General features: G+C 54.0%; 51 protein-coding genes (2 of these 51 cut by a window edge). 34 read left to right on the plus strand and 17 right to left on the minus strand.

Translation table 11 applies throughout. From position 1 onward, the window contains the following. The 18 genes from ilvN to lpxC all read left to right on the plus strand — a co-directional run. Window positions 1-306, plus strand: the 3' portion of a protein-coding gene (ilvN, locus tag BS640_RS01785; protein ID WP_017489921.1) for an acetolactate synthase small subunit. Its footprint begins 186 nt before the window's first position; only the last 306 of its 492 coding nucleotides appear in the window; its start codon lies beyond the left edge, outside the window; it ends in the stop codon at window positions 304-306. A gap of 166 nt (window positions 307-472) precedes the next feature. Then, entirely contained in the window at window positions 473-1,477 is a 1,005-nt protein-coding gene (cra, locus tag BS640_RS01790; protein WP_017489922.1) for a catabolite repressor/activator, read from the plus strand. Between the two features lie 702 nt (window positions 1,478-2,179). Continuing rightward, window positions 2,180-2,638: a division/cell wall cluster transcriptional repressor MraZ gene (gene mraZ / locus BS640_RS01795; protein WP_017489923.1), complete on the plus strand. Its 459-nt coding sequence runs from the start codon at window positions 2,180-2,182 to the stop codon at window positions 2,636-2,638. A 2-nt stretch (window positions 2,639-2,640) separates the two neighbouring features. Continuing rightward, complete coding sequence (rsmH, locus tag BS640_RS01800; protein WP_084911722.1) at window positions 2,641-3,582, plus strand: 16S rRNA (cytosine(1402)-N(4))-methyltransferase RsmH; 942 nt, start codon at window positions 2,641-2,643, stop codon at window positions 3,580-3,582. Continuing rightward, window positions 3,579-3,899: a cell division protein FtsL gene (gene ftsL / locus BS640_RS01805; protein ID WP_017489925.1), complete on the plus strand. Its 321-nt coding sequence runs from the start codon at window positions 3,579-3,581 to the stop codon at window positions 3,897-3,899. The genes rsmH and ftsL overlap by 4 nt, the downstream gene beginning before the upstream one ends. Window positions 3,900-3,968: 69 nt before the next feature. Continuing rightward, on the plus strand, window positions 3,969-5,732 hold the full coding sequence (locus BS640_RS01810; protein WP_017489926.1) for a peptidoglycan glycosyltransferase FtsI: 1,764 nt from the start codon (window positions 3,969-3,971) through the stop codon (window positions 5,730-5,732). After that, window positions 5,719-7,206 carry a UDP-N-acetylmuramoyl-L-alanyl-D-glutamate--2,6-diaminopimelate ligase gene (gene murE, locus BS640_RS01815; protein WP_017489927.1) on the plus strand — a complete coding sequence of 496 codons (1,488 nt, stop codon included), beginning with the start codon at window positions 5,719-5,721 and terminating at the stop codon, window positions 7,204-7,206. Before BS640_RS01810 ends, murE begins: the two co-directional genes overlap by 14 nt. Next, complete coding sequence (gene murF, locus BS640_RS01820) at window positions 7,203-8,564, plus strand: UDP-N-acetylmuramoyl-tripeptide--D-alanyl-D-alanine ligase (RefSeq protein ID WP_017489928.1); 1,362 nt, start codon at window positions 7,203-7,205, stop codon at window positions 8,562-8,564. Before murE ends, murF begins: the two co-directional genes overlap by 4 nt. Beyond that, on the plus strand, window positions 8,558-9,640 hold the full coding sequence (mraY, locus tag BS640_RS01825; RefSeq protein WP_017489929.1) for a phospho-N-acetylmuramoyl-pentapeptide-transferase: 1,083 nt from the start codon (window positions 8,558-8,560) through the stop codon (window positions 9,638-9,640). The genes murF and mraY overlap by 7 nt, the downstream gene beginning before the upstream one ends. A gap of 2 nt (window positions 9,641-9,642) precedes the next feature. Continuing rightward, window positions 9,643-10,959 carry a UDP-N-acetylmuramoyl-L-alanine--D-glutamate ligase gene (gene murD / locus BS640_RS01830; RefSeq protein ID WP_017489930.1) on the plus strand — a complete coding sequence of 439 codons (1,317 nt, stop codon included), beginning with the start codon at window positions 9,643-9,645 and terminating at the stop codon, window positions 10,957-10,959. After that, a complete protein-coding gene (gene ftsW, locus BS640_RS01835; RefSeq protein ID WP_017489931.1) occupies window positions 10,959-12,185 on the plus strand; it encodes a cell division protein FtsW in 1,227 nt (408 codons plus the stop codon). The genes murD and ftsW overlap by 1 nt, the downstream gene beginning before the upstream one ends. After that, window positions 12,182-13,249: an undecaprenyldiphospho-muramoylpentapeptide beta-N-acetylglucosaminyltransferase gene (gene murG / locus BS640_RS01840; protein WP_017489932.1), complete on the plus strand. Its 1,068-nt coding sequence runs from the start codon at window positions 12,182-12,184 to the stop codon at window positions 13,247-13,249. The genes ftsW and murG overlap by 4 nt, the downstream gene beginning before the upstream one ends. 61 nt (window positions 13,250-13,310) lie before the next feature. Next, complete coding sequence (gene murC, locus BS640_RS01845) at window positions 13,311-14,786, plus strand: UDP-N-acetylmuramate--L-alanine ligase (RefSeq protein ID WP_026110262.1); 1,476 nt, start codon at window positions 13,311-13,313, stop codon at window positions 14,784-14,786. Continuing rightward, a complete protein-coding gene (locus tag BS640_RS01850) occupies window positions 14,779-15,708 on the plus strand; it encodes a D-alanine--D-alanine ligase (RefSeq protein ID WP_017489934.1) in 930 nt (309 codons plus the stop codon). The genes murC and BS640_RS01850 overlap by 8 nt, the downstream gene beginning before the upstream one ends. 1 nt (window position 15,709) lies before the next feature. Then, a complete protein-coding gene (gene ftsQ, locus BS640_RS01855; RefSeq protein ID WP_017489935.1) occupies window positions 15,710-16,588 on the plus strand; it encodes a cell division protein FtsQ in 879 nt (292 codons plus the stop codon). Continuing rightward, window positions 16,585-17,841, plus strand: a complete 1,257-nt coding sequence (gene ftsA, locus BS640_RS01860) for a cell division protein FtsA (protein WP_009634688.1) — start codon at window positions 16,585-16,587, stop codon at window positions 17,839-17,841. Before ftsQ ends, ftsA begins: the two co-directional genes overlap by 4 nt. Window positions 17,842-17,912: 71 nt before the next feature. Next, the gene (gene ftsZ, locus BS640_RS01865; protein WP_017489936.1) at window positions 17,913-19,067 is read left to right on the plus strand and encodes a cell division protein FtsZ; all 1,155 of its coding nucleotides are present in this window, start codon (window positions 17,913-17,915) and stop codon (window positions 19,065-19,067) included. Between the two features lie 110 nt (window positions 19,068-19,177). Then, on the plus strand, window positions 19,178-20,095 hold the full coding sequence (gene lpxC, locus BS640_RS01870; protein WP_017489937.1) for a UDP-3-O-acyl-N-acetylglucosamine deacetylase: 918 nt from the start codon (window positions 19,178-19,180) through the stop codon (window positions 20,093-20,095). A 12-nt stretch (window positions 20,096-20,107) separates the two neighbouring features. Here the strand turns inward: lpxC and BS640_RS01875 are convergent, their stop codons facing one another. After that, the gene (locus tag BS640_RS01875) at window positions 20,108-20,644 is read right to left on the minus strand and encodes a DUF721 domain-containing protein (protein ID WP_017489938.1); all 537 of its coding nucleotides are present in this window, start codon (window positions 20,642-20,644) and stop codon (window positions 20,108-20,110) included. 28 nt (window positions 20,645-20,672) lie between these two features. On the opposite strand from BS640_RS01875, the gene secM reads away from it, so the two are divergent. The 3 genes from secM (at window position 20,673) to mutT (ending at window position 24,543) form a co-directional block, all read left to right on the plus strand. Next, window positions 20,673-21,206, plus strand: coding sequence for a secA translation cis-regulator SecM (gene secM / locus BS640_RS01880; RefSeq protein ID WP_038327486.1), 534 nt, complete (start codon window positions 20,673-20,675; stop codon window positions 21,204-21,206). Window positions 21,207-21,344: 138 nt separating this feature from the next. Continuing rightward, window positions 21,345-24,062, plus strand: coding sequence for a preprotein translocase subunit SecA (gene secA / locus BS640_RS01885; protein ID WP_017489940.1), 2,718 nt, complete (start codon window positions 21,345-21,347; stop codon window positions 24,060-24,062). A gap of 85 nt (window positions 24,063-24,147) precedes the next feature. Then, window positions 24,148-24,543, plus strand: coding sequence for an 8-oxo-dGTP diphosphatase MutT (mutT, locus tag BS640_RS01890; protein ID WP_026110263.1), 396 nt, complete (start codon window positions 24,148-24,150; stop codon window positions 24,541-24,543). Window positions 24,544-24,747: 204 nt separating this feature from the next. On the opposite strand, the gene yacG is transcribed toward mutT, so the two are convergent. Genes yacG through coaE form a run of 3 tightly spaced genes read right to left on the minus strand, consistent with a single transcriptional unit; the run spans window position 24,748 to window position 26,332 of the window. Continuing rightward, the gene (gene yacG, locus BS640_RS01895; protein ID WP_017489942.1) at window positions 24,748-24,948 is read right to left on the minus strand and encodes a DNA gyrase inhibitor YacG; all 201 of its coding nucleotides are present in this window, start codon (window positions 24,946-24,948) and stop codon (window positions 24,748-24,750) included. 9 nt (window positions 24,949-24,957) lie between these two features. Then, window positions 24,958-25,710, minus strand: a complete 753-nt coding sequence (gene zapD / locus BS640_RS01900) for a cell division protein ZapD (RefSeq protein WP_017489943.1) — start codon at window positions 25,708-25,710, stop codon at window positions 24,958-24,960. Beyond that, on the minus strand, window positions 25,703-26,332 hold the full coding sequence (gene coaE, locus BS640_RS01905) for a dephospho-CoA kinase (RefSeq protein ID WP_026110264.1): 630 nt from the start codon (window positions 26,330-26,332) through the stop codon (window positions 25,703-25,705). Before coaE ends, zapD begins: the two co-directional genes overlap by 8 nt. A gap of 248 nt (window positions 26,333-26,580) precedes the next feature. On the opposite strand from coaE, the gene BS640_RS01910 reads away from it, so the two are divergent. Beyond that, on the plus strand, window positions 26,581-27,621 hold the full coding sequence (locus tag BS640_RS01910; RefSeq protein WP_017489945.1) for a GMP reductase: 1,041 nt from the start codon (window positions 26,581-26,583) through the stop codon (window positions 27,619-27,621). A 103-nt stretch (window positions 27,622-27,724) separates the two neighbouring features. Here the strand turns inward: BS640_RS01910 and hofC are convergent, their stop codons facing one another. The 4 genes from hofC to nadC all read right to left on the minus strand — a co-directional run bounded on the left by hofC (window position 27,725) and on the right by nadC (window position 31,972). Then, window positions 27,725-28,927 (minus strand): protein transport protein HofC, encoded by a 1,203-nt coding sequence (hofC, locus tag BS640_RS01915; protein ID WP_084911724.1) that lies wholly within the window; start codon window positions 28,925-28,927, stop codon window positions 27,725-27,727. Beyond that, window positions 28,917-30,368 (minus strand): type II secretion system protein GspE, encoded by a 1,452-nt coding sequence (gspE, locus tag BS640_RS01920; protein WP_084911726.1) that lies wholly within the window; start codon window positions 30,366-30,368, stop codon window positions 28,917-28,919. Before gspE ends, hofC begins: the two co-directional genes overlap by 11 nt. Then, window positions 30,365-30,814: a prepilin peptidase-dependent pilin gene (gene ppdD / locus BS640_RS01925; RefSeq protein WP_026110266.1), complete on the minus strand. Its 450-nt coding sequence runs from the start codon at window positions 30,812-30,814 to the stop codon at window positions 30,365-30,367. Before ppdD ends, gspE begins: the two co-directional genes overlap by 4 nt. A 264-nt stretch (window positions 30,815-31,078) precedes the next feature. Continuing rightward, window positions 31,079-31,972 carry a carboxylating nicotinate-nucleotide diphosphorylase gene (nadC, locus tag BS640_RS01930; RefSeq protein ID WP_017489949.1) on the minus strand — a complete coding sequence of 298 codons (894 nt, stop codon included), beginning with the start codon at window positions 31,970-31,972 and terminating at the stop codon, window positions 31,079-31,081. A 93-nt stretch (window positions 31,973-32,065) separates the two neighbouring features. On the opposite strand from nadC, the gene ampD reads away from it, so the two are divergent. Together ampD and ampE are read left to right on the plus strand one after the other, a co-directional pair. Then, window positions 32,066-32,647, plus strand: coding sequence for a 1,6-anhydro-N-acetylmuramyl-L-alanine amidase AmpD (gene ampD / locus BS640_RS01935; RefSeq protein WP_017489950.1), 582 nt, complete (start codon window positions 32,066-32,068; stop codon window positions 32,645-32,647). Continuing rightward, entirely contained in the window at window positions 32,644-33,498 is an 855-nt protein-coding gene (gene ampE, locus BS640_RS01940) for a beta-lactamase regulator AmpE (RefSeq protein WP_017489951.1), read from the plus strand. Before ampD ends, ampE begins: the two co-directional genes overlap by 4 nt. Window position 33,499: 1 nt before the next feature. Here ampE and BS640_RS01945 read toward each other — a convergent pair whose 3' ends face one another. From BS640_RS01945 to BS640_RS01955, 3 genes are all read right to left on the minus strand, one after another. Beyond that, entirely contained in the window at window positions 33,500-34,462 is a 963-nt protein-coding gene (locus BS640_RS01945) for a glycoside hydrolase family 43 protein (RefSeq protein WP_084911728.1), read from the minus strand. Then, complete coding sequence (locus tag BS640_RS01950) at window positions 34,455-35,906, minus strand: glycoside-pentoside-hexuronide (GPH):cation symporter (protein WP_084911730.1); 1,452 nt, start codon at window positions 35,904-35,906, stop codon at window positions 34,455-34,457. Before BS640_RS01950 ends, BS640_RS01945 begins: the two co-directional genes overlap by 8 nt. Window positions 35,907-36,120: 214 nt before the next feature. Further along, on the minus strand, window positions 36,121-37,497 hold the full coding sequence (locus tag BS640_RS01955; protein ID WP_017489954.1) for an amino acid permease: 1,377 nt from the start codon (window positions 37,495-37,497) through the stop codon (window positions 36,121-36,123). Window positions 37,498-37,919: 422 nt separating this feature from the next. On the opposite strand from BS640_RS01955, the gene pdhR reads away from it, so the two are divergent. The 4 genes from pdhR to lpdA all read left to right on the plus strand — a co-directional run bounded on the left by pdhR (window position 37,920) and on the right by lpdA (window position 45,158). Further along, a complete protein-coding gene (pdhR, locus tag BS640_RS01960; RefSeq protein ID WP_017489955.1) occupies window positions 37,920-38,690 on the plus strand; it encodes a pyruvate dehydrogenase complex transcriptional repressor PdhR in 771 nt (256 codons plus the stop codon). A gap of 209 nt (window positions 38,691-38,899) precedes the next feature. Next, the gene (gene aceE / locus BS640_RS01965) at window positions 38,900-41,563 is read left to right on the plus strand and encodes a pyruvate dehydrogenase (acetyl-transferring), homodimeric type (RefSeq protein WP_017489956.1); all 2,664 of its coding nucleotides are present in this window, start codon (window positions 38,900-38,902) and stop codon (window positions 41,561-41,563) included. Between the two features lie 13 nt (window positions 41,564-41,576). Continuing rightward, entirely contained in the window at window positions 41,577-43,490 is a 1,914-nt protein-coding gene (aceF, locus tag BS640_RS01970; protein WP_084911732.1) for a pyruvate dehydrogenase complex dihydrolipoyllysine-residue acetyltransferase, read from the plus strand. 243 nt (window positions 43,491-43,733) lie between these two features. Continuing rightward, window positions 43,734-45,158 (plus strand): dihydrolipoyl dehydrogenase, encoded by a 1,425-nt coding sequence (gene lpdA, locus BS640_RS01975; RefSeq protein ID WP_017489958.1) that lies wholly within the window; start codon window positions 43,734-43,736, stop codon window positions 45,156-45,158. A gap of 90 nt (window positions 45,159-45,248) precedes the next feature. Here lpdA and BS640_RS01980 read toward each other — a convergent pair whose 3' ends face one another. Continuing rightward, on the minus strand, window positions 45,249-46,145 hold the full coding sequence (locus BS640_RS01980) for a glutamate/aspartate ABC transporter substrate-binding protein (RefSeq protein ID WP_084911734.1): 897 nt from the start codon (window positions 46,143-46,145) through the stop codon (window positions 45,249-45,251). Window positions 46,146-46,639: 494 nt separating this feature from the next. On the opposite strand from BS640_RS01980, the gene acnB reads away from it, so the two are divergent. Further along, window positions 46,640-49,237 (plus strand): bifunctional aconitate hydratase 2/2-methylisocitrate dehydratase, encoded by a 2,598-nt coding sequence (gene acnB / locus BS640_RS01985; protein ID WP_017489960.1) that lies wholly within the window; start codon window positions 46,640-46,642, stop codon window positions 49,235-49,237. Window positions 49,238-49,339: 102 nt separating this feature from the next. After that, complete coding sequence (gene yacL / locus BS640_RS01990; RefSeq protein ID WP_017489961.1) at window positions 49,340-49,705, plus strand: protein YacL; 366 nt, start codon at window positions 49,340-49,342, stop codon at window positions 49,703-49,705. Window positions 49,706-49,775: 70 nt separating this feature from the next. Here yacL and speD read toward each other — a convergent pair whose 3' ends face one another. From speD to BS640_RS02005, 3 genes are all read right to left on the minus strand, one after another. Further along, window positions 49,776-50,570: an adenosylmethionine decarboxylase gene (gene speD, locus BS640_RS01995; protein WP_017489962.1), complete on the minus strand. Its 795-nt coding sequence runs from the start codon at window positions 50,568-50,570 to the stop codon at window positions 49,776-49,778. A 28-nt stretch (window positions 50,571-50,598) separates the two neighbouring features. Next, window positions 50,599-51,474, minus strand: a complete 876-nt coding sequence (gene speE / locus BS640_RS02000) for a polyamine aminopropyltransferase (RefSeq protein ID WP_084911774.1) — start codon at window positions 51,472-51,474, stop codon at window positions 50,599-50,601. Between the two features lie 187 nt (window positions 51,475-51,661). After that, the gene (locus tag BS640_RS02005) at window positions 51,662-52,009 is read right to left on the minus strand and encodes a YacC family pilotin-like protein (protein WP_017489964.1); all 348 of its coding nucleotides are present in this window, start codon (window positions 52,007-52,009) and stop codon (window positions 51,662-51,664) included. 265 nt (window positions 52,010-52,274) lie between these two features. Here BS640_RS02005 and cueO point away from each other — a divergent pair, with 265 nt between their 5' ends. Both cueO and hpt read left to right on the plus strand, forming a co-directional pair. After that, on the plus strand, window positions 52,275-53,870 hold the full coding sequence (cueO, locus tag BS640_RS02010; RefSeq protein ID WP_084911736.1) for a multicopper oxidase CueO: 1,596 nt from the start codon (window positions 52,275-52,277) through the stop codon (window positions 53,868-53,870). 154 nt (window positions 53,871-54,024) lie between these two features. After that, on the plus strand, window positions 54,025-54,561 hold the full coding sequence (hpt, locus tag BS640_RS02015; RefSeq protein ID WP_017489966.1) for a hypoxanthine phosphoribosyltransferase: 537 nt from the start codon (window positions 54,025-54,027) through the stop codon (window positions 54,559-54,561). 122 nt (window positions 54,562-54,683) lie between these two features. On the opposite strand, the gene can is transcribed toward hpt, so the two are convergent. Beyond that, window positions 54,684-55,337: a carbonate dehydratase gene (gene can, locus BS640_RS02020; RefSeq protein WP_017489967.1), complete on the minus strand. Its 654-nt coding sequence runs from the start codon at window positions 55,335-55,337 to the stop codon at window positions 54,684-54,686. 134 nt (window positions 55,338-55,471) lie between these two features. Here can and BS640_RS02025 point away from each other — a divergent pair, with 134 nt between their 5' ends. Both BS640_RS02025 and BS640_RS02030 read left to right on the plus strand, forming a co-directional pair. Beyond that, window positions 55,472-56,395 carry an ABC transporter ATP-binding protein gene (locus BS640_RS02025; protein ID WP_026110269.1) on the plus strand — a complete coding sequence of 308 codons (924 nt, stop codon included), beginning with the start codon at window positions 55,472-55,474 and terminating at the stop codon, window positions 56,393-56,395. Then, window positions 56,395-57,165, plus strand: coding sequence for an ABC transporter permease (locus BS640_RS02030; protein WP_017489969.1), 771 nt, complete (start codon window positions 56,395-56,397; stop codon window positions 57,163-57,165). Before BS640_RS02025 ends, BS640_RS02030 begins: the two co-directional genes overlap by 1 nt. Before the next feature lie 50 nt (window positions 57,166-57,215). Here BS640_RS02030 and BS640_RS02035 read toward each other — a convergent pair whose 3' ends face one another. Continuing rightward, a protein-coding gene (locus BS640_RS02035; RefSeq protein ID WP_017489970.1) for an ABC transporter ATP-binding protein crosses the window boundary here: on the minus strand, window positions 57,216-57,671 show its 3' end. Its footprint extends 1,191 nt past the window's final position; only the last 456 of its 1,647 coding nucleotides appear in the window; its start codon lies beyond the right edge, outside the window; the stop codon is at window positions 57,216-57,218.

Raw genomic sequence — 57,671 nt, forward strand, 5'->3', positions numbered from 1 at the left:
CAGCTGCACAAGCTGGTCGACGTGCTGCGAGTGAACGAACTGGTGCAGGGCGCCCACGTCGAGCGCGAGATAATGTTGGTGAAACTGCAGGCGACCGGCTACGGACGCGAAGAGATCAAACGTTCTACCGAAATCTTCCGTGGGCAGATTGTCGATGTGACTGCTACGCTTTACACGGTTCAGCTTGCCGGTACCAGCGACAAACTTGACGCCTTCCTCAACACGGTGCGCGAAGTCGCAGAAATTGTTGAAGTGGCTCGTTCAGGCGTGGTCGGTGTGTCCCGTGGTGACAAGGTGATGCGCTAACAGGTCATCGCCCGGCGACAAATGTGTTTTGTGTCGTCGTTCAAAAAGCTCAACTTCGGTTGGGCTTTTTTTGTTATGGGGCGATGAGTTATCGTAAAACACCTTGCCGAGTAGGGTCTTCTCGGGTTAGATATTGAGAGTATTTACTTCAATTAAGGGGTTCGTGGTGAAACTGGATGAAATCGCGAGGTTAGCGGGTGTTTCGCGTACCACTGCCAGTTATGTAATTAATGGCAAAGCGAAGCAGTATCGTGTCAGCGATAAGACAGTCGAGAAGGTCATGGCTGTCGTGAAGGAACATAATTATCACCCCAACGCCGTTGCAGCAGGTTTGCGCGCTGGCAGGACCCGTTCGATCGGGCTGGTCATTCCTGATTTGGAAAATACCAGCTATACCAAAATCGCCAATTTTCTCGAGCGTCAGGCGCGTCAGCGCGGCTATCAGCTGTTGATTGCCTGCTCCGAGGATCAGCCTGATAACGAGATGCGCTGCATCGAGCATCTGCTTCAGCGTCAGGTTGACGCCATCATTATCTCGACCTCGCTGCCGCCGGAGCATCCGTTTTATCAGCGCTGGGCCAAAGACGACTTTCCGATTATTGCGCTCGACCGCGCACTTGATCCTGAAAACTTTATCAGCGTTGTCGGTGCGGATCAGGAAGATGCCTTCATGTTGGCGCAGGAGCTGCGCAACTTCCCGGCCGAGAGCGTGTTGTATCTGGGCGCACTCCCTGAACTCTCCGTCAGCTTCCTGCGTGAGCAGGGATTCCGTCAGGCTTGGGAAGGTGACGCGCGTCAACCAGAGTATCTTTACGCCAACGCCTATGACCGCGACTCTGCGGCGCAGGTTTTTGCCCAGTGGCTGAAGACCCACGAGATGCCGAAGGCGTTATACACCACCTCGTTCCAGCTGTTGCAGGGAGTGATGGACGTTACCCTGAGAGAGAAAGGGCGTCTGCCGTCCGATCTTGCGATCGCGACCTTTGGCGACAACGAGCTGCTCGACTTCCTGGAATGTCCAGTGCTTGCCGTCGCACAGCGTCATCGTGACGTTGCAGAACGCGTGCTCGAGCTGGTGCTTGCCTGCCTTGATGAGCCGAAGAAACCGAAAGCCGGCCTCACCCGCATTCGCCGCAATCTTTTCCGCCGCGGTCGCCTTAGTCGTAAGTGATAATGTGAAGCGGATTAAGCGTTCACGCTTTTCCGCTTCCATTGCCCTCTGCCTCTCTTTTTCCTTAGCTTTACAAAACAATACTTTTCTCATGGCGGAATTTCAGCCAAAAACATTGCGGGTATTCTTAAAAGGGCATTAACCATTAAGATTAAGAGCAATCTCACACAAATAATTATTTGAAAATGGTTTCGCTAATAAAAATGGAATAATCAATTTTAAAAATACGTGATTATTACGCCCTATTCTGCTGTAGAATTCCCGGCTTAATTTGGCCAGACGGTTTTGAACCTTGCTCCTTTAGCCGCAAAAGCCGCAGCAAGCGGGGTTGGTGAGCGTGCTGGACCTTTTTTAGGTGCTTAAAGCTTGGCGCTGGTTTTAAAGTAATTAGCAAAGTTCGTGGTTTTAAGAAATGAGAGATCGGTAGCAGAAGAATATAATTAGATAAATAATGGCCAAGTTGATTTAATTTTGACCGTTATTGTTATTTAAATGATTTTTCCTCAACTAATCATAGCGTTATTTTTTAATCCCTCAGAAAGACCCCTTCAAGGTTCGGATTTTGCCTAACTTATTGCCTGTAAATAATCGGAAACCTTGGCCTCTCTGGCTTGACAAGGTTTTAAAAGCATCCGTAAACTCCTTTAAGTGGGAATTTGTGGTGTAAAGTGGTGAAAAGGGTCATTGAGGGGTAGCTCAGGTATGTTTCGTGGGGCAACGATGGTTAACCTCGACAGCAAAGGGCGGCTTGCCGTACCCACCCGATATCGGGATTTGCTGAGCGAAGAGTCGCAAGGTCAGATGGTCTGCACCATCGATCTTCATCACCCATGCCTGCTTCTTTACACCTTGCCCGAATGGGAAGTTATCGAACAAAAATTGTCCCGTCTGTCGAGCATGAACCCGGTCGAGCGTCGTATTCAGCGTTTGTTATTGGGTCACGCGAGTGAATGTCAGATGGATAACGCCGGGCGTCTGCTCATCGTAAACACTTTGCGACAGCACGCTGGGCTGGCCAAAGAAGTGATGCTGGTTGGGCAGTTCAACAAGTTTGAACTGTGGGATGAACAGACCTGGTATCAACAAGTCAAGGAAGACATTGACGCTGAACAATCGTCTCAGGAACCGCTTTCCGAGAGATTACAGGACTTGTCACTATAAGCATGCTTGAAAATTACAAACATACATCCGTGTTATTGGATGAAGCCGTAAATGGGCTGAACATTCGCCCCGACGGCATTTACATTGATGGAACCTTTGGTCGCGGCGGTCATTCGCGACTGATTTTGTCACAGCTTGGCCCTGAAGGACGTTTATTGGCTATCGACCGCGATCCTCAGGCGATCGAAGCCTCGAAGGCGATTGGCGATCCACGTTTTTCTATCGTGCATGGCCCGTTTTCCGAGCTGGCAGAATACGTCAAGGATCGCGGCCTGGTAGGCAAGATTGACGGTATTTTGCTGGATCTTGGCGTATCTTCGCCGCAGTTGGACGATCCGGAGCGTGGCTTCTCGTTTATGCGTGACGGACCTCTGGACATGCGTATGGATCCGAGCCGTGGTTATTCAGCAGCTGAATGGTTGATGAAGGCAGAAGCCGAAGATATTGCCTGGGTATTGAAGACTTTCGGCGAAGAACGTTTCGCCAAGCGTATTGCCCGCGCCATCGTTGAACGCAACCGCGAACAGCCAATGACGCGCACCAAGGAGCTGGCCGACCTGATTGCCAATGCCTCACCGATTCGTGAGAAGCATAAGCATCCGGCGACGCGCAGCTTCCAGGCTGTGCGTATTTATATCAACAGCGAGCTGGAAGAGATAGAACGCGCACTCGACGGCGCACTCGAAGTTCTGGCAACCGATGGCCGCCTGTCCGTCATCAGTTTCCACTCGCTGGAAGACAGAATTGTTAAACGATTTATTCGCCAGCACAGCCGGGGACCGCAGGTGCCATCGGGGATCCCGATGACCGAAGCGCAGCTGCAGAGTCTCGGAGGACGCACCCTTAAATCCATCGGCAAAATGATGCCGTCGGAGGCCGAGGTGGCAGAAAATCCACGAGCACGCAGTTCAGTACTGCGTTTTGCCGCGAGGACCGCGCAATGATAGGTAATGAGCGTCATGGTTTGGTTGGGGTCATTTTCAGCGACATTTTGCGCAACGGAAAGATCCCGATGATTTTGCTTGTCTCGACTCTGATAAGCGCTATGGCGGTCGTTACGGTATCACATAAAACGCGTCTGCTGACGGCTCAGCGTGAACAGCTGGTTTTGGAAAAGGATGCGCTGGATATTGAATGGCGCAACCTAATCCTCGAAGAGAATGCCCTCGGCGATCACAGCCGGGTAGAACGTATCGCAACGGAAAAATTGCAGATGCAACATGTTGACCCTTCTCAGGAAACCATTGTTGTGCAGCAATAAAATTATTCTGCTTTAAGGCTTCTGCCACTCGGTTAAAGGCAATTTGCTCATGGAGATGACAAGCGACAGATGAAAGCGACACGTGCCGCGAAGTTTAAGCGTCAGGAAGATAAAGCCAGCTTTGTAAGCTGGCGTTTTGCGTTGCTGTGCGGCTGCATTCTTCTGGGGCTGATAGGGTTGATGTCCCGCGTCGCCTATCTTCAGGTCATCAACCCCGACAGGCTGGTGCGTGAGGGCGACATGCGTTCGCTCCGCGTTCAGGCTATTCCAACCTCTCGCGGTATGATAAGCGATCGCGCCGGTCGTCCTCTGGCGGTCAGCGTGCCGGTAAACGCCATCTGGGCTGACCCGAAAGAGGTCAATGAGCACGGCGGTATTACCGTTGATAACCGCTGGAAAGCGCTGGCCGATGCACTCAATATGCCGCTCGACCAACTGACCAGCCGCGTTAATGCCAATCCTAAAGGTCGCTTTGTCTATCTGGCGCGCCAGATTAACCCGGCTATCGGCGACTACATCCGCAAGCTGAAACTTCCGGGCATCTTCCTGCGTCAGGAATCGCGCCGCTACTATCCTGCGGGTCAGGTCACGGCGCACGTTATCGGCGTGACCAACATTGACGGGCAGGGCATCGAAGGCGTCGAGAAGAGCTTTGACCGCTGGCTGACCGGCCAACCCGGTGAGCGTACGGTGCGTAAAGACCGCTCTGGCCGCGTCATCGAAGATATCTCCACCTTAGACAGCCAGGCCGCGCATAATCTGGTGCTCAGTATTGACGAACGTCTGCAGGCACTGGTTTATCGTGAACTGAACAATGCCGTGGCGTTTAACAAGGCCGAGTCGGGCACTGCCGTGCTGGTTGACGTTAATACCGGCGAAGTCCTGGCGATGGCCAATAGCCCCTCCTATAACCCAAACAACCTTGCTGGTACCCCGCAAGAGACCATGCGTAACCGCGCGATCACCGATATCTTCGAGCCGGGCTCAACGGTGAAACCAATGGTGGTGATGACGGCGCTCAAACGCGGTGTCATCAAGGAAAATAGCGTATTAAACACCCTGCCGTACCGCATTAACGGTAAGGAAATCAAAGACGTCGCGAGATACCCGGAGCTTTCCATCACCGGTATCCTACAGAAGTCGAGTAACGTCGGTGTTTCAAAACTGGCGTTAGCGATGCCGTCCGCAGAGCTGGTAGATACTTACTCGCGCTTCGGATTGGGTAAACCCACCAATTTGGGACTGGTTGGGGAAAGCAGTGGCTTATATCCAAAAAAACAACGGTGGTCTGACATAGAGAGGGCCACCTTCTCTTTCGGCTACGGGCTAATGGTGACACCTCTCCAGCTAGCGCGAGTCTATGCAACGATTGGCAGCATGGGCATTGCCCGTCCGCTGTCGATAACCAAAGTTGATCCGCCGGTCTCCGGTGAACGTGTTTTCCCTGAACCCCTGGTGCGTACCGTTGTTCACATGATGGAAAGCGTCGCGCTTCCCGGTGGTGGTGGCGTTAAGGCCGCTATCAAGGGTTACCGCATCGCCATCAAAACCGGTACGGCAAAAAAAGTTGGCCCGGATGGCCAATACATGAACAAGTACATTGCCTATACCGCGGGCGTTGCGCCTGCGAGTCATCCTCGATTTGCCTTGGTGGTCGTCATTAACGATCCTCAGGCGGGTAAATACTACGGTGGTGCGGTATCCGCACCGGTATTTGGCGCCATCATGGGCGGCGTACTGCGCACGATGAACGTTGAGCCGGACGCCTTACCGACGGACGTAGGCAATGACATTGTCAATAATCAAAAAGAGGCTTCAGGTGACAGATCGTAATTTACGCGACCTACTTGCACCTTGGGTGAGTGATGCCCCGAACACGGTGTTAAAAGACATGACGCTCGACAGCCGCACTGCGGCTGCTGGCGATCTGTTTGTCGCGATTTCTGGCCATACGAGCGATGGCCGTCACTATATTCCTCAGGCTATTGCGCAGGGCGTTAGCGCGGTAGTCGCAGAAGCGCAGGGACAGGCCGAACACGGCGCTGTCAGAGTTCAGCACGGCGTGCCCGTGGTGTATCTGGATAACCTGAATCTGCTGTTGTCGGAGATAGCAGGTCGATTCTATGAACAGCCTGGCGCCGCGCTGCGTCTGGTTGGCGTGACCGGCACCAACGGCAAAACCACCACGACGCAGCTGTTGGCGCAGTGGGCGCAGCTGTTGGGCGAAACCAGTGCCGTGATGGGTACCGTCGGAAACGGCCTGCTCAACCGCGTAGTACCGGCTGAAAATACGACCGGCTCTGCGGTCCAGGTGCAGCAAATCCTGGGCGATTTAGTGCAGCAGGGCGCGACCTTTGCCGCGATGGAAGTCTCTTCGCACGGTCTGGTGCAGCACCGTGTCTCGGCTCTGCCCTTTGCCGCAGCGGCCTTCACCAACCTGAGCCGCGATCACCTGGATTACCACGGTGACATGCAGCATTACGAAGAGGCCAAGTGGCAGCTGTTTTCGACCCACGAAAGTGAGCAGAAAATTATCAACGCTGACGATAGCGTGGGGCAGCGCTGGTTGGCAAAACTGCCGGATGCCGTGGCCGTCAGCATGGAAAACAAATTACCGGCTGACTGGAAAGGGCGCTGGCTGTCTGCGTCCCGCGTGAGCTATCACGACAAAGGGGCGACGGTCGAGCTGGACTCAAGCTGGGGCAATGGCGTGCTCGAAAGCCGTCTGATGGGCGCTTTCAACGTCAGTAACCTGCTGGTTGCACTGGGTACGCTGCTGTCGCTCGGCTATGCCTTTGACGAATTATTGAAAACCGCGCCGCAGCTACAGCCGGTTTGCGGTCGTATGGAAGTGTTCCATGCGCCCGGCCGTCCGACCGTCGTCGTCGATTATGCCCACACCCCCGATGCGCTGGAGAAGGCGTTGGCGGCGGCTCGTCTGCACTGCACCGGCAAGCTGTGGTGCGTGTTCGGCTGCGGCGGTGACCGCGATAAAGGCAAACGCCCTCTGATGGGGGGCATTGCCGAGCAGTACGCCGACTGCGTTGTGGTGACCGACGACAACCCGCGCAGCGAAGACCCTCGTGCCATCATCAACGACATCCTTTCCGGCTTGCTCGATGCTGGCCGTGCGCTGGCGATCCCTGGCCGCGCCGAAGCGGTAACCAGCGCTATCATGCAGGCGACTGAGAATGACGTAGTGCTGCTGGCGGGCAAGGGCCACGAAGATTACCAATTGGTCGGCAACCAGCGTTTCGATTACTCGGATCGCGTTACCGCCGCGCGCCTGTTGGGGGTGATTGCATGATCCCGGTTTCTCTACAAAAACTGACCGACGTGCTGAGCGCTGAACTGTTCGGTAACGACACGCAGATTGATGCGGTGACCACCGATACGCGTCAAATCACGCCGGGCTGCCTGTTTATCGCCCTTAAAGGTGAAAATTTTGATGCGCACGACTTCGCCGCCGATGCAGTCAAGGCCGGGGCGGCAGCGCTCATCGTTAGCAAACGTCTGCCGGTGGAGGCGCCTCAGCTGGTCGTGGCCGATACCCGCATTGCGCTGGGAAAATTGGGTGCCTGGGTGCGTCAGCAGGTTCCGGCTCGTGTGGTTGCGTTGACCGGTTCTTCCGGCAAGACCTCGGTGAAAGAGATGACCGCGGCCATTCTGCGCCAGTGCGGCAACGTGTTGTACACCGCGGGCAACTTCAATAATGACATCGGCGCGCCGCTGACGCTGCTGCGCCTGACCCCTGAACATGACTTTGCCGTGGTTGAGCTTGGTGCCAACCATCAGGGCGAGATTGCCTACACCACAGACCTGACTCGTCCGCAAACCGCGTTGGTCAACAACCTGTCTGCGGCGCACCTGGAAGGGTTCGGGTCGCTGGCGGGCGTTGCCAAGGCAAAAGGCGAAATTTTCGACGGTCTGCCGGCTGACGGCATCGCCATCATTAACGCGGACAGTAACGACTGGCCGCACTGGCAGGCGCGTATCGGCAATAAAACCGTCTGGCGCTTTTCGCCTGACGCGGCCGAAGGCGTCGACTTCTATGCCAGCAACGTCACTGTAAATGCCTTCAATACTACCTTTACGCTGCACTCGCCGCAGGGGCAAATCGATATCAGTCTGCCGCTGCCGGGACGTCATAACGTGGCTAACGCGCTGGCCGCGGCCGCGCTGGCGCTTTCTGTCGGTGCGACGCTCAAGGTGGTACGTGAGGGGCTTTCTTCGCTACAGGCGGTGAAAGGGCGTCTGTTCCCGGTTCGTCTGGCGGAAGGCAAAACGCTGCTCGACGACAGCTACAACGCTAACGTGGGGTCGATGACCGCGGCGGCTCAGGTGCTGGCAGAGATGCCGGGATACCGGGTAATGGCGCTGGGCGACATGGCCGAGCTGGGCGATGAGAGCGAAGCCTGCCACCGCGAGGTTGGTGAAGCTATTCGTCTCGCCGGTATTGATAAAGTTTTAACTGTCGGTCACTTCAGTCGCGCAATCAGCGATGCCAGTGGCTGTGGCGAACATCTTCAGGATAAAGCGGCTGTAACGGCCCGTTTAGCCAGCTTGTTATCTGAACACGCGGTAATTACCGTTTTAATTAAAGGTTCACGTAGTGCCGCGATGGAGCAGGTAGTACGGGCGTTACAGGAGAATGCAACATGTTAGTTTGGCTGGCCGAGCACTTGGTCAAATATTATTCAGGCTTTAACGTCTTTTCATACCTGACGTTTCGCGCCATTGTCAGCCTGCTGACGGCCCTGTTCCTCTCGCTGTGGATGGGTCCGCGCCTGATTGCCTATTTGCAGAAGCTGCAGATTGGTCAGGTTGTTCGCCATGACGGTCCGGAATCACACTTCAGCAAACGCGGTACTCCAACCATGGGCGGCGTGCTGATTCTGTTTTCAATCACCGTATCGGTCCTGATGTGGGCTTATCCATCAAACCCTTACGTATGGTGCGTGCTGTTTGTGCTGGTGGGTTACGGCGTGGTCGGTTTCGTTGATGACTACCGCAAAGTGGTGCGCAAAGACACCAAAGGTCTGATCGCCCGCTGGAAATACTTCTGGCAGTCGGTGATTGCGCTGGTCGTGGCCTTCACCATGTACGCAGTGGGTAAAGATACGCCTGCGACCGAGCTGGTGGTGCCGTTCTTCAAGGACATCATGCCGCAGCTGGGCCTGCTTTACATTCTGCTGAGCTACTTCGTGATAGTCGGCACCAGCAACGCGGTAAACCTGACCGACGGTCTGGACGGCCTGGCGATTATGCCAACGGTGTTCGTGGCGGCCGGATTCGCGCTGGTAGCCTGGGCGACCGGTAACATGAACTTTGCCAACTATCTGCACATTCCTTATCTGCGCCACGCGGGTGAGCTGGTTATCGTATGTACCGCCATCGTGGGGGCTGGCCTCGGATTCCTGTGGTTCAACACTTACCCGGCGCAGGTCTTCATGGGTGACGTTGGTTCTCTGGCGCTGGGTGGCGCACTGGGCACCATCGCCGTACTGCTGCGTCAGGAGTTCCTGCTGTTGATTATGGGCGGCGTATTCGTGGTGGAAACACTGTCGGTTATTTTGCAGGTGGGCTCCTTTAAGCTGCGCGGACAACGTATTTTCCGCATGGCGCCGATTCACCACCACTATGAGCTGAAAGGCTGGCCGGAACCTCGCGTTATCGTGCGCTTCTGGATTATTTCGCTGATGCTGGTGCTGATTGGCCTGGCGACGCTGAAGGTGCGCTAACTATGACTGACTATCAGGGTAAAAAAGTGGTCATTATCGGGTTGGGGCTTACGGGCCTCTCCTGTGTTGATTTCTTTGTTTCACGCGGCGTGACGCCGCGTGTTATCGATACCCGTGTCAGTCCGCCGGGACTCGACAAGCTGTCGGACGCCATCGAGCGTCATTTAGGTTCACTGAATGAAGAGTGGCTGCTTGACGCCGATCTGATTGTTGCCAGTCCGGGCATGGCGTTAGCGACTCCGGCACTGAGTGCGGCCGCTGATGCCGGCGTTGAGATTGTTGGCGATATCGAACTGTTTTGTCGCGAAGTCAACGTTCCTATCGTGGCGATTACCGGTTCAAACGGTAAAAGCACCGTGACCAGCCTGGTCGGCGAGATGGGCAGGGCCGCAGGGTGGCAGGTCGGCGTGGGCGGCAATATTGGTCTGCCAGTGCTGAGTATGCTGGGCCATGACTACCAGCTGTTTGTGCTTGAACTGTCGAGCTTCCAGCTGGAGACAACTCACAGCCTGCATGCCGCAGCGGCCACGATTTTGAACGTAACCGAAGACCATATGGACCGCTATCCGTTTGGCCTGCAGCAGTACCGTGCGGCCAAGCTGAAGGTTTATGAGAACGCGAAACTGTGCGTGGTGAATGCGGATGATGCCCTCAGCATGCCGATTCGCGGTGCGGACGCGCGCTGCGTCAGCTTTGGCGTTGACGTCGGCGATTACCATCTGAATCAGCAGCAGGGTGATATCTGGCTGCGCGTGCGCGGTGAGAAAATTTTCAATACCCGCGAGATGCCGCTGACGGGGCGTCATAACTATACCAACGCGCTGGCTGCGCTGGCGCTCGCCGATGCAGTGGGTATTCCTCGAGCCTCAAGCCTCAAGGCGCTGACCACTTTTACCGGGCTGGCACATCGCTTTCAGATTGCTTTTGTGCACAACGGCGTGCGCTGGATAAACGATTCGAAAGCGACCAACGTTGGCAGTACCGAGGCCGCATTAAACGGCCTGAAGGTTGACGGCACGCTGCATCTGCTGCTGGGGGGAGACGGCAAGTCGGCCGATTTCACCCCGTTGCTGCCTTACTTGCAGGGTGACAAGGTGCGCGTTTACTGCTTTGGCCGCGACGGTGGCGAGCTGGCCGAGCTGCGCCCTGAGGTGTCTTCGCTGTTTGACACCCTGGAGCAGGCGATGCGCGACATCGCAGGTCGCGTGCAGCCGGGCGATATGGTGTTGCTGTCACCGGCCTGCGCCAGCCTCGACCAATTCAAGAATTTCGAGCAACGCGGCGATGTCTTTACCGCACTGGCTAAGGAGCTTGGCTGATGCGTATTCGTCTACGACTGCCTGGCCTCGGCCTGCTGAAAGGCATGGGCAGTAAAGCCAACGACTGGGTGATGGGCGCCAAAGAGGGCGATAATCTCACGCTAGTGCTTTATGACCGCACGCTGATGTGGATGGTGTTTGGTCTGGCGATTGTCGGTTTTGTGATGGTGACCTCGGCCTCAATGCCTATCGGTCAGCGCCTGGCGAACGATCCTTTCATGTTTGCCAAACGTGATGCCGTCTATCTGGTCATGGCCTTCATCCTCGGGCTGATTACACTGCGCATCCCGATGATGGTGTGGCAGAAATACAGCAATGTGCTGCTGTTTATCTCCATCATCATGCTGATTGTCGTATTGGGCGTCGGTAGCTCAATCAACGGGGCATCGCGTTGGATCTCACTCGGGCCGCTGCGTATTCAGCCCGCCGAGTTCTCCAAGCTGTCGCTGTTTTGCTATCTGGCCAGCTATCTGGTGCGTAAGGTCGACGAGGTACGAAGCAACTTTTGGGGCTTCTGCAAACCGATGGGCGTGATGGTTATTCTGGCCGTGCTGCTGCTGTTGCAGCCTGACCTCGGTACCGTAATCGTGCTGTTTGTTACCACGCTGGCGATGTTGTTCCTGGCGGGCGCAAAGCTGTGGCAGTTCCTGGCCATTATCGGCTCTGGACTGTTCGCGGTATCAATACTGGTCGTGACCGAACCTTACCGTATGCGCCGCGTAACCTCGTTCTGGAACCCCTGGGCCGATCCGTTCGGCAGTGGCTACCAGTTGACCCAATCGCTGATGGCATTTGGGCGAGGGGAGTTTTGGGGGCAAGGCCTTGGAAACTCAGTACAAAAGCTGGAATATCTGCCCGAGGCGCATACCGACTTCATCTTCTCGATTTTAGGTGAGGAATTGGGGTATTTCGGTGTGGTTTTAGTACTGTTAATGGTATTCTTCGTCGCTTTTCGCGCTATGTCCATTGGCCGACGCGCTCTGGAGCTGGATCAGCGATTTTCTGGGTTCCTTGCCTGCTCAATTGGCGTATGGATTAGCTTCCAGGCGCTGGTTAACGTAGGCGCAGCTGCGGGCATGTTGCCGACCAAGGGCCTGACCCTGCCGCTGATAAGCTACGGCGGCTCGAGCCTGCTGATTATGTCAACGGCGCTGACGCTGCTGTTGAGAATAGATTTTGAAACGCGTCTGGCAAAAGCCCAGGCGTTTGTAAGGAGTGCCCGATGAGTGGCAAGACCAAGCGTTTGATGGTGATGGCAGGCGGCACTGGAGGCCACGTGTTCCCTGGCCTGGCCGTAGCACATCATCTGATGGCGCAAGGCTGGGAAGTTCGTTGGTTAGGAACCGCTGACAGAATGGAAGCGGATCTCGTTCCCAGGCACGGAATTGAAATAGATTTCATTAAAATTGCCGGATTACGTGGGAAAGGTCTGAAAGCGCAACTGACCGCCCCCATTCGCATATATCATGCGTGGCGTCAGGCGAAAGCCATTATGCGCCGCTTCCAGCCCGATGTGGTGTTGGGCATGGGCGGATACGTTTCAGGTCCGGGCGGTTTGGCCGCGTGGTCCTGCGGTATTCCAGTGGTGCTGCATGAGCAGAACGGTATTGCCGGTTTGACCAACCGTTGGCTGTCACGTATCGCCAAAACGGTATTGCAGGCGTTCCCCGGCGCGTTTCCCAAGGCGGCCGTGGTCGGTAATCCGGTGCGAACTGACGTATTGGCGCTGCCTTTACCCGATGCGCGTTTTGCCGGACGTGAAGGTCCGATAAGAATTTTAGTGGTCGGCGGCAGTCAGGGCGCGCGCGTGCTGAATCAAGCGATGCCGGAAGTCGCCGCGCTGCTGGGCGACCGCGTCACTCTCTGGCATCAGGTCGGAAAGGGCGCGTTAGACGCCGTAAATGAGGCGTATCAGCAGGCCGGTCAGACGCAGCATAACGTGACCGAGTTTATTGATGATATGGCGCAAGCCTACGCCTGGGCTGATGTTGTAGTGTGCCGTTCCGGTGCTCTCACCGTCAGCGAAATTGCCGCCGCAGGCTTACCGGCAATTTTTGTGCCTTTCCAGCATAAAGACCGCCAGCAGTATTGGAACGCGCTGCCGCTTGAGAAAGCCGGTGCCGCCAGAATTATCGAGCAAAAGGATTTTAACGCCGGTGCCGTGGCCGACATTCTGGCCAGCTGGGATCGTCAGAGCCTGCTTGAGATGGCGCGCAATGCCCGCGCAGCCGCCATCCCTGATGCGACTGAACGCGTTGCCGCCGAAGTGGTTGCGGCAAGCAACAAATGAAAACGAGTGACTGATGGCCGTATCAGGCCGTGAGTCCGATTAACAAAGGTTTATGAGAAACGTGAATACACAACAATTGGCGAAACTGCGTACCTTCGTGCCCGAGATGCATCGCGTCCGGCACATACACTTTGTTGGCATCGGTGGTGCCGGCATGGGTGGTATCGCCGAAGTGTTGGCTAATGAAGGTTACCAAATCAGCGGTTCAGACCTGGCACCAAATCCGGTAACCCAGCAGCTGTCCGCATTGGGCGCGACGATTTACTTTAATCACCGCCCTGAGAACGTGCTCGACGCCAGCGTTGTCGTGGTCTCAACGGCCATCTCTGCGGACAACCCTGAGCTGATCGCCGCACGCGAAGCCCGTATTCCGGTCATTCGCCGCGCCGAGATGCTGGCCGAGCTGATGCGTTTCCGCCACGGCATTGCCGTCGCCGGTACGCACGGCAAGACCACGACCACTGCGATGGTGACCAGTATTTATGCCGAGGCCGGACTGGATCCGACCTTCGTCAACGGCGGTTTGGTTAAGGCGGCAGGCACCCACGCACGATTGGGTTCGAGCCGTTTCCTGATTGCCGAAGCAGACGAAAGTGACGCGTCTTTCCTGCATTTGCAGCCGATGGTGGCGATTGTGACCAACATCGAAGCGGATCACATGGACACCTATCAGGGTGACTTCGAGATCCTCAAGCAGACGTTCATCAACTTCCTGCACAATCTGCCGTTCTACGGCCGTGCAGTGATGTGCATTGACGATCCGGTTATCCGCGAGCTGTTGCCGCGCGTGGGCCGTCATGTCACGACATATGGTTTCAGCGAAGATGCCGACGTGTTTATCGAAGATTACCGTCAGGTGGGTTCGCAGGGGCACTTTACCGTGCGCCGCCAGGACAAGACGCCGATTGAGGTTATGCTCAACGCACCGGGCCGCCATAACGCGCTGAATGCCGCCGCCGCTATCGCCGTGGCGACCGATGAAGACATCAGTGACGACGCTATCCTGACCGCGCTGGCGGGCTTCCAGGGGACCGGACGCCGCTTTGACTTCCTCGGCGAGTTCCCGCTCGAGAACGTCAACGGCAAAGAAGGCACTGCGATGCTGGTGGATGACTACGGTCACCACCCCACCGAAGTCGACGCGACCATCAAGGCTGCGCGCGCAGGGTGGGAGGACAAACGTCTGGTCATGGTGTTCCAGCCGCATCGCTACACGCGCACCCGTGACCTGTATGACGATTTCGCCAACGTGCTGTCTCAGGTTGATTTACTGGTGATGCTCGACGTGTATCCAGCCGGTGAAGCGCCGATTCCGGGCGCAGACAGCCGTTCGCTGTGCCGCACCATTCGTGCGCGCGGCAAGCTGGACCCGATTCTGGTTTCAGATATTGATGCGGTGCCGGGCATTCTGGCACCCATCCTCGACGCCAATGACCTGATTCTGGTTCAGGGCGCGGGAAATATTGGCAAGGTGGCTCGTAAACTGGCTGACCAAAAATTGCAGGCGGCCAAGAAGGGAGATGAGCACTATGTCTAATAGCAAGACTAAAGTGGCGGTACTGTTCGGCGGCACTTCCGCCGAGCGCGAAGTGTCTTTGCAGTCTGGCGCTGCCGTACTGGCGGGCCTTCGTGAAGCTGGTATCGATGCGCACGCGGTCGACACCAAAACGGTTTCCGTGACCGCTCTGAAAGAGCAAGGCTTCGGCAAGGTGTTTATCGCTCTGCACGGCCGTGGTGGTGAAGACGGCACGCTGCAAGGCGTGCTTGAGCATCTGGGTCTGCCTTACACCGGCAGCGGCGTGATGGCTTCTGCGCTGACGATGGACAAATTCCGCACCAAACTGGTGTGGCAATCGCTGGGTCTGCCTGTTTCGCCTTTCGTGGCGTTGAATAAAAAACAGCTAGACCAGGCAGGGCAGGGCGCTTTGCGCGACAAAATCAACGCGCTCGGCCTGCCGGTCATCGTCAAGCCGAGCCGCGAAGGTTCGAGCGTGGGCATGAGTAAGGTTAACGCGCCTGAAGAACTCTTGCCGGCGCTGGAAGAGGCATTCCGTCACGACGACGACCTGCTGATAGAACAATGGTTGAGCGGTCCAGAATATACCGTCGCTATCGTTGGTGACCAGGTGATGCCGTCTATTCGCATCCAGCCTGCGGGTATCTTCTACGACTATCAGGCGAAATATATCTCTGACGAGACGCAATATTTTTGTCCGAGCGGCCTGAGTGCCGAACAGGAACAACAGCTGTCCGATCTGGCGCTACAGGCTTATCGCGCGCTGGATTGCAGCGGCTGGGGCCGCGTCGACGTGATGCAGGACAGCGAGGGGAACTTCAACCTGCTTGAAGTCAATACATCACCGGGTATGACGAGCCACAGTTTGGTGCCGATGGCGGCCAAACAGGCGGGACTGAGTTTCCCGCAGCTGGTAGCCCGCATTCTGGAGCTCGCCGACTGATATGTCTCAAGCTGCCCTAAATGCACGAGAGCGAACGACGAAGGCAGAAACCCAAGGCCGTCGTAGTAACGGCGGTCAGCTGGCGGGAATGTTGTTCCTGCTTATGGTGTTGGCGACCATCGGCTGGAGTGCCTGGGCGGTACTGAGCTGGATGGACGATGCCAAGCGTCTTCCGCTGTCTGAACTGGTGGTGACCGGTGAGCGTCACTACACCACAAACGACGATATTCGTCAGGCCATACTGTCACTGGGCGAGCCCGGGACCTTTATGACACAGGACGTTAACGTCATTCAGCAGCAGATAGAGCGTCTGCCGTGGATCAAACAGGCCAGTGTTCGCAAACAGTGGCCGAACGAACTGAAGATACATGTGGTGGAGTACGTGCCGGTCGCGCACTGGAATGATTTGCATATGGTCGATGCCGACGGCAAGTCTTTCAGTATTCCGGCAGAACGTGTCGCCAAGCAGAAAATGCCGTTGCTGTACGGTCCGGAAGGCAGCGAGCAGGACGTTTTGCAGGGTTATCAGACCATGAGCCAACAGCTGGCGGCAGCGTCTTCCGTCGGAAAGTTTACGCTCAAGTCAGTTTCTATGACGGCGCGTCACTCCTGGCAGATAACGCTGGACGATGACACCCGCATCGACTTGGGGCGTGACGATCGCACCGGGCGTTTGCAGCGCTTTATCGAGCTTTATCCGCGTTTGCAGCAGCAGGCCGATGCCGATAAGAAACGTATTAGCTACGTTGATTTACGTTATGAAAGCGGTGCAGCGGTGGGATGGGCCCCGGCGTTTATCGACCCAAATGGCAGTGATGGACAAAAAGTCGGTCAGCAAAACAACATTAAGCAGAATCAGGCACAGGCTAAACAACAATGATCAAGTCGACGGACAGAAAACTGGTAGTTGGGCTGGAGATCGGTACGGCAAAGGTTGCTGCACTGGTAGGGGAAGTTCTGCCCGATGGCATGGTCAACATTATCGGCGTGGGAAGTTGCCCTTCCCGAGGTATGGATAAGGGCGGCGTGAACGACCTCGAGTCGGTCGTTAAATGCGTACAGCGTGCAATCGATCAGGCTGAATTGATGGCGGATTGCCAAATTTCCTCTGTTTACCTTGCTTTATCGGGTAAACATATCAGTTGCCAGAATGAAATAGGGATGGTTCCTATTTCGGAAGAGGAAGTAACGCAGGAAGATGTAGAAAACGTGGTGCATACCGCTAAATCGGTACGCGTACGTGACGAGCATCGCGTGCTGCACGTTATTCCTCAGGAATATGCCATCGATTATCAGGAAGGCATTAAGAATCCGGTCGGACTTTCCGGCGTGCGTATGCAGGCCAAGGTTCACCTGATCACCTGCCATAACGATATGGCAAAGAACATCGTCAAGGCGGTTGAACGCTGCGGACTCAAGGTTGATCAGCTGATTTTCGCCGGTCTTGCCGCAAGCTATGCTGTATTGACTGAAGATGAACGTGAGCTGGGCGTTTGTGTGGTAGATATCGGTGGCGGTACTATGGATATCGCCGTTTATACTGGCGGCGCGCTGCGTCATACTAAGGTTATCCCGTATGCGGGTAACGTGGTCACCAGTGATATCGCCTATGCGTTCGGTACACCGCCAACCGACGCCGAAGCCATTAAAGTGCGTCATGGTTGCGCACTCGGTTCGATTGTGGGTAAAGATGAAAACGTCGAGGTACCCAGCGTTGGGGGACGTCCTCCGCGCAGCCTACAGCGTCAGACGCTTGCAGAGGTAATCGAACCGCGTTACACGGAATTGCTGAATCTGGTCAACGACGAGATTTTGCAGTTGCAGGAACAGTTACGCCAACAGGGCGTAAAACACCATCTGGCCGCCGGTATCGTTCTTACCGGAGGTGCAGCACAAATCGATGGTCTGGCAGCTTGTGCACAGCGGGTATTCCATACCCAGGTACGTATTGGTCAACCTTTGAACATTACCGGGCTGACAGATTATGCGCAGGAACCTTACTACTCAACCGCTGTAGGGCTACTGCACTATGGTAAAGAGTCTCACCTGAGCGGTGAGGCTGAAGTGGAAAAACGCGCCTCAGTGGGCAATTGGTTCAAAAGAATCAATAGTTGGCTGAGAAAAGAGTTTTAATGTTTCAATAACGGGATCATAGTGGAGTTATTGGTGATCCCGAAGCGACAGGCACAAAACGGAGAGAAACTATGTTTGAACCTATGGAACTGACCAACGACGCGGTGATTAAAGTCATCGGCGTCGGCGGTGGCGGTGGCAACGCTGTTGAGCACATGGTGCGTGAGCGCATCGAAGGTGTTGAATTCTTTGCCGTGAATACCGATGCTCAGGCATTGCGTAAAACGGCTGTAGGCCAGACCATCCAGATTGGTAGCGGTATTACCAAAGGTCTGGGTGCTGGTGCGAACCCGGAAGTGGGTCGCAATTCTGCTGAAGAAGATCGTGAAGCCCTGCGAGTTGCACTCGAAGGCGCAGACATGGTGTTCATCGCAGCAGGTATGGGTGGCGGTACCGGTACCGGTGCAGCGCCTGTTGTTGCTGAAGTCGCAAAAGATTTAGGTATTCTGACCGTGGCCGTCGTGACCAAGCCTTTCAATTTCGAAGGCAAGAAGCGTATGGCATTCGCGGAGCAGGGTATCGCCGAGCTGTCTAAACACGTTGACTCACTGATCACTATCCCGAACGATAAGCTGCTTAAAGTTCTGGGTCGCGGTATTTCTCTGCTCGACGCTTTCGGCGCGGCTAACGACGTGCTGAAGGGCGCTGTTCAGGGTATCGCTGAGCTTATCACCCGTCCTGGCCTGATGAACGTCGACTTCGCCGACGTGCGCACCGTGATGTCCGAAATGGGCTACGCGATGATGGGCTCTGGCGTGGCATGCGGTGAAGACCGTGCTGAAGAAGCGGCCGAAATGGCTATCTCCAGCCCACTGCTGGAAGATATCGACCTGTCGGGCGCGCGTGGCGTGCTGGTTAACATCACGGCGGGCTTCGACCTGCGTCTTGATGAGTTTGAAACCGTGGGTAACACCATTCGTGCTTTCGCCTCTGACAACGCAACCGTGGTTATCGGTACTTCCCTTGACCCGGAAATGAACGACGAACTGCGTGTTACCGTGGTGGCAACAGGTATTGGCATGGACAAACGTCCTGAAATCACTCTGGTGACCAATAAACCTGCCAGCCAACCCGTTATGGATCACCGTTATCAGCAGCACGGCATGTCGCCGCTGCCGCAGGAGACCAAGCCAGCAGCGAAGGTGGTTAATGATCCGAACACGCAATCAAACAAAGAGCCAGACTATTTGGACATCCCGGCATTCCTGCGTAAGCAGGCGGACTAAATTTCTGAATAGTCCGAATTTTGGGATCTCCGCTCTTTGTGCTAAACTGTCCCGCCGATCTTAAGGTAACCTTAGGTCGGTTGGATGGATAACATTGCGAGATAAAAACGATGATCAAACAACGTACATTAAAACGTATCGTTCAGGCGACGGGTGTCGGTTTACATACCGGTAAGAAAGTCACCTTGACCTTGCGACCTGCACCGGCTAATACCGGGGTCATCTATCGTCGCACTGACTTGAATCCACCGGTTGATTTTCCGGCAGATGCAAAATCCGTGCGTGATACCATGCTCTGTACTTGCCTGGTTAATGAGCATGACGTGCGTATTTCCACGGTGGAACACCTTAATGCGGCACTTGCAGGTCTTGGCATCGACAACATCATTGTCGAAGTTGACGCACCTGAAATTCCGATTATGGACGGCAGCGCCGCGCCTTTCGTCTATCTGTTGTTAGACGCAGGCATCGAACTCCTTAACAGTGCCAAGAAATTCTTGCGCATCAAAGAAACCGTGCGTGTTGAAGACGGCGACAAGTGGGCTGAAATGAAACCTTATAACGGTTTCAAATTGGACTGGACTATCGACTTCAACCACCCGGCTATTGAAGGTGACGCCAAGCGTTTCCAGTTAGAGTTTTCGGCCGAGTCTTTTGTTCGCCAGATTAGCAGAGCCCGAACCTTCGGATTTGTACGTGATATCGAGTATTTGCAGTCACGCGGATTGTGCCTGGGTGGCAGCTTTGATTGCGCGATTGTTGTTGATGATTACCGTGTGCTTAACGAAGATGGTCTGCGTTTTGAAGATGAATTCGTTCGTCACAAAATGCTCGACGGTATTGGTGACCTGTTCATGTGCGGCCACAACATTATTGGTGCAGTTAATACCTTTAAGTCGGGTCACGCGTTGAACAACAAGTTATTGCAAGCGGTATTGGCTAAGCAGGAAGCCTGGGAATACGTTACCTTCCAGGATGAAGCTGAAGTGCCATTGGCATTTAAAGCCCCATCTACAGTATTCGCTTAATCGGTACTGATATTACTTATTACGACTGGTTGTTTTGGCACCCTCTCCGGCCATTTCAGCCAGTCGTTCTAATGCCTTTCTAAGTTTCTCCGGGCTACGGCTCGCCAGTAATCGCAACTCATCCGCACTTTGTTTACTCAGTTGTCTTACCGGCGGTAAGGGACCCTGAGATACGCCCTGTTTTTGATAATCTGCATCATCTTTCTGCGATAAGTTTTCAGATTTAGCCATCAACGATGGATTAATCCTGATGTCGATTGAAGACAATGATGGTAGTATTTGCGCTCGAAGTGCAGAGAGAAGCGCCGGTTGTTCATAACGTAAGCGCATCATCCAGCTGGCATTTGCTATCTCTAGCACCAAAACACCCTGGCGATAATTACCTACCCGGCACCACGGTTGCATTTGGGTTGGTAACAGACCTTTGACAGCGCGATTGAGCTTGAGTAATGCGGCCGCACGTTGTTGAACCGCACGCAGAGGGCTTTGCCCCGCGGCTGTGGCGTCATCGAACAGGATATCTAATAATTGTGGGCGGCTGTTACGCATTGACGAGCTCCGGCGGATTGTAAAACTTGTGATTGGTATTCTAAATCGTTGGCGACAATTTGGCAGAAGGTATTTTTGGCCGCATCTCCTGTTGGGGATGGTCGCGGCTAGCCTTGGCGTGTCGACGAATCTTTCACAAACTGAGCTGGCAAGTGTAACCAATACCTCCTCAAGTCTAAACCGTTTAAATATCGGCACTCGCGGACTGACCAATCTGGCGTGGCTTCAGGCGCATCGCCGTGCCTCGGTCGGCGTCGACTACTGGCAGCAGCATGCGCTGCGAACCGTCATACGTCACCTTTCTTTTGCACTAGCGCCTCAGGTTGTGACCTACAGCGTTGCCAGTCCTGAACTCGCCTCTGCCGATGCCGAGCCGCTGCACGTTCAGCAGATGGCCCTGCTGGTAACTCTAAATTCGCTGCTCACCCACGAAGCCAAACCGCCTGTCATCATCCGTGACACCCAGCAACTGCTGCTCACGGCTTCTGCCAGGCATCAGCCCGGACTCTGGCTCGCCCAGGTTCTGGGTACGCGCGCCGGACCCTACTCCCTTCTTGTTTGATTGTCATTTCTGAAGCATCTTTGCCGTTTTTCGTTGCATCAGTAGGCATGGCACACGCCTGTTCACTGTGCGGGCAAGACCCAAAGTACTAACAAAAATAGTAGCCACAAGAGTGGTCTCAAAGAGAAATCAAGAATCATGTTAAGCAAATTATTGACCAAAGTTTTTGGTAGCCGTAATGACCGTACGCTGCGCCGTATGCGCAAGGTAGTTGACCAAATCAATCGTCTGGAACCTGAGATTCAGGCACTTTCAGACGAGCAGCTGCGCGCCAAGACCGACGAATTCCGTGCGCGTCTGGCGAAGGGCGAAGTGCTTGAAACGCTGATCCCTGAAGCCTTTGCCGTGGTGCGTGAATCAAGTAAGCGCGTATTCGGCATGCGTCACTTCGACGTACAGCTGCTGGGCGGCATGGTGCTGAACGAGCGCTGTATCGCCGAGATGCGTACCGGTGAAGGTAAAACCTTGACCGCAACGCTGCCTGCGTACCTAAATGCGCTGAGCGGCAAGGGCGTTCACGTTGTTACCGTCAACGACTATCTGGCACAGCGTGACGCCGAAAACAACCGTCCACTGTTCGAGTTCCTCGGCCTGACCGTGGGCATCAACCTGCCAAATATGCCTGCACCGGCCAAGCGTGCGGCCTACGCAGCGGACATCACCTACGGTACTAACAACGAATACGGTTTTGACTACCTGCGTGACAACATGGCGTTTAGCATTGAAGAACGCGTTCAGCGCAAGCTGCACTACGCGCTGGTGGATGAGGTTGACTCCATCCTTATCGATGAAGCACGTACCCCGCTTATCATTTCCGGTCCGGCTGAAGACAGCTCCGAGATGTATATCCGCGTTAACAAGCTGATTCCAAAACTGATCCGTCAGGAAAAAGAAGACTCTGACACCTTCCAGGGTGAAGGTCACTTCTCCGTGGATGAGAAAGCCCGCCAGGTTCACCTGACCGAACGTGGCCTGATCCTGATTGAAGAGCTGCTGGCTGAAGAAGGCATCATGGAAGAAGGCGAGTCACTGTACTCTCCGGGCAACATCATGCTGATGCACCACGTGACCGCCGCTCTGCGTGCCCACGTGCTGTTCACTCGCGACGTTGACTACATCGTTAAAGACGGCGAAGTGATCATCGTTGACGAACACACCGGCCGTACCATGCAGGGTCGTCGCTGGTCTGACGGTCTGCATCAGGCCGTTGAAGCCAAAGAAAACGTCGATATTCAAAACGAAAACCAGACGCTGGCGTCCATTACCTTCCAGAACTACTTCCGTCTGTACGAGAAGCTGGCCGGTATGACGGGTACAGCGGACACCGAAGCCTTCGAATTCAGCACCATCTACAAGCTGGATACCATCGTTGTGCCGACCAACCGTCCAATGCAGCGTAAAGATTTGCCTGACCTGGTCTACATGACAGAGATGGAAAAAATCGGTGCCATCATCGAAGACATCAAAGAGCGCAGCGCCAAAGGCCAGCCAATTCTGGTCGGTACCGCATCTATCGAGAAGTCTGAAGTGGTATCCCACGAACTGACCAAAGCCGGTATCGCGCACAGCGTACTGAATGCCAAGTTCCACGCCAAAGAGGCAGAGATTGTTGCTCAGGCCGGTCAGCCGAGCCGCGTAACCATCGCCACTAACATGGCGGGTCGTGGTACCGATATCGTGCTGGGCGGTAGCTGGCAGGTCGAGATTGAAAACCTGGGTGAAGATGCGACCCCAGAGCAGATTGCGGCTATCAAAGAAGCCTGGAACGTACGCCATGAGGCGGTTCTTGCCTCGGGGGGGCTGCACATTATTGGTACCGAGCGTCACGAATCGCGTCGTATCGATAACCAGCTGCGCGGCCGTGCCGGTCGTCAGGGTGATGCCGGTTCATCCCGCTTCTACCTGTCCATGGAAGACCAACTGATGCGTATCTTCGCCTCTGACCGCGTTGCCAGCATGATGCGTAAACTGGGTATGAAGCCGGGCGAAGCCATCGAACACCCATGGGTGACCAAGGCTATCGCCAACGCACAGCGTAAAGTCGAAAGCCGTAACTACGATATCCGTAAACAGCTGCTCGAGTACGATGACGTCGCAAACGATCAGCGTCGCGCTATCTACACCCAGCGTAACGAACTGCTGGACGTCACCGACGTGAGCGAAACCATCGCCAGCATCCGTGAAGACGTGTTCAAGAGCACCATCGACAGCTTTATCCCGCCACAGTCTCTGGAAGAAATGTGGGATGTTGAAGGTCTGGAACAGCGTCTGAAGAACGACTTCGAGCTGGAAATGCCTATCAAGGAGTGGTTGGACAAAGAGCCTGAACTGCATGAAGAAACGCTGCGTGAGCGTATTCTGCAGGTCGCTAAAGACTCTTACGCGAGCAAAGAAGAAGTGGTTGGCGTGGACATGATGCGCAACTTCGAGAAGGGTGTGATGCTGCAAACGCTCGACTCCCTGTGGAAAGAGCACCTGGCGGCAATGGACTACCTGCGTCAGGGGATCCACCTGCGCGGCTATGCGCAGAAAGATCCGAAGCAGGAATACAAGCGTGAGTCCTTTGCAATGTTTGCTTCTATGCTCGAATCACTGAAATATGAAGTGGTTAGCGTACTGAGCAAAGTTCAGGTCCGCATGCCGGAAGAAGTTGAAGCGATGGAAGAGCATCGTCGCGAAGAAGCAGAGCGTCTGGCACAGCAGCAACAGCTGAGCCACGTCGCCTCTCTCGAAGAAGAACTGTCTACCACCGGCGAATCTAGCGTTGCTTCTGAACGTAAAGTCGGGCGCAACGATCCTTGCCCATGCGGTTCAGGCAAGAAGTACAAGCAGTGCCACGGTCGCCTGCAGAACTAATCTACTCGTCTGACGAATAAAGACATGAAGGGCGGTTAATTATTGACTAATTACCGCCCTTACTTTTGAGGTAAACACAGTGACTGTGAAAAAAGTGAATATCGCGGTAGGGATCATCCGCAACGCCGACAAGGAAATATTTATCACCCAGCGCGACGCCTCCTCGCATATGGCGGGCTTCTGGGAGTTTCCGGGCGGCAAGATAGAGTCTGGGGAAACCGCCGAACAGGCGTTAGTCCGTGAGCTACAGGAAGAGGTCGGTATCGACGCCTCTGCCCCTGAGCTGGTCCGCACGTTGGAGCATAAATTCCCTGACCGTATCGTCAATCTGCACTTCTTCCTGGTTCAACATTGGACCGGCGAACCTTACGGCAAAGAAGGGCAACCCAAGCGTTGGGTCGCTCAGCGTGAACTGAAAGAAAGCGATTTCCCACCTGCCAACGCCGAGGTGGTAACCGCGTTGCAGAAAGGTGAGATTTAGGACAGAAAATAGTCGTAAGGGAGGCGTGGCGATGATGCCGGAGCAGCCTGTGCTTTCCTGTCCGCCTTTGGGTTCTTAACACCGACTCGGAGGCGTTGAACAATTGGCAAAAAAAATCCGGAGACAGGGCCTGTTCCGGATTTTCTCATCGTTCGGACCGCTTAACGGATCCTAAAGCGGGTGGCATCAGGCCTTTTAGCCTATTTATTTGATGTCGTCTTCGCTCCACTCGTCAAGATCGTTAATCTCGCCTTTGCTTGGAATGCGTTTTTCTTCATCGGCCCATTCGCCCAGGTCAATCAGCTGACAGCGCTTGCAGCAGAAAGGGCGATACGGGCTTTGCTCGCCCCAAATCACCGACTTGCCACAGGTTGGGCAGTGTACTTTAGTTATCTCGTTATCCATATTCAGCTCCTAGCAGCAGGCAAGTTCAAAGTTAAGTCTGGCCGGAACCTGGCCTTTTTCGCTATCCAACGGCAGGAAGCGAATGGCATAACGCGTCTTGTGCCCTGAAATCTGAGGATAAAGCTGATGTTCCAGAGAAAGGCGCAGTCGAAGCAGGTCGGCTCCTTCGGCGTTGTCCTGGAAGAAACCGTTGAGGCTGGTCAGGTTGCTGAACGGCCCAGACTGACGAATCAGGTCCAGAACGCGGGTCAGCGCACGATTCAGTGGTTCAAGGGTTTCCAGCCAATACTGTACATCTTTGTCGCGCTGAGCCTGAGGCAGGTGCAGCCAGATGTGCAGCGTGGGTAGGTCAAAGCTACAGCAGCCGCCAGGGATACTCAAACGCTGTTTGACCAGGTTTATCAGGCGGTCTTCTCTCAGCGCCTGACCGATACGTGGAGCGCTCATCAGCACTGCAGCGGTATTTTTCAGCTCTACGCGCAACGCATGAATACGGGCCATGTCTACGCCGGGCACGTCGGCCCATTGCAGCAGTTTTTGCTGTTGGCGTTCGAGTTCTTTTAACAGCTCGGTGCGGACTTCGCCGCGTTCCAGAACGTCTAATAAATCAGACGCGGTGCGGAAAAAAGTCAGGGCAGGAGCGATTGTGCCGAGCTGTGGATTGGCGTGTAACTGTTGTAAAAGAAACTCTATGCGCAACCAGGTGCGCATTTTTTCATTTAAAGGATGTTCAAAGAGAACGGTAGTAACCACATCACTCATTCTTGTCAATATCCTGTCGGGTCGCTGAAGCCGCTAAATCCAGATAGCGGCTATGTAATGAAGCAACACGCGGCTCGATCGTCTCGGGACCACCGTTGTTATCAATAATGTCATCCGCACAGGCCAGCCTCTGCTGGCGGGAAGCCTGTGCGGCGATAATACTTTTTGCCTGCTGGAGGCTTACGCCGTCTCGGCTGACAGTGCGTGCAAGCTGAATCTCTTCGCTTACGTCGACCACAAGTACCCGATTTGCCCGGGCTTGTAATCCATTTTCTACGAGTAGGGGAACGACCCAAAGCACGTAAGGCGACGAGGCAGCCTGAATTAGCCGCTGCGTTTCAGCCTGTATTATAGGATGGAGGAGTTGGTTAACCCATTGTTTATCATCTGCATTGCTGAAAATTATTTCGCGCAGACGTGGGCGATTAAGTGAACCATTTTCCTGAATAACTTGTTTACCAAATCGTTCAGCCAGAGCAAGCAGGGCTGGCGTCTCGGGTTCGACAACCCGACGGGCAATAACATCGGCGTCAACCAGCGTGATGCCCAGACGCGCAAACGCGTTGGCAACCGTGCTTTTGCCGCTTCCTATACCGCCGGTGAGGGCCACAATATAACTCATGCTTTTGCTCGGATGATTCTGTTTTGAAAATATCGATACCCTAAATGATAAAGGTATCGGCAGTAGATGCAAGCCAACTCCGAAGGGGTTTTTATCCTAAATTGAAACCCTAAACTGTGAGTCGCGATGCAAAACCAACCCTTGCCGCGAGGCTATTCCTGAGTATGATAAAACCACTGGAGAAGGTGCAAACTGTTACGTGCTTGTCGGCTTACGCCACAGGCTTAAAGCCCAACCAGGACAATCCCATGCGTATTGAAGAAGATTTAAAATTAGGTTTTAAAGACGTCCTCATTCGTCCAAAGCGCTCTACCCTCAAGAGCCGTTCAGAAGTTGAACTCGAACGCACATTCACCTTTAAGCATTCTGGCCATAGCTGGTCGGGAACCCCTGTTATTGCTGCCAATATGGACACTGTCGGTACCTTTAGTATGGCTGAAGCACTGGCGTCATTCGGTTTACTCACCGCGGTTCACAAGCATTACAGCGTAGAACAGTGGCAGGCGTTCATTACGCTTAGCAGCGAGTCCGTTCTGCGCCATGTGATGGTATCAACCGGGACTTCCGAAGCTGACTTTACCAAAACGCTGAAAATCCTGTCGCTGTCGCCACTGCTAAAATTCATCTGTCTGGACGTAGCAAACGGCTACTCCGAGCACTTTGTCGAGTTCCTGCAGCGCGTTCGCGAAGCCTGTCCCGACAAGGTTATCTGTGCCGGTAACGTGGTCACGGGGGAAATGGTGGAGGAGCTTATCCTCTCCGGCGCAGATATCGTCAAGGTGGGCATCGGTCCGGGGTCGGTCTGCACCACGCGGGTTAAAACCGGGGTAGGGTATCCGCAGCTTTCGGCCGTTATTGAGTGCGCCGATGCGGCGCACGGCCTCGGCGGGCAGATTGTCAGCGATGGGGGCTGCGCCGTGCCCGGTGACGTTGCGAAAGCTTTCGGCGGCGGGGCAGACTTCGTGATGTTGGGCGGAATGCTGGCCGCGCACGACGAATGCGAAGGGACTGTCGTGGAGGAAAACGGCGAGAAACTTATGCTGTTCTACGGGATGAGCTCAGAGTCTGCCATGAAGCGCCACGTGGGAGGCGTGGCGCAATATCGCGCCGCAGAGGGTAAAACGGTTACCCTGCCGCTGCGCGGGCCCGTCGAGAACACCGTGCGCGATATTCTTGGCGGCCTGCGTTCTGCCTGCACCTATGTCGGCGCTGAGCGTCTGAAGGAGTTGACCAAACGCACAACCTTCATTCGCGTTGCCGAGCAGGAAAACCGTCTGTTTGGACAGTAAAGTGAATGCAACGCCCCCGTTGGCAGGGGACTAAGACCCGCGCTGCGCCTTGAAAGGGCTCGGCGCTAAGTCACAGGGTCGGCGGTGCGGACGATGAAGATTTTCAGTTCATCGCCGCACCCAGATTAAATATCGGCAAATACATCGCAATAACTAACCCTCCTACCACGATACCCATAAACAGCATCATCAGCGGCTCGATTTTCTGCGCCATATTATCCGCCAACTCATTAGCCTGCTCGGCGTGCCAGTGCGCCAGCTTTTGTAGCAGGGTATCGAGCGACCCTGACTCTTCCCCAATTTTCACTAACTGGCGGCACAGGGCCGGAAAACGCGGCGAGGCGCTTAGCGCTTTGTGCAGCGGGATACCCTGCGCCAGTTGTCGGGTCAACTCTCCCACGGCGGACTTATAGTGTAAATTACTGATGGCTGATTCGGCCGCGCTTAGCCCTGCACTCAGCGTCATCCCTGCGTGTTGGGTCAACACCAACGTTTGGAAAAGCTGGCACAGGCAGCCGTCACTGATCAATTTTTTGACCAGCGGCAGCCGCAGCAGCCAGCCTTGCTCACGCCGCTGCCACGTCTCCTGCGGATGTAAATAATGAAAATAGAGCCCGCCGCCGCAGACAATCAACAGCGTCAGGGCGGGCCCAAAGCGCACAATCGCCTCCGAGGCGGTAATCAGCATCTGCGTAAAACCCGGTAGTTCTGCGTCAAAAGAGGCATAGATCTTGGCGAACTCCGGTAACACCATAGTCAGCATCAGCAGGGTGATACCGGTTGCTATCGCCATGACAATCAGCGGATAACGCAGCGCCTTTTTGACCCTCTTTTGCAGTAAAACCACCTGCTCCTGCTGCACCGCAAGCTGTTCGCAGCAGCTTTCGAGCTGACCAGTCAGCTCACCGATAGCAATAATCTGCGGATAAATAGCCGGAAAAACCTGTGGATACAGCAGCATAACCGCCGACATCGGCTGCCCCTCATTGACCCTTTTTACCGTCTCCTCCAGCACGCAGCGCCAGGCTGCCAAAGGATGGTCACCGGCGAGCAGATTTAGGCTCAGCGTCAGTGGCAGTCCTGTTTGCAGCAGGGTGGCAAGTTGCCGGATAAACGCGATGCGCTCCTTGTTCTTCCAGTAACCCGCACCTATCCGTTGCGACTTTTTAATGACGATCGGCTGTAGCCCGCTTTCCACGAGTGGGGTAAGTACCTCCTGTGAACCCGAGGACAGGCTATCACCGCAGTGCAGTTCGCCGGCGTCATCGACTGCCTGCCACGAGAAGAGATAGAGGCTATGGCTCACCCTGGTTCCCTTCGCCGATTACCCGATACAGCTCGCTCAGCGAGGTGATGCCTTGCTCCACCAGCACCATCCCTGAGGCGAAAAGAGTGCGCTGGTCCTGCGAGCTTGCGATATTGCGCAGCACCTGCGAATCTGCACCATTAACCAGCGCCTGCTGTAGTTGAGAACTGTTTTCCAGCATTTCATAAATGCCCACTCGACCATAGTAGCCAGAGAAGCACTGCTCACAGCCCTTGGCCTCCCAAACCTGCATCGGCTGTGGCACCGTGTCAGGATGACATTTTATCAACGCCTGCTGGTGGGCTTTGCAGTGTGGACAGAGTTTTCTAATCAGGCGCTGGGCAATCACCAGGCGCAGACTGGCGGCAATCTGATACCCCTCTACGCCCATTTGCGCCAGCCTGACTAAGGTTTCGGTCGTTGAGTTAGTATGCAGCGTCGATAGCACCAGATGCCCGGTTTGCGAGGCCTTAACGGCTATCTCTGCCGTCTCGGCATCACGGATTTCACCAATCATGATTGCATCAGGGTCCTGTCTGAGCAGTGAACGCAGGACCTTGGCAAAGCTTAACGATGTCTTGCTGTTAATCTGCGTCTGGTTAATCCCGCGTACGGGAATCTCAACCGGATCTTCCACGCTGCAAATATTGCGTCCTACGGTATTGAGATGACGCAGTCCGGTATAGAGCGTTACCGTTTTACCGCTCCCCGTCGGACCGGTAACCAGAATCAGCCCCTGGGGTTTAGCGAGGGCCGCGAGATACTGTTGCTGCTCTCGCGCAGAAAAGCCAAGCTGTTCCATCGACAGCTCCTGCTGCGTTCTGTCGAGGATGCGCAGCACAATCTTTTCGCCATACAGCACCGGCAGCGACGCGATGCGCATCGAGTAGCGCTGTTTGTCGAAGGTTACCGACATTTGCCCATCCTGCGGCAGGCGATGTTCGGCAACGTTAAGTTGGCCCATAATTTTGAGGCGTGCCGTCAGGCTTGCCGCCAGCGCAAATTCCGGTCCGGGAAGCTCCTGCAACACGCCGTCTATCCTGAGTCGAATACGCAGTTGATTCTCGAAAGGTTCGAAGTGTACGTCCGACGCCCGCCGCTGGAGAGAAACCCGCAGCACGTTATTCAAAAACTCCACCACCGGTATACCGCTGCTTTCATCAAAATTGTGGTCCTCATTTTGCTGACCCGATGCCTCTTTCTCCCCCGTGGGATTCTCCGCTTGGCTCCGCGCTCGTTCAATCTGCGTTTGCGGCCAAAATTCCAGATTCACCTTCAGGGCGCAGGTAAAGCGCAGCGCCGTCAGCAGCGCAGTGGTATCGGTTGTTTGCTGATGACACGCGACACGCAGATTATCTTGCTCAATGCTGATGAACACCGCGCCATAGTGCTGGCACTGCTGTGCCAGCGTCGTCTTCATGAGCTCAACGTTGGCTTTCATCCACGCGTGCTTTTATCGTTGAAATGAAAGACCTGATTGCAGGCATCGACCATGCCTTGATTACCCGCGTTGGTGCACTGACGGGACCAGTCAATGCTGCCGTCGAGGGTGTTGATAACCGGTGTCATGACCACCGTCAGGCCGCTTAACGCCTGCTGGCCGGTGAGCGTTATCTCGCCGGACTTAACCTGGACTGCGCTGACGTAGCGTGAGGTCTTGGTTAACGGAATACTGGATACGCCGTTGTTGCAGGGTGCCAGTTCGCCTAAGTCGATGCTGCAAAGCTCGCTGGCCGTCTTGTAAGGCACCATGGTTTGCAGCATGTCGGTGAGCGCCGCTTTTTGGGTATAGGACTGATAGGCGGGGATACCGATACCGCTGAGAATGCCAATAATACCGATCACCACCATCAGTTCTATTAGCGAAAAACCCTGCTGCAGTTGCAATGAGGCTTTAAGGCCGTGGTCGTTATGTGCCGTTGGGACCGGGGTAAAAATGACAGATTGCATGAAACTCTCCATTCCCTGAAGGGATGTCAGCGTTGAAAGAGCGCTCAAGCTAACTGGCACCCATGCCGGAAACCAGCGACACAAGGCCGTGCTTCGCGACGTCACGCAAAAAGAAAATGCAGAGAAGGAGGTGTTACAAAAAATGGGGAGACAGCTCGCAGATTGCCCCACGAAGAGGGCGAGGCAATCCGCCGTTGAGGCTTAGCGAAAACGCATCGACAGGTCGAGTGCACGAACGTGTTTGGTCAGTGCGCCAACGGAGATAAAGTCGACGCCGGTCTCGGCAAATTCGCGCAGCGTCACGTGAGTGACATTCCCGGAGATCTCAAGCAGGGCACGGCCTGCCGTGAGCGCCACACCTTCGCGCATCATCTCGACCGTAAAGTTGTCGAGCATGATGATGTCGGCACCGGCGTCCAGCGCCAGCGTCAGTTCGGACAGGCTTTCAACCTCGACCTCAACCGGAACATCGGCATGAATGACCCAGGCGCGTTCCACCGCAGCCTTAATCGAGCCACAGGCAATAATGTGGTTCTCTTTAATCAGAAATGCGTCGGCCAGCCCCAGTCTGTGGTTACTGCCACCGCCGCAAAGCACGGCATATTTTAGCGCGGTACGCAGACCGGGCAGGGTTTTACGCGTATCCAGCAGGCGGGTTTTGGTGCCTTCAAGCAGCTTGACGTAGCGGTTCACTGCGCTGGCAACGCCCGAAAGGGTCTGAACGAAATTCAATGCGGTTCTTTCGCCGGTCAACAGCAGCCGGGCCGGGCCGGAAAGCTCAAAAAGGGGTTGATTTTCGACCAGCGGTTCACCATCTTTAACTAACCAGGTAATCTTGACCTCGCCTTTGCCAAGCTGGGCAAACACTTCATCGACCCAGCCCTGACCGCAGAAAATACCTGCTTCGCGCGTGATAACCATGGCCTGAGCCTGCTTGTCTGCCGGCAGCAGCTGTGCGGTTAAATCTCGATTGGCATCCACCTCTCCGCCCAAGTCCTCGCGCAGCGCCTGCGCAACAACAAGGGGAATATCATTGTGAATACGGTCAAGTAACTCAGCGCGACGACTTTCAACGCTGTAGCTGCGAGTAGGCATACAAAACTCCGAAATGGCGGATAGTGAATTATAAAAACATGCTACCCTTTTGCTCAGGTAAGTACCACGAGAACCCATCCTATGAGGTCATTAATGCAGTTAAAACAAGGCTGGATCGCTGAAGCCCGACGGGTGATTTCTCCACATTTCGATCTTCGCCCCGAGGACGAGATCCCCTCGTTGCTGGTTATTCATAATATCAGCCTGCCGCCCGGAAAATTTGGCGGACCCTATATTGACCAACTTTTTACCGGCACGCTTAATCCTGCCGAAGATCCGTTTTTCGAACAGATTTATCAGCTTCGCGTTGCCGCCCACTGTTTAATCCGCCGCGACGGTGAAATTGTGCAATACGTGCCTTTTGACAAACGGGCTTGGCATGCTGGCGTCTCTGTGTGGCAGGGGCGGGAGCGCTGCAATGACTTCTCTATCGGCATCGAACTGGAAGGAACGGATTTCGAGCCGTTTACCGACGCGCAATACCAGAGTTTACTTCGAGTTACCGATTTGATACTAAAGCACTATCCTGTCGATTTACAGCACATCACCGGGCACAGTGATATTGCGCCAGGACGCAAAACCGATCCCGGTCCGTATTTTGACTGGCAGAGATATCTCGATGCAGTGCGGGAGCAGGCAGCGAGTGATACATCAAAAGAGAGCCACCCCTCATGACGTTAATTACTTTGTTGCTGGTTTTAGCCTGGGAACGTTTGTTCAAGTTAGGCGAGCATTGGCAACTCGACCACCGCTTCGAGGTGATTTATCGCCGCGGTCGCGCCGCCTCGTTAACTAAAACGCTGGCAATTTTTATCCTCTGGATGGCCGTCATCTGGGGAATTCTGCGTCTGGTTCATGGCCTGTTCTTTGGCGTGCCGTCGCTGGTGTTGTGGGTGGTTATCTGCCTGCTGTGCATTGGGGCAGGGCTTAAGCGTAAGCATTATCGCGCCTACCTCAAGTCTGCGCGACAGGGGGACGTTAACGCCTGTTCCGAAATGGCCGAAGAGCTTGCGCTTATCCACGGTTTGCCGGTGGACTGCTCGGAAGATCTGCGGCTGCGTGAGTTGCAGAATGCGCTTATCTGGATCAACTTCCGCTATTATCTCGCACCGATGTTCTGGTTCGTAGTGTGCGGACCTTACGGCCCAGTAGCTCTGGCGGGTTATGCGGTGCTACGTGGGTATCAAAGCTGGCTGGCGCGTAACACGACGCCGCTTAAGCGCAGTCAGTCGGGCGTTGACAGTATTCTGCACGTGCTGGACTGGATTCCGGTACGTTTGGCGGGCGTGGCCTATGCCCTGATTGGCCACGGTGAGAAAGCGTTGCCGGCGTGGTTTGCATCACTCGGCGATATTCATAGCTCGCAGTACCAGGTACTGACGCGCCTCGCACAGTTTTCACTGGCGCGAGACCCGCATCTTGATCCGGTGCAGACCCCGCGCGCTGCGGTTTCGATGGCGCGTAAAGTCACCATCATCATTCTGATTGTTGTGGCGCTGCTGACTATCTACGGCACCCTGGTTTAATTTAAATTTCGCGGTTGTCTGCGGGAGGTTCTCCTAATACCGGCATGCCGTCGTCGTCCCAATCTATGGTCTTCAACCGCGTATGGCGGTTGGGATCATACAGCGGATCGCCCTCAATCTCCGCGTAGTTCCTCGCGTGATAAACCAGTACGTCCTCGCCTTTTTCATTCTGAGTAAAGCTGTTGTGCCCAGGCCCAAACTGTCGATTATCGGCATGGGTACGAAATACCGGTTTCTCCGATTTATGCCACTGTGACGGGTCAGTGATATCGCTTTCGAGGTCGGCCCAGAGCAGGCCAATACAATAATTCTCGTCGGTTGCGCTCGCAGAATAGGTGATGAAAATCTTGTCATAACCCTCGATGACCGAAGGACCCTCATTGACTTTAAAGCCGATGATTTCCCAGGGAAGTTCGGGTTTGCTGAGCATCACCGGAGCAGACTTGAGGGTCCACGGGTTGCTCATCTCGGCCAGGTAAAGATTTGAATTGCCGTCAATTGCGGGGTCTTTTTGTGCCCACAGATAGTAACTTTTTCCTGCGTGAGTAAAGTGGGTGGCGTCCAGCGAAAAGCTGTCGATTGGCGTCGCGACGCGGCCTTTTTCCTGCCATTTGCCGCTCAGTGGATCGGCATCTGAGCACTCGAGTACAAACATACGATGCTGAAACAGCCCGTTGACGATTTTTTCAGACGGCGCTGCGGCAAAATAGATGTACCAATTGCCGTTGATGTAGTGCAGCTCGGGTGCCCAGATAAGGGCACTCATCGGCCCGCCGCCGTGTTTACGCCAGACAACGCGCGGACGCGCTTCCGCCAGCCCTTCGAGGGTGGCCGAGCGGCGTATTTCGAGCCGGTCATATTCCGGCACGGAGGCAATAAAATAGTAATGCCCGTCGGTATGTCGCCAGATATGTGGGTCAGCGCGCTGGGTGATAAAGGGGTTCGGATAAACAGTCTTACTCATGCTTGGGCTCCTTGCTGGCAAAGGCCGGTCGCTCGGTTTCACCCTGTTTTTCCCCGGGGTAACCCTTAAGCTCGCTGCCTTTGTTGAGTTCAGAAAAGTTGCGGCGACGAATCTCCAAATCGGCCTGAATCGTTTTCATTAGCTCACGGTCGACCTTCAGTAGTCTGACTACGCCTGCGGTCATCAGATAACCCACGCCCGGAATAACGGTGAACAACAGCACGATACCGTTTAGCGCGTGCGGAGTCTGTGACGCGGCACCCGCCTGATAGCCATAAATTGACAGCAAGAATCCCACCATCGCACCCGCAACCGCCAGCCCACATTTCAGGAAGAACAGGTTACCTGAGAAACTAATGCCGGTGCTGCGTTTACCGGTCTTCCATTCGCCGTAGTCGTCCACGTCGGCCATCAGCGACCAGTGGAGCGGGGAAGGCAGCTGGTGGAGGATATTTAGCAAGAAGTAGGCCACCAGAATCAGCACCGTCATGTGCGGGTCGAGGAAATAAAAACCGCAGGAGAACAGCGTCAGAATAATGTTGGTCCAGAAGAAAACCTTAAGCTTGCAGAATTTGTCGGTCAGCGGCTTGGCGAGTGCGCTGCCAATCATCATGCCAATCACGCCAAGGCTGATAAACAGGCTGGCAAAGGAGGTTGATTTCTCCATCACCCAGGTGACGTAATACATCGTGGCCGCCATGCGAATGAAGCCGGGACAAACGTTGCAGAAGGTCAGCAACAGAATGCGCACCCATTGGTCGTTCTTCCAGACGTCTTTTAAGTCGCTCTTTAATGCGTGTTTTGTCGGTACGGCGGGCTGGATCCTCTCTTTTACCGAGCTAAAGCAGAACAGGAACATCACCAACGCGATGAAAGCCATGACTGCGATGGACATTTGATAGCCCCGCGCCTTGTCCGCCCCGCCAAACCACTGTGCCATCGGTAATAAAGAAGAGGAAAGAATCAGGGTCGCGATGCCCACCATAAAGAAGCGATAAGACTGACAGGAGACGCGCTCTTGAGGATCTGCCGTGATCACTCCGCCGAGAGAACAGTAAGGAATATTGATGGCGGTATAGGTCAGCGACATCAGGAAATAAGTGACGAAGGCATAGATTACCTTGTTGGAGTAACTCCAGTCCGGCGTGGAAAACATCAGTATGCTGAAGAGCGCGAAGGGCAGGGAAATCCACAGCAGGTAAGGGCGGAAGCGTCCCCATCGGCTTTGGGTTCTGTCGGCAATCGCACCCATTATAGGGTCACTGACGGCGTCAACCACGCGGATGGAAAGCAGCATGACGCCCACCAGCGCAGGCGCAAGCCCGAATACATCGGTATAAAAGTAGCTCAGGAAAAGGGTGATCGTACCCCAAATCATGTTGCACCCCGCATCCCCCATGCCGTATGCAACTTTCTCTTTAAACGACAGCGCGCCTTGCCTCATGGACTCTCTCCAAAACGGGATCAAACGACAATAAGTGTCTGAAGTATTGACCCAGGTTATGAATTCCCGTCAGGAGATAAGGGTTATAGAGATGGACAAATTGGTTAGAAAAATGAAAGTGTGAGCCAGACTGCACTTCGCTGCTGCGCCAATTTAGCGGCATAAAAAACCCGGCGCGGTGGCCGGGTTGAATGTCACAGACTCAGAGAGTGGCTTACTTACTGACAATGCCTGCGGTATTGCTGTTCTTGCCTCTGAGCCTATAGCTGATGCCCAGAATGATCAGCCATACCGGGATCAGAATGACCGAAATCTGGATGCCGGGCGTCAGGTACATAATCACCAGAATACCGGCCAGGAACAGCAGGCAAACGTAGTTACCCAACGGGTAAAGCAACGCTTTGAATTTCGGCGTGACCCCTTCACGCGTTTTGGCCTCACGGAACTTCAGGTGCGCCAGACTGATCATCGCCCAGTTAATCACCAGTGCAGAAACCACCAGGGACATGAGGATTTCAAAGGCCTCACCCGGCATCACGTAGTTAATCACCACGCAAAGCGCCGTTGCCAGTGCCGAAACGCCGATAGCGACATAAGGCACGCCGCGACGGTCAACCTTGAGCAGCGACTTAGGACCGTTACCCTGTTTAGCAAGACCAAAAAGCATGCGGCTGTTGCTGTACACGCAGCTGTTGTAGACCGACAGCGCGGCGATAAGCACGACGGCGTTCAGCAGCGTAGCGACCAGCTTACTGTCCAGGGCATTAAAGATAAGCACGAACGGGCTGCCGCCTTCGACAACTTTGCCCCATGGGTAAAGTGACAGCAGCACGGCCAGCGAGCCGATATAGAAAATCAGGATACGGTAGATAACCTGATTGGTGGCCTTAGGAATGCTCTTTTCCGGGTTGTCGGCTTCGGCTGCGGTAATGCCCACTAGCTCAAGTCCACCGAAGGAGAACATGATAACCGCCATTGCCATCACCAGTCCCTTGATGCCATTCGGGAAGAATCCACCCTGCGCCCAAAGGTTGGTGACTGACGCCTCTGGCCCGCCGTGGCCGCTGGCCAACAGCCACGCGCCGAAGACAATCATCCCCACGATCGCGACCACTTTAACCAGCGAGAGCCAGAACTCCATTTCGCCGTAAATTTTTACGTTGGTCAGGTTGATGGCGTTGATGAGCACGAAGAACACCAGAGCAGAGACCCAGGTCGGGATCTCAGGCCACCAGTACTGCACGTAGATACCAACGGCGGTCAGCTCTGCCATCGCCACCAGAACGTATAAAACCCAATAATTCCAGCCTGACGCGAAGCCGGCGAAATTGCCCCAATATTTGTAGGCGAAGTGACTGAATGAACCTGCAACAGGTTCTTCAACTACCATTTCTCCCAATTGGCGCATGATCAGAAATGCTATCAACCCGCCGATAGCGTAACCGAGCAGAACGGAAGGTCCTGCCATTTTTATCGTTTGGGCGATCCCCAGAAAAAGCCCGGTGCCAATTGCGCCACCTAAAGCGATCAGCTGAATGTGGCGGTTTTTCAATCCACGCTTCAGTTCTTCGCCATGCTGCCTATCACTCATTTCCCGATCCTCTGTCGTAAGGGAAAAGTTAAAATTCGGCTTAAAACAGATGCTGTAAGCCGAAGATTACATGTTTTGTATCTAATTATTTACGGCTGCAATGCGGCAAAAAATCAGCATGAACTACCGTTCGGCCAAGAATAGTGTTATGCGAAAAAGTTTGCACCTGCTTTATTGAATTAGCGCCTAAGAAACGCGCAAACCGATCAAAAAATTGCCTCTTAAGAGCAAAATGTGATCCAGGGCACGTTTAAAAAAGAAATGCTAAATATTTGTTAAAATGTGCGGGATAAGCCGTTTTAAGACCGGCCCGATATGGACACCAGAGGAATACTTTGTTACTTTACGGCCACGTTTTTTAAATTGGTATTACCAATTTACTCCGAGCTCGTCACAGACCGAAAAGGCAGATAAACGTCCCTATGGCCTACAGTAAAATACGACAGCCGAAGTTATCTGACGCGATTGAGAAGCAGTTGGAATCTCTGATCCTTGAGGGCACACTGCGTCCTGGTGAAAAACTTTTGCCCGAACGCGAGTTGGCGAAGCAGTTTGAGGTTTCGAGACCTTCTCTCAGAGAAGCTATCCAGCGTCTTGAAGGCAAAGGGCTCCTGTTGCGTCGTCAGGGCGGTGGCACATTCGTCCAGAGCAACCTCTGGCAAAGCTTTAGCGACCCTCTTGCAGAATTACTCTCAGACCATCCTGAATCGCAGTTCGATCTCCTTGAAACCCGTCACGCACTCGAAGGTATTGCCGCATATTATGCCGCACTGCGAGGGACGGAAGAAGATTTAGAGCGCATTCGTGACTGTCACGTAGTGATTCAGACGGCACAGGACAGCGGCGATCTCGACGCAGAAGCCGATGCCGTTATGCAGTACCAAGTGGCTGTAACAGAAGCCACGCACAATGTGGTGCTGCTGCATTTGCTGCGATGCATGGGACCGATGCTCGAGAAAAACGTCCGACAGAATTTTGAATTGCTTTACTCGCGCCGCGAAATGCTGGCGATGGTGAGCAACCACCGCGCCGGTATATTTGCGGCGATTGTTGCGCGGGAGCCTGAGAAAGCCCGTGAAGCATCGCACCGTCACTTGGCGTTTATTGAGGAAGTTTTGCTGGATCTGAGCAGGGAGCACAGTCGTCGTGATCGTTCACTACGTCGACTCCAGCAACGTAAAGAAGAAAATTAAACTCTGGGTAATCCTGGCTGTCTGCATACCCATGCCCGAGGTTTGGGCTCCGAGAATAATTTTGGAAGCTTTTATGCTCTCCCGTGGGAGCGGAAACTAAACTGACGGGCCTGTCTTCGTGCGTTTTTTGCACCAGGGCGTTGCAAGAGAGCGCAGGAAGACAGGCTCCAGATAAACCAACGTATTAGAGACAGATAAGGAAAAGCACCATGTCAGAACGTGTAAATAATGACGTGGATCCGATCGAAACTCGCGACTGGCTACAAGCGATCGAATCGGTCATCCGTGAAGAAGGTGTTGAGCGTGCACAGTTCCTGCTAGACCAGGTTCTGAATGAAGCACGTAAAGGCGGCGTGAGCGTTGCAGCTGGTGCTGCAAGCCGTAACTACATCAACACCATCGCTGTTGAAGACGAACCTGAGTATCCGGGTAACCTGGAGCTGGAACGCAACATCCGTACTGCAATCCGCTGGAACGCGATTATGACCGTTCTGCGTGCATCCAAGAAAGACCTGGAACTGGGTGGCCACATGTCATCATTCCAGTCTTCTGCCGCTATCTATGAAGTGTGTTTCAACCACTTCTTCCGTGCGCGCAACGAGCAGGACGGCGGTGACCTGGTGTACTTCCAGGGCCACATCTCTCCAGGCGTGTACGCCCGTGCCTTCCTCGAAGGTCGTCTGACCGAAGAGCAGATGAACAATTTCCGTCAGGAAGTTCACGGTAAAGGTCTGTCCTCCTACCCGCACCCTAAACTGATGCCTGAATTCTGGCAGTTCCCGACCGTCTCAATGGGGCTGGGTCCAATCGGTGCTATCTATCAGGCTAAATTCCTGAAATACCTCGACCACCGTGGTCTGAAAGACACGACCAACCAGCGCGTTTATGCGTTCCTGGGTGACGGTGAGATGGATGAGCCAGAATCCAAAGGTGCGATCACCATCGCGACCCGTGAGAAACTGGACAACCTGTGCTTCATCATTAACTGTAACCTGCAACGCCTCGACGGCCCGGTTACCGGTAATGGCAAAATCATCAACGAACTGGAAGGCATCTTTGCGGGCGCTGGCTGGAACGTTATCAAGGTCATTTGGGGCAACCGTTGGGACGAACTGCTGCGTAAAGACACCAGCGGCAAGCTTATCCAACTGATGAATGAAACCGTTGACGGTGACTACCAGACCTTTAAATCACGCGACGGTAAATACGTGCGTGAACACTTCTTCGGCAAATACCCAGAAACCGCTGAACTGGTCAAAGACATGACCGACGAGCAAATCTGGGCGCTGAACCGTGGCGGTCATGATCCTAAGAAAGTCTTTGCTGCCCTGAACAAGGCGCAGAACACCAAAGGCCAGCCTACCGTCATTCTTGCCCATACCATCAAAGGTTACGGCATGGGTGAAACCGCTGAAGGCAAGAACATTGCCCACCAGGTTAAGAAAATGAACATGGACGGCGTACGCTACATCCGTGATCGTTTCAGCGTGCCTGTCAGCGATGAAAACATCGAAAAACTGCCTTACATCACCCTGGAAAAAGACTCTGCAGAGTACAAATACCTGCACGAACGTCGCCAGGCGCTGAAAGGCTATCTGCCGACGCGTCTGCCAAAATTCACTCAGAAGCTGGAAATGCCGAAACTGGAAGACTTCTCTCAGCTGCTGGAAGAGCAGAAGAAAGAGATCTCTACCACCATCGCCTTCGTCCGTGCGCTGAATGTGATGCTGAAGAACGAATCGATCAAAGATCGTCTGGTGCCGATCATCGCCGATGAAGCGCGTACCTTCGGTATGGAAGGTCTGTTCCGTCAAATTGGTATCTACAGCCCGAACGGCCAGCAATACACCCCGCAGGACCGTGAGCAGGTTGCTTACTATAAAGAAGACGAGAAAGGTCAGATTCTGCAGGAAGGGATCAATGAACTGGGTGCGGCTTCTTCATGGCTGGCAGCGGCAACGTCGTACAGCACCAACGACCTGCCAATGATCCCGTTCTACATCTACTATTCCATGTTCGGTTTCCAGCGTATCGGCGACCTGTGCTGGGCAGCGGGCGACCAACAGGCGCGCGGCTTCCTGGTCGGTGGTACCTCGGGTCGTACGACGCTGAACGGTGAAGGTCTGCAGCACGAAGATGGTCACAGCCACATTCAGTCGCTGACTATCCCTAACTGTATCTCCTACGATCCGGCTTATGCCTACGAAGTGGCGGTCATCATGCATGACGGTCTGGTTCGTATGTACGGTGACGCGCAGGAAAACATTTACTACTACATCACCACGCTGAACGAAAACTACCACATGCCAGCCATGCCGGAAGGTTCGGAAGAAGGTATTCGTAAGGGTATCTACAAGCTCGAAACTCTGGAAGGCAGCAAAGGTAAAGTGCAGCTGTTGGGCTCAGGCGCAATCCTGCGTCACGTGCGTGAAGCGGCTCAGATCCTGGCGAAAGACTACGGCGTTGGCTCTGACGTTTATAGCGTGACCTCCTTCACCGAACTGGCCCGCGACGGTCAGGACTGCGAACGTTGGAACATGCTGCACCCGGCCGAAAAACCACGCGTACCTTACGTGGCTCAGGTGATGAACGACGCACCGGCTGTGGCGTCTACCGACTACATGAAGCTGTTCGCAGAGCAGATCCGTAACTTCATTCCTGCCAGCGAGTTCCGCGTACTGGGCACCGACGGTTACGGCCGTTCTGACAGCCGCGAAAACCTGCGTCACCACTTCGAGATCGATGCATCTTACGTGGTGGTTGCTGCACTGGGCGAATTGGCCAAACGTGGCGAGATCGATGTGAAGGTTGTGGCAGAAGCCATCACCAAGTTTGGCATCGATGCTGACAAAGTTAACCCGCGTCTGGCGTAAGAGGTAAAGACAGATGGCTATTGAAATTAATGTACCGGACATTGGTGCCGATGCAGTAGAAGTCACCGAAATTCTGGTGAAGGTGGGCGATAAAGTTGAGGCCGAGCAGTCACTTATCGTCGTTGAAGGTGATAAGGCGTCAATGGAAGTCCCTTCTCCACAGGCTGGCGTGGTGAAAGAAATCAAAGTTGCGGTCGGCGATACCGTCGAGACCGGCAAACTGATCTTCGTGTTTGATTCTGCGGACGGTGCTGCGGCACCGGCTAAAGCGGAAGAGAAACCGGCTGCCAAAGAACAAGCGAAAGCAGAATCAAAACCTGCTGCCGCCGCTTCAAGCGAAAGCAAAGAAGTTAACGTACCGGACATCGGCGGCGACGAAGTTGAAGTCACCGAGATCATGGTGAAGGTGGGCGACAAAGTTGAAGCTGAACAGTCGCTGCTCACCGTTGAAGGCGACAAGGCCTCAATGGAAGTGCCTGCACCTTTCGCCGGTACCGTGAAAGAAATCAAAATTGCAGCGGGCGATAAAGTCAGCACCGGTTCTCTGATTTTTGTATTTGAAGTTGCAGGCTCTGGCTCTGCGGCACCTGCTCCCGCTGCGGCTGAAAGCAAAGCGGAAGAGAAACCGGCCGCTGCCCCTGCTGCGTCTGGCAGCAAAGAAGTTAACGTACCGGACATCGGTGGTGACGAAGTTGAAGTCACCGAGATCATGGTTAAAGTGGGCGACAAAGTTGCCGCCGAACAGTCATTGATCACCGTTGAAGGCGACAAGGCCTCAATGGAAGTGCCCGCGCCGTTTGCCGGTACCGTGAAAGAGATCAAAATTGCAGCGGGCGATAAAGTCAGCACCGGTTCCCTGATCATGGTGTTCGAAGTAGAAGGCGCTGCGCCGGCTAAGAAAGAAGAAGCGGCTGCCCCTGCCAAACAGGAACAGAAAGCGGCGGCTCCAGCGCCTGCTGCCGTTGCCGAGAGCAAAGGCGAGTTCTCAGAGAACGATGCTTACGTTCATGCAACGCCGGTTATCCGTCGTCTGGCCCGCGAATTTGGCGTAAACCTGTCCAAAGTGAAAGGCAGCGGTCGTAAAGGCCGTATCCTGCGCGAAGACGTTCAGGCTTACGTGAAAGACGCCGTGAAACGTGCAGAAGCTGCACCGGCTGCCGCTGCGGCGGCTGGCGGTGGTCTGCCGGGCATGCTGCCATGGCCGAAGGTTGATTACAGCAAGTTTGGTGAAATCGAAGAAGTCGAACTGGGCCGCATCCAGAAAATCTCTGGTGCTAACCTGAGCCGTAACTGGGTCATGATCCCGCACGTTACGCAGTTCGATGAAGCGGATATCACCGAAGTTGAAGAATTCCGTAAGCAGCAGAACGTTGAAGCCGAGAAGAAGAAACTCGACGTCAAGATAACGCCGCTGGTGTTCATCATGAAAGCCGTTGCCAAGGCGCTGGAAGAGTTCCCACGCTTCAACAGCTCGATTTCTGCCGATGCTCAAAAGCTGACGCTGAAAAAGTACATCAACATCGGTGTTGCTGTTGATACGCCTAACGGCCTGGTGGTTCCTGTGTTCCGTGACGTCAACAAGAAAGGCATTGTTGAGCTGTCCCGCGAGCTGTCGGTTATCTCCAAGAAAGCCCGCGACGGTAAACTGACTGCCTCCGACATGCAGGGCGGCTGTTTCACTATTTCCAGCCTCGGTGGTATTGGCGGTACGGCGTTCACGCCTATCGTCAACGCACCGGAAGTGGCGATTCTGGGCGTTTCCAAATCGTCCATCAAGCCGGTCTGGAATGGTAAAGAGTTCGAACCACGTCTGATGTTGCCGCTGTCTCTGTCCTTCGATCACCGCGTCATTGACGGTGCTGCCGGGGCACGTTTCGCTGCATACATCGGTACAATAATGTCAGATATTCGTCGTCTGGTGATGTAATTGTTATAAGGCCGGCACGTAGCCGGCCTTGTTTTTGACACGGATCTTGTTGTCTTTCATAGATGACAAGGTTGTTGAGACTCAGGTCACCCGAAGTTTGTTTGCAGATTTTTAACAATTCTGTAAACTTCTGGCGGTGTATGCGTCCCGGTGGATGATGGGCGTTGCGTACTGCATTCGCGAAATTACGAATGTGCTTTAAGTAAACGTCTGACCCGCCGGACAAACAATTAAGAGGTCATGATGAGTACAGAAATTAAAACTCAGGTCGTGGTACTTGGGGCTGGTCCTGCAGGCTATTCTGCCGCTTTCCGTTGCGCTGATTTAGGTCTTGAAACCGTTCTGGTTGAACGCTATTCCACTCTCGGTGGCGTTTGTCTGAACGTAGGTTGTATCCCTTCCAAAGCTCTGCTGCATGTAGCAAAAGTGATTTCCGAAGCTAAAGCTCTGGAAGCGCACGGCATTGTTTTCGGTGAGCCAAAAACCGATATCGACAAAGTTCGTCTGTGGAAAGAAAAAGTCATTAACCAGCTGACCGGCGGTCTGTCTGGTATGGCGAAAGGCCGTAAAGTCAAAGTCGTGAACGGCTTGGGTAAATTTACCGGCGCGAACACCCTGGTTGTTGAAGGCGAAAATGGTGCAACTACCATCAACTTCGACAATGCCATCATTGCCGCAGGTTCTCGTCCAATCACTCTGCCATTCATTCCACATGATGACCCACGCGTTTGGGACTCTACGGATGCGCTGGAGCTGAAAACTGTCCCAGAGCGTCTGCTGGTTATGGGCGGCGGTATCATCGGTCTGGAAATGGGTACCGTGTATCACGCCCTGGGTTCAAAAATCGACGTGGTCGAAATGTTTGACCAGGTGATCCCGGCTGCCGACAAAGACGTTGTTAAAGTCTTTACCAAGAAAATCAGCAAGCAGTTTAATCTGATGCTGGAAACCAAAGTCACCGCCGTTGAAGCGAAAGAAGACGGTATCTATGTGACGATGGAAGGTAAAAAAGCGCCAGCTGAACCCCAGCGTTACGACGCAGTGCTGGTGGCTATCGGTCGTGTGCCTAACGGCAAACTGCTGGACGCAGGCGCTGCCGGCGTTGAGGTTGACGAACGTGGCTTTATCCACGTTGATAAGCAAATGCGTACCAACATTCCACACATCTTCGCTATCGGCGATATCGTCGGTCAGCCAATGCTGGCACACAAAGGTGTGCATGAAGGTCACGTGGCCGCCGAAGTTATCTCCGGCAAGAAACACTACTTCGATCCGAAGGTCATTCCTTCAATTGCCTACACCGAGCCAGAAGTTGCCTGGGTGGGTCTGACCGAGAAAGAAGCGAAAGAGAAGGGTATCAGCTTTGAGACTGCGACCTTCCCGTGGGCGGCATCAGGTCGCGCGATCGCTTCCGACTGTGCAGATGGCATGACCAAGCTTATCTTCGACAAAGAAACTCACCGCGTTATCGGTGGTGCGATTGTCGGGACCAACGGCGGCGAGTTGCTGGGTGAAATTGGCCTGGCCATCGAGATGGGCTGTGACGCTGAAGATATCGCGCTGACCATCCACGCTCACCCGACTCTGCACGAGTCTGTGGGTCTGGCAGCAGAAATCTTTGAAGGCAGCATCACTGACCTGCCAAACCCGAAAGCCAAGAAAAAGTAATTTCAGGTTGAAGGTTATAGAACGGCTCCTGAGAAGGGGCCGTTTTTTTTGTGTCTGTTTTTATTGAGTTATTGAGTGAAGTCAGTCAGTTTATAACGCCTGATTGTTAGGATGGGCAAACAGCGCCTTCATATCATCCGACATCGCAAAGTCCATATTCAGATTTTTAGGCGGAACCGGCTGCAAGAACCAGCGGGTATACCACTTCGCCGCCTCGCCCGAGGTCTGTGCACTGGCAATAGTGTCATCAACCAATTTCTCGAACTGTGGATCATCTTTACGCAGCATGCAGCCGTAGGCTTCACGTGACTGAGCCGTGCCGATAATCTCCCAGTCGGAAGGTTTACGTGCCTTGGCGCGGTCACCGGCCAGCAGGGCGTCATCCATCATAAAGGCCGATGCACGACCCGTTTCCAAGGTATGGAACGCCGACGCGCCTCCTTCCTGCGCACTGATAATGCGCATCTGCATCTTTTTATCGCTGTTCATTTTATTGAGCAGAATTTCTGAGGTGGTCCCGCCGGTCGTTGAAACAGTCTTACCGTTGAGGTCAGAGAAGTCTTTGATCCCCGAACCTTTCTTGACCAGCAGCTTGGTCCCGACGATAAAAATCGTATCTGAGAAGGTCACCTGTTTTTGCCGCTCAGGGTTGTTGGTGGTTGAACCACACTCAAAATCATAGACGTTGTTTTGCAACAGGGGGATGCGATTCGGTGAGGTGATCGAGATAAATTTTACAGTAATATTTTCTTTATTAAGACGTTTTTTAATCGCTTCAACAATCTTGGTCGAATACTCCTGCGAGTAGCCCATGATTTTATCGCCATCGTCTTTATAGGAAAAAGGCACGTTCGACTCACGGTATCCTACGGTGATCAGGTTCTGTTGATCAATTTTCTTTAATGTTCCTGTGAGCGCCTCGGCCTGAGCATAGCCACAAACTAACGTCGAGCAGAGCAGGAGGGTGTGAATTTTCTTACGTGACATTTTCCTTCCTTATTGATCCAAAGGTAAAAATTGCACCACTTTCATGAGAAGTGTTATGCAAACCTCAGGCCATGCTCTTTAATTTTTCATTTTTGTGAGATGTCGCAGGCGTGGGGCCGACCACGTAAAAAACAGTGTCGAAAAGCCCTTTAATAAATTATGGTTAATGCCTTGTGGCGGGAACCGCATTGAAAGGCAGAGGATTGCACTGTGCTCAACGATTCAGCAAATATTTTATGTTGCTTTTTTGTGAACGAATTAACAAGCGCGTCAAACCCTGCTATGCTGCCACAGCGCAACCGGGGACTGTCGTCGCTAAGCGTTCAGGATGTTTCGCTTCGCCTCACACAAGACGTGCCCGCCGTGATCCGACCATCGGCCACATTCAAACCCCATTTCCGGGTGCTGTAACCCATTGGGTCAATAGCTGATTGATGTCGGAGCCCAGGCCCAGCCTGGACATAATAAATGACAATGAGAGCGAGGAGAGAGTCGTGCTAGAAGAATACCGTAAGCACGTAGCCGAGCGTGCCGCAGAGGGAATCGTCCCTAAGCCACTCGATGCTTCACAAATGGCCGCACTGGTTGAATCCCTGAAGAACCCGTCTGAAGGTGAAGAAGAAACTCTGCTGGACCTGCTGATTAACCGCGTACCACCGGGCGTTGACGAAGCCGCTTATGTCAAAGCCGGATTCCTGGCAGCCGTTGCCAAAGGCGAAACCACATCTCCGCTGGTTACCCCTGAAAAAGCCGTTGAACTGTTAGGCACCATGCAAGGTGGCTATAACATTCATCCGCTGATTGAAGCGCTGGAAGACGAAAAGCTGGCGCCTATTGCCGCTAAAGCGCTGTCTCATACTCTGCTGATGTTCGATAACTTCTACGACGTCGAAGAAAAAGCCAAGGCCGGTAACGCCTACGCGAAACAAATTCTCCAGTCATGGGCCGACGCAGAATGGTATCTCGCTCGTCCAAAACTGGCCGAGAAAATCACCGTAACCGTCTTTAAAGTTACCGGTGAGACCAATACCGACGATCTGTCTCCTGCGCCAGATGCCTGGTCACGTCCTGATATCCCACTGCACGCGCTGGCGATGCTGAAGAACGAACGTGAAGGCATCCATCCGGATCAGCCTGGCAGCGTCGGTCCTATCAAGCAAATCGAAGAGCTGAACAAGAAAGGCTTCCCGCTGGCCTACGTCGGCGATGTGGTCGGTACGGGTTCATCCCGTAAGTCTGCGACCAACTCTGTGCTGTGGTTCATGGGGGACGATATTCCTTACGTGCCAAACAAGCGCGGTGGTGGTGTTGTTCTCGGCGGTAAAATCGCACCTATCTTCTTCAACACCATGGAAGATGCTGGGGCGCTGCCAATCGAGGTTGATGTCTCTGACCTGAATATGGGCGATGTCATCGACATTTACCCTTACAAAGGCGAAGTGCGTAACCACGAAACCGACGCCGTTATCGCAACCTTCGAGCTTAAAACTGACGTTCTGCTGGACGAAGTCCGCGCCGGTGGCCGTATTCCTCTGATCATCGGCCGTGGCCTGACGACCAAGGCACGTGAAGCACTGAAGCTGCCAACCAGCGATGTGTTCCGTATCGCAAAACCTGTCGCAAGCAGCACCAAAGGCTTCTCGCTGGCACAGAAAATGGTAGGCCGCGCCTGTGGCGTTGCAGGTGTCCGTCCTAACGAATACTGCGAACCGAAAATGACCTCGGTAGGTTCCCAGGACACCACCGGTCCTATGACCCGTGATGAGCTGAAAGACCTGGCCTGCCTGGGCTTCTCAGCCGACCTGGTGATGCAGTCATTCTGTCATACCGCGGCTTATCCTAAGCCGGTTGATGTGACCACGCACCATACGCTGCCTGACTTCATCATGAACCGTGGCGGTGTTTCACTGCGTCCGGGCGACGGTATCATCCACTCGTGGCTTAACCGTATGCTGCTGCCAGACACCGTCGGAACCGGTGGTGACTCCCACACCCGTTTCCCAATCGGTATTTCCTTCCCGGCGGGCTCCGGTCTCGTGGCCTTTGCTGCGGCGACCGGCGTAATGCCACTGGATATGCCTGAGTCGGTGCTGGTTCGCTTCAAGGGTAAAATGCAGCCGGGTATCACGCTGCGTGACCTGGTGCATGCCATCCCTTACTACGCGATTCAGGAAGGCCACCTTACCGTTGAGAAGAAAGGTAAGAAAAACCTGTTCTCCGGCCGTATTCTTGAAATCGAAGGCCTGCCAGAGCTGAAAGTCGAGCAGGCATTTGAACTGGCCGATGCCTCGGCAGAACGTTCAGCCGCTGGCTGTACGATCAAGCTGGATCAGGCGCCTATCAAAGAATACCTGAGTTCTAACATCGTGCTGTTGAAATGGATGATCTCTGAAGGTTACGGCGATCGCCGCACCATTGAGCGTCGTATCAAAGGCATGGAAGAGTGGCTGGCGAACCCGACGCTGCTCGAAGCCGATGCTGACGCAGAATACGCGGCGGTGATCGAAATCGATCTGAACGAGATAAAAGAGCCTATTCTGTGCGCACCGAACGACCCAGACGACGCACGTCTGCTGTCGAGCGTGGCCAACAGCAAAATTGACGAAGTGTTCATCGGTTCGTGCATGACTAACATCGGTCACTTCCGTGCGGCCGGTAAGTTGCTCGACAGCCACAAAGGTGCGCTGCCAACTCGCCTGTGGGTTGCGCCGCCGACCAAAATGGACGCTGCTCAGCTCACCGAAGAAGGCTATTACAGCGTCTTTGGCAAGAGCGGTGCGCGTGTAGAGATCCCGGGCTGTTCCCTGTGCATGGGTAACCAGGCTCGCGTGGCAGACGGCTCGACGGTGGTTTCAACCTCGACGCGTAACTTCCCGAACCGCCTGGGTAACGGCGCGAACGTCTATCTGGCCTCGGCCGAGCTGGCAGCGGTTGCCTCCCTGCTGGGACGTCTGCCAACGCCTGAAGAATACCTGACCTACATGGAGCAGGTTGATAAGACAGCGGCAGATACTTACCGCTATCTGAACTTCGACAAGCTGTCCGAATATACCGATAAAGCTGACGGCGTGATCTTCCAAACTGCCGTGTAAATCGTTATATTGCGCCACAGAATACCAGGGAGGCTTCGGCCTCCCTTTTTTATTCCTCTATTTTCATCTCATTTGTCTTAAAGCCAATCGGGAGATAAGACCATGGATTTTGATTTCCTGCGTGATATCACCGGGCAAGTTAAGGCCCGTTTTTCAATGGGTCATGAAGTTATCGGCCACTGGCTGAATGAAGAGATTAAGGGCGATCTCAGCGTGCTGGACACCATCGAAGCCGCCGCTGAGGAAATCAAAGGCAGCGAGCGCACCTGGCAGTTGGTGGGGCACGAATATACGCTCTGGTTTGACGGCGAAGAAGTCATGGTGCGCGCCAATCAGCTGGATCTGGAAAGCGACGGCATGGAAGAAGGCATGAACTACTACGACGAAGAAAGCCTGTCGTTCTGTGGGATAGAAGATTTCCTGCTGGTGCTGGAAAAGTACCGCGCCTTTATCATTACCTACCGCTAATCGGCAAAAAATCGAATAAAAATGGCCGCAGCCTCGTGAAGAAGTGCGGCCTTGTCACTGAGAGAAAATGTCAGACCTGCGGAATATTTCTTCCGTAGTAGATTTCCTGCATCTCCTTATAAAGAAGCGTCGTGATCTCTTTCCGCTCCTTTGCGCTCAGCTCGTCAGGTCTGGCATTAAACAAATAATGTTTGAGATCGAAATCCTTCAGCATCATCTTGGTATGGAAAATATTTTCCTGATAAACGTTCACGTCCATCATGTGATACAGCGACTTCATGTTCTCTGACATAAAGTTCTGGATCGAGTTGATTGAATGGTCGATGTAGTGTTTCACGCCGTTGACGTCGCGGGTAAAACCGCGCACGCGATAGTCAATGGTGACGATGTCCGATTCCAACTGGTGAATGAGGTAATTCAAGGCCTTAAGTGGCGAAATCACGCCACAGGTTGAGACCTCAATATCTGCGCGGAAGGTACAAAGCCCGCCTTCCGGATGGCTTTCCGGATAGGTGTGAACGCAGATGTGGCTCTTGTCGAGGTGGGCCACCACTGAGCTCGGTAACGGGCCGGGATGCTCGGAAGTATCGACGTCTTTAGGATCAATCGGTTCTTCGCTTACCAGAATCGTAACGCTGGCACCCTGTGGTTCATAATCCTGACGTGCAACGTTGAGGACGTTCGCACCGATAATCGAACAGGTTTCGGTGAGAATTTCCGTCAAACGGTTGGCATTATATTCTTTGTCAATGTAGGCGATATAGCCGTCGCGATCGTCTGCGGTCTTGGCATAACAAATATCGTAGATACAAAAACTCAGGCTTTTTGTCAGGTTATTGAAGCCATGCAGTTTCAGCTTTTGCAATTTAGTTCACCCCCTTATGGATGCCGTTTCAGCGCGAGGCCGAAAGGGCATTCAGTAGATACTGTGGCAAGGCAAAGCTGCCGTAATGAATAGCCGGATTGTAGTAACGGCTGATGATACCCGAGGCGGCAAAACGCGCCTGTAGAGTGCCGGTATCAAGCTGCCGATACTGCGGATTATTGGTTGCCCATGCGAAGGTCATGATCCCGCCGTAATAGGTTGGAATCGCTGCCTGATAAAAGCTGACATCCTGGAAATAGTGCGTCAATTTCTGGTGGCTGTTGACCGCCTCTTCCTGCTGCAGGAAGCAGACGCCGTTCTGGGCAACGAAGATCCCACCGGGCTTCAGGCAGCGGGCACAGCCTTCGTAGAAGCGTGAAGTAAACAGACTTTCGCCCGGCCCGATAGGGTCGGTACAGTCGGAGATAATCACGTCGAAGGTCTCTGAGGTTTGGTTAACGAAGTTAACGCCGTCGTCAATCACCAGATTGAAGCGGGCATCGTCATAGGAACCGGCGCTATGGTTAGGGAGATACTGACGGCAGAATTCGACCACGCCCGCATCAATTTCGACCATGGTGATGTGTTCGACGGTTTTATGCCGACAGACTTCGCGAAGCATACCGCCGTCACCGCCACCGATGATAAGTACCTTCCTGGCGCTGCCGTGCGCCAGTAGCGGAACGTGGGTCATCATCTCATGATAGATGAACTCATCGCGCTCGGTGGTTTGCACCACGCCGTCGAGGGCCATGACGCGTCCCAGTGCGGCGTTTTCGAAAATCACCAGATCCTGATGCTCGGTTTTGTCGCGATACAGCTTTTTTTCAATACTGAAATACTGGCCGAAGCTGGCGTGCAGCGTCTCATACCAAATTTCTTTCTGGGATCCTGTTTGAGACATAATCTCACCTTTCTCCTGAGTAATCACAGCCATGAAAAATTGGCGCATTATGATAGCTAACGAGGACGCGGCATGCACGGTCAAATTTCAGCCATAGGAAAACATGCAATCGGGTGTTAAACGAGAGGGACGGGGCTAACAAGTGATTTTAGCTCACCCCTGAGAAACAGGGGCGAGAAACGAGGGATTAATTGGTGTAGGCCAAAAGTCCAAGTGAATCACGCGCGAGTGATTTGCACTTAACCGGCTTGGGCACGCTGATGCCGCTGAGGTCGCGATAGCTGTCTTCGCCCAACGACTGCATGTCGAAGTCACCGTAATTGGTGAGGTCCCAATGGTTCTGCTCGGCAAAATAGACGATCGCGCGTTTTATTTGCGTGTTTGGCAGCTGCTCGTAGCCACAGTTATTTTTCAAATAAACAAAAACGGCGGTTAAATCGGCCAAATCTTCGGCTTCCGGCTCGCTAAGGGCCTGACTGGCAGAGGAGAATCCGAGTAAGGTCAGCAATAGCAGACTGAGGGTGGTTTTTTTCATGCTCTGCCTTGTTTTTGCGGGTAAATTTAATCTTTCCAGTAAGCCAATTTTGGCGAGTAGTCGTGTCTTTAGCACAATAAAAATATTCGTCATAGTGATGATTAGGCCCGTAAATTATCAAAATGACGTTACCATATTTGCTACAGCGCTCATAAATTTCTTTTACATCTCTTTTTTACATAATTTATATCCGCTTGACCTTAACCCTGGGGAAAGGTTTAGGCTGAGCCATTCTGCCTTTCTTCTGACTTCACAAGGAGCGACCATGTATCGTCGTGATTTTATCAAACTGGCTGCGCTTTACGCCGGCGTCGCTGTTCTCCCTACCTGGAGCCGCCAGGCTTTCGCGGTCAGCCGCCCTGCGTTGCCCGTGCCTGAAATCCTCCAGCCTGACGTCAGAGGAACCTATCACCTTACCCTGCAACAGGGGCAGAGCCGGTTTTTGCCGGGCGTCAATACTGCCACCTGGGGCGTCAACGGTAATCTGCCTGGGCCCGTGCTGCGGCTGCGTCGCGGTAAGCAGGTCGGCGTTAGCGTGAAAAATTCTCTACCCGACGCCAGCACCGTGCACTGGCATGGTCTGGCTATCCCAGGCGACGTTGACGGTGGCCCGCAGGCGATGATTGCGCCGGGCGGCAGTCGCGAGGTGCATTTTACTCCCGATCAGCCAGCGGCAACCTGCTGGTTCCATCCGCATCCTCATCAAACCAGCGGTTATCAGGTGGCGATGGGGCTGGCGGGGATGGTGATTATTGACGACGATGACGCCGATAAACTGCAAATCCCTTCTCGCTGGGGCGTCGATGATATCCCGGTGATCCTGCAAGACAAACGCCTTAACGACGCCGGTCAGATTGATTACCAGCTTGATATCATGACCGCGGCGGTGGGCTGGTTTGGTCAACATATGTTAACCAACGGGGTGATTTATCCACAGCACGGCGTGTCGCGCGGATGGCTCAGGCTGCGCCTGCTCAACGGCTGCAACGCGCGCTCGTTGCAGATTGCCGCCAGCGATAATCGTCCGCTGTATGTGATTGCCAGCGACGGCGGTTTTCTGCCGGAGCCGGTGAAGGTCTCTGCCTTGCCGATGCTGATGGGCGAGCGTTTTGAGGTCATGATCGACTGTTCGGACGGCAAGGCGTTTGATCTGGTGACCCTGCCGGTACAGCAAATAGGGATGACGCTGGCACCCTTTGACCAACCGCTGGCGGTATTAAAGATTCAGCCAACCGTGACACAGTCTGGCGGCAGCTTGCCAGATTCATTGATTTCGCTGCCGGCTTTACCGTCGCTTGACGGCCTGCCGACCCGCTGGCTACAGCTCATGATGGACCCACAGCTCGACCAGCAGGGGATGCAGGCGCTGATGACCCGCTACGGTCACGGCGCAATGGCGGGAATGCGCATGGACCACGGCAGTGCGACGTCTGACGCTTCTTCAATGAACGGCATGTCGATGGACTCTGGCGGCATGGCGGGAATGTCGATGTCGCAGGGCGCTGCTCACTTTGACTTTATGACTGCCAACAAGATTAACGGCAAGGCCTATGACATGAATCATCCGGCGTTTGCGGTTAAGCGGGGTCAGTACGAGAGGTGGACGATTTCGGGGGAAGGCGACATGATGCTGCATCCTTTCCACATCCACGGCACCCAGTTCCGTATCCTGACCGAAAACGGCAAGCCGGTCGAAAAACATCGTCAGGGGTGGAAAGACACCGTGCGCGTAGAGGGCGGTCGCAGTGAGGTTCTGGTGCGTTTCGACCATCTCGCCGACGCTCAGCATGCCTATATGGCCCATTGCCATCTGCTCGAGCATGAGGATACGGGCATGATGACAAGTTTCACGGTGGCTTGATTAAGCGCTGAAGACCTTGCGGTAGCGTCGGCTTTATTGTTGCGCAACATTCTCCTTGCGCAACGTTCTTTGCTATACTCCCCGCGCAATAAAGACTGCCATCACCCATACTGATGGCAGGACTCATTTAATTTTTTAGGTGGCAAGGCTTTATATGAAACACACTGTAGACGTAATGATTTCCGAGCAGGAAGTAAAAAACCGTATCACCGAATTGGGCCGTGAGATCACGGAGCATTACCGCGACAGCGGCAGTGAGATGGTTCTGGTGGGGCTGTTGCGCGGATCCTTTATGTTTATGGCGGACCTGTGCCGTGCCATCGACGTGCCTCACGAAGTCGATTTTATGACGGCGTCCAGCTACGGCAACGGTATGTCCAGCACCCGCGATGTCAAAATCCTGAAAGACCTCGATGAGGATATCCGCGGCAAAGACGTGCTGATCGTTGAAGATATTATCGACTCGGGCAATACCCTGAGCAAAGTGCGCGAGCTGTTCCAACTGCGTGGACCAAAGTCGCTGGCTATCTGTACGCTGCTCGATAAACCTGAGCGTCGTGAAGTTGACGTGACCGTTGAGTACGTCGGTTTCACCATTCCAGACGAGTTCGTTGTGGGTTACGGGATTGACTACGCGCAGCGTTATCGTCACCTGCCGTACGTCGGCAAAGTCACCATGCTGGAAGAGTAAAGCAGTCGCTACCCGATTGAGCCATTTCTGACGTCGGCAGGGCTTGATAAGTAAGGCACATCGTGGAACGTTTTAACGCCTCAGACGTTGTAAAGTCTGAGGCGTTATTGTTAGTGCGGAATTTATTTCGGTTGCTCAAGCAGGGCTGAAACACCCCGGTGATAGCGTTGTTCAAGCATTTCGCGGCTGGTAGAAGTGATGTCCAGATCGCGCAACAGCCCGTCCTGAAGTCCGTAAACCCAACCGTGCAGGGTGATTTTCTGCCCACGTTGCCATGCGCTTCGCATCACGGTGGAGTGGCCAAGGTTATAAACCTGTTCCACCACGTTGAGCTCACAGAGTTTGTTCAGACGATCGTCTGGCTCCAGCTCGCTTAACGCGTTGCCGTGTTTGAAATAGATGTCGCGAATGTGTAGCAACCAGTTGTCGATCAAGCCCAGTTCAGGGTTTTCAATCGCAGCCTTCACGCCACCACAGCCGTGGTGGCCGCAGATTATCACATGCTCGACCTCAAGAACGTCGATGGCATATTGCACCACTGACAGACAGTTGAGATCGGTGTGGATGACCAGGTTCGCCACGTTACGGTGAACAAAAAGCTCACCGGGTTCGAGTCCGGTCAGACGTTCTGCGGGGACGCGGCTGTCTGAACAGCCAATCCACAGAAAGCGGGGTTTTTGAGCAAGAGAGAGGCGTTCGAAAAAGCCAGGATCTTCCTCTTCCATAATTTTTGACCAAGCAGCGTTGTTGCTGATCAGCGTTTCGATATCTTTCATGAAAGTTAATAGCCTGTAAGAAAGCGTCTACGTTGGAGTAATATAAGACAACTCAAATGAAATTCAAAAGGGTTCTGTTCGGCCCTAATTGTAAACAAAGAAATAAAACCTCGGAAAAAGGTAAGACTTCACTTATGACATACGCTTTAGAACTGGAGAAGTTAACCAAAACCTACGCAGGTGGTGTGCAGGCATTGCGCGGTATCGATTTACGCGTTGAAGCCGGTGATTTCTATGCACTGCTTGGTCCTAACGGGGCCGGAAAGTCGACCACGATTGGGATTATCAGCTCGTTGGTCAACAAGTCAGCCGGCAAGGTTCAGGTATTTGGTTACGACATCGACAAGGACATTGTTAACGCTAAGCGCCAGCTCGGACTGGTTCCTCAGGAGTTCAACTTTAACCCTTTTGAAACCGTGATGCAGGTGGTGGTCAATCAGGCCGGTTACTACGGCGTTAAGCGCTCGGACGCCATCTCGCGTGCCGAAAAATACCTCACCCAGCTCGACCTGTGGGGCAAGCGCAATGAACGTTCCCGCATGCTGTCTGGCGGGATGAAGCGCCGTCTGATGATTGCCCGTGCGTTAATGCACGAGCCAAAACTGCTGATCCTCGATGAACCGACCGCGGGCGTCGACATTGAGCTGCGTCGTTCGATGTGGGGCTTCCTGAAGGAGCTCAACGCGCAGGGCACGACCATCATTCTGACGACCCACTATCTCGAAGAAGCCGAAATGCTGTGCCGCAATATCGGCATCATCCAGCATGGCCAGCTGGTCGAAAACACCTCGATGAAGTCGTTGCTGTCTAAGCTGAAGTCTGAAACCTTTGTGCTTGATTTAGCGCCTAAAAGCGCTATCCCACATCTTGACGGCTATCACAGCACGCTGCTCGATACCTCGACGCTGGAAGTGGAAGTCATGCGTGAACAGGGGCTGAATTCACTGTTTAGCCAACTCAGCAAGCAGGGGGTTCAGGTGTTGAGCATGCGTAATAAAGCCAACCGTTTGGAAGAGCTGTTTGTCGACCTGGTGAATGGCAGTGAGGGTAAAAAATAATGTCGCAACTCTACTGGGTGGCACTTAAAAGTATCTGGATGAAAGAGATAAACCGTTTTGGACGTATCTGGGTGCAAACCCTGGTGCCACCGGTTATCACCATGTCTCTCTATTTTGTGATTTTCGGTAATCTGATTGGTTCTCGTATCGGCGATATGCACGGTTTTAGCTACATGCAGTTCATCGTTCCGGGCCTGATCATGATGTCGGTTATCACCAACTCCTACGCCAACGTTGCCTCGTCGTTCTTCAGCGCCAAGTTTCAGCGCAACATTGAAGAGCTGCTGGTGGCACCAGTGCCGACGCACGTAGTGATTGCCGGTTACGTCGGCGGCGGCGTGGCACGCGGTATCTGCGTGGGGATCCTAGTGACTATCATTTCGCTGTTCTTCACCCACTTGCAGATCCACTCCTGGTGGGTGATCGCCGTGACGCTGTTGCTGACCGCAATCCTGTTCTCGCTGGGCGGCCTGCTGAACGCCGTGTTTGCGAGCAGTTTCGATGACATCAGCCTGATCCCGACCTTTGTACTGACCCCGCTGACCTACCTGGGGGGCGTGTTCTACTCCCTGACGCTGCTGCCACCGTTCTGGCAGGCGGTCTCCAAGCTAAACCCTATCGTGTATATGATTAGCGGCTTCCGTTTCGGTTTCCTGGGAATCTCCGATGTGCCGCTGGTATTCACCCTGACGGTGCTGGTCGCCTTCATTGCGGTGTTCTATCTGCTGGCCTGGTATCTCATCGAACGCGGTCGTGGTCTGCGGACCTAGCTGTGATGGCGTCTCCCGCTTGTCGGCGGGAGACGCCTTTATCCTTAGTTTTAACCTGGTGTAATAGCCTGCAACAGCTGCCGGGTATAAGGATGCCGAGGTTGCTGCCAAATTTGCTGATGACTGCCTTGCTCCACCGACTCCCCCTGATACATCACCATTACCCGGTCTGCGATATAGCGCACTACCGCCAAATCGTGTGAGATAAACAGCAGCGACAGCTGCCTTTCCTGCTTTAAATCTACCAACAGATTCAGAATTTGCGCCTGCACCGAGACGTCTAGTGCCGACACCGGCTCGTCGCAAATAATCAGCTGTGGATTGACTATCAACGCGCGAGCAATGCCAATGCGCTGCCGCTGGCCGCCCGAAAATTCGTGCGGATAGCGCTCCACTGAGTTGGCCGGTAAACCGACCTGATCGAGTATTTTCAACACCGCCTGATGATGCGTGGCCCGGTTGCCCAGCCGGTGGACCCGCAGCGGCGTCCTGAGGATTTCACCAAC

This window comes from Rouxiella badensis (genome assembly GCF_002093665.1).
Lineage (GTDB): Bacteria > Pseudomonadota > Gammaproteobacteria > Enterobacterales > Enterobacteriaceae > Rouxiella > Rouxiella badensis.

Excerpts from the sequence above, each read along its gene's own strand:
- mraZ (WP_017489923.1), top strand. The coding sequence starts at position 2,180 with ATGTTTCGTGGGGCAACGATGGTTAACCTCGACAGCAAAGGGCGGCTT.
- rsmH (WP_084911722.1), top strand. The coding sequence starts at position 2,641 with ATGCTTGAAAATTACAAACATACATCCGTGTTATTGGATGAAGCCGTA.
- ftsL (WP_017489925.1), top strand. The coding sequence starts at position 3,579 with ATGATAGGTAATGAGCGTCATGGTTTGGTTGGGGTCATTTTCAGCGAC.
- BS640_RS01810 (WP_017489926.1), top strand. The coding sequence starts at position 3,969 with ATGAAAGCGACACGTGCCGCGAAGTTTAAGCGTCAGGAAGATAAAGCC.
- murF (WP_017489928.1), top strand. The coding sequence starts at position 7,203 with ATGATCCCGGTTTCTCTACAAAAACTGACCGACGTGCTGAGCGCTGAA.
- mraY (WP_017489929.1), top strand. The coding sequence starts at position 8,558 with ATGTTAGTTTGGCTGGCCGAGCACTTGGTCAAATATTATTCAGGCTTT.
- murD (WP_017489930.1), top strand. The coding sequence starts at position 9,643 with ATGACTGACTATCAGGGTAAAAAAGTGGTCATTATCGGGTTGGGGCTT.
- ftsW (WP_017489931.1), top strand. The coding sequence starts at position 10,959 with ATGCGTATTCGTCTACGACTGCCTGGCCTCGGCCTGCTGAAAGGCATG.
- murG (WP_017489932.1), top strand. The coding sequence starts at position 12,182 with ATGAGTGGCAAGACCAAGCGTTTGATGGTGATGGCAGGCGGCACTGGA.
- BS640_RS01850 (WP_017489934.1), top strand. The coding sequence starts at position 14,779 with ATGTCTAATAGCAAGACTAAAGTGGCGGTACTGTTCGGCGGCACTTCC.
- ftsQ (WP_017489935.1), top strand. The coding sequence starts at position 15,710 with ATGTCTCAAGCTGCCCTAAATGCACGAGAGCGAACGACGAAGGCAGAA.
- ftsA (WP_009634688.1), top strand. The coding sequence starts at position 16,585 with ATGATCAAGTCGACGGACAGAAAACTGGTAGTTGGGCTGGAGATCGGT.
- ftsZ (WP_017489936.1), top strand. The coding sequence starts at position 17,913 with ATGTTTGAACCTATGGAACTGACCAACGACGCGGTGATTAAAGTCATC.
- lpxC (WP_017489937.1), top strand. The coding sequence starts at position 19,178 with ATGATCAAACAACGTACATTAAAACGTATCGTTCAGGCGACGGGTGTC.
- BS640_RS01875 (WP_017489938.1), bottom strand. The coding sequence starts at position 20,644 with ATGCGTAACAGCCGCCCACAATTATTAGATATCCTGTTCGATGACGCC.
- secA (WP_017489940.1), top strand. The coding sequence starts at position 21,345 with ATGTTAAGCAAATTATTGACCAAAGTTTTTGGTAGCCGTAATGACCGT.
- yacG (WP_017489942.1), bottom strand. The coding sequence starts at position 24,948 with ATGGATAACGAGATAACTAAAGTACACTGCCCAACCTGTGGCAAGTCG.
- zapD (WP_017489943.1), bottom strand. The coding sequence starts at position 25,710 with ATGAGTGATGTGGTTACTACCGTTCTCTTTGAACATCCTTTAAATGAA.
- coaE (WP_026110264.1), bottom strand. The coding sequence starts at position 26,332 with ATGAGTTATATTGTGGCCCTCACCGGCGGTATAGGAAGCGGCAAAAGC.
- BS640_RS01910 (WP_017489945.1), top strand. The coding sequence starts at position 26,581 with ATGCGTATTGAAGAAGATTTAAAATTAGGTTTTAAAGACGTCCTCATT.
- gspE (WP_084911726.1), bottom strand. The coding sequence starts at position 30,368 with ATGAAAGCCAACGTTGAGCTCATGAAGACGACGCTGGCACAGCAGTGC.
- nadC (WP_017489949.1), bottom strand. The coding sequence starts at position 31,972 with ATGCCTACTCGCAGCTACAGCGTTGAAAGTCGTCGCGCTGAGTTACTT.
- ampD (WP_017489950.1), top strand. The coding sequence starts at position 32,066 with ATGCAGTTAAAACAAGGCTGGATCGCTGAAGCCCGACGGGTGATTTCT.
- ampE (WP_017489951.1), top strand. The coding sequence starts at position 32,644 with ATGACGTTAATTACTTTGTTGCTGGTTTTAGCCTGGGAACGTTTGTTC.
- BS640_RS01945 (WP_084911728.1), bottom strand. The coding sequence starts at position 34,462 with ATGAGTAAGACTGTTTATCCGAACCCCTTTATCACCCAGCGCGCTGAC.
- BS640_RS01950 (WP_084911730.1), bottom strand. The coding sequence starts at position 35,906 with ATGAGGCAAGGCGCGCTGTCGTTTAAAGAGAAAGTTGCATACGGCATG.
- BS640_RS01955 (WP_017489954.1), bottom strand. The coding sequence starts at position 37,497 with ATGAGTGATAGGCAGCATGGCGAAGAACTGAAGCGTGGATTGAAAAAC.
- pdhR (WP_017489955.1), top strand. The coding sequence starts at position 37,920 with ATGGCCTACAGTAAAATACGACAGCCGAAGTTATCTGACGCGATTGAG.
- aceE (WP_017489956.1), top strand. The coding sequence starts at position 38,900 with ATGTCAGAACGTGTAAATAATGACGTGGATCCGATCGAAACTCGCGAC.
- aceF (WP_084911732.1), top strand. The coding sequence starts at position 41,577 with ATGGCTATTGAAATTAATGTACCGGACATTGGTGCCGATGCAGTAGAA.
- lpdA (WP_017489958.1), top strand. The coding sequence starts at position 43,734 with ATGAGTACAGAAATTAAAACTCAGGTCGTGGTACTTGGGGCTGGTCCT.
- BS640_RS01980 (WP_084911734.1), bottom strand. The coding sequence starts at position 46,145 with ATGTCACGTAAGAAAATTCACACCCTCCTGCTCTGCTCGACGTTAGTT.
- yacL (WP_017489961.1), top strand. The coding sequence starts at position 49,340 with ATGGATTTTGATTTCCTGCGTGATATCACCGGGCAAGTTAAGGCCCGT.
- speE (WP_084911774.1), bottom strand. The coding sequence starts at position 51,474 with ATGTCTCAAACAGGATCCCAGAAAGAAATTTGGTATGAGACGCTGCAC.
- BS640_RS02005 (WP_017489964.1), bottom strand. The coding sequence starts at position 52,009 with ATGAAAAAAACCACCCTCAGTCTGCTATTGCTGACCTTACTCGGATTC.
- cueO (WP_084911736.1), top strand. The coding sequence starts at position 52,275 with ATGTATCGTCGTGATTTTATCAAACTGGCTGCGCTTTACGCCGGCGTC.
- hpt (WP_017489966.1), top strand. The coding sequence starts at position 54,025 with ATGAAACACACTGTAGACGTAATGATTTCCGAGCAGGAAGTAAAAAAC.
- can (WP_017489967.1), bottom strand. The coding sequence starts at position 55,337 with ATGAAAGATATCGAAACGCTGATCAGCAACAACGCTGCTTGGTCAAAA.
- BS640_RS02025 (WP_026110269.1), top strand. The coding sequence starts at position 55,472 with ATGACATACGCTTTAGAACTGGAGAAGTTAACCAAAACCTACGCAGGT.
- BS640_RS02030 (WP_017489969.1), top strand. The coding sequence starts at position 56,395 with ATGTCGCAACTCTACTGGGTGGCACTTAAAAGTATCTGGATGAAAGAG.